Here is a 55135-nt window from a genome sequence, read left to right on the forward strand (position 1 = left end):
GGCCTGACCAACGCCTACTTCCAGGCCATCGAGGCCAGCCGTGACAGCGTGCTCAAGCCGCTGGCCGACGTGGCCGTGCCGGAGGGAGCGCCGGCGACCGGCGCCCAGTAGGCATGGCGCATCCGTTCGTGGCGGCGCGCGCCCTCGGGCGCTTCGGCCGCCGGCTGGCCTGCGCGGCCTCCGTGCTGGGCGCCGCGTGCGCCTTCGCGCAGGACGAGACGGCCGCCGCGCCGCCGCCGGCGCCGCCTGCCGACGCCGTGGTCGCGCCGGCCCCCGTGCCCGTGCCCGCGACCCCGCGCTGGGTGGTCCGGTTGCCGGCGACCGATCCCGTCGCCTTCAGGGGCGCCGAGAACTTCGACACCGCAGGCACCGGTGCCGCTCCGATGCTCTATCCCGCGCCGAGCGCGGCCGGCCTGCTGGCGGTGGTGCTCGTGCATGGCCTGATGAACGAGTCCGCCAAGAGCGCGCAGAAGGCCAAGCTCCAGGAGCAGGCCGACCAGGTGCTGGTGCCGTATCGCAAGCTGCTGGCCGCCTACACGCACGCCGAACTGGCGCAGGGCGCGCCGGCGCCCGCGAGTGTCGACGGCCAGGCCTGGCAGGTCGACAGCGCGCCCGTGTTCTCGTTGACGCAGGACCAGCAGGCGCTGGTGCTCGACAACGTCGTGAGCGTGCGGCGCGCGGGTTCGGCTGGCGCCGCGGCGTACGAGAGCGTGGTCCGGATCGTCTCGGCGCCGACGGCCGAAGCGGACCCGGTGGCCTACTGGAGCAAGGACAACGGCGCCGCGTTCCGCGCGGTCGCCGGCGCATTGATGCGCGAGTCGATCGAGCTCGCCGTGTCGATGGCCGACAAGACGATGCCCGCCGGCGCCGCGGCGCAGAAGACCTTCCGCTATTTCGAGGGCGGCACGGAACGGGTCGAACGCGCATCGCTGGTGTTCGAGCGGTGCGCGCGCCGGGTCCTGCTCACGCTGAGGGAGACCCTGATGTCGGTGCCGCTCGCGGCGGGCGCCGATGCCTGCGCGGCCGTCGCCGCAAAGGCCGGGTAAAGTGGCTGCCCTGGTCTCCAGCCACGGGCATCCATGATTTCTTCCTCCGCAGGCAGTGCCGCGATCGCGCCGACCTGGCGGCGCGCGTTGCGGGATCGCTGCCGTACGCTGCTGCCGCTCAAGCTGATCGGCAACACCCTCGCCACCATCGGCTTCTTCCCGCTGTACTTCTGGGTCATGCGGCATTCGGGCGAGGCCTGGGTGCTGCCGCTCACGCCGATCGACCGGCTCGTCGCGTTCTGGCCCGCGCTGCTGCCGGTGTACCTGTCGCTGTGGCTCTACATCGCGCTGCCGGTGCTGTTCTCGCGCGACCGGCGCGAGCTCACGGCGTTCTCGCTGGCCTGCGCGCTGATGACGACCATCGCGCTCATCGTGTTCTGGTGCCTGCCGACGGCGATTCCCAACTTCACGATCGACACCAGTCCCGGCACCACGCTGCACTTCCTCAAGACTAAGGACTCGGCGGGCAATGCCTTTCCCTCGCTGCACGTGTCGTTCTCGGTGTTCGCCTGCGTGGTGCTCGCGCGTCAGCTGCGCAGCGTGGGCGCGCCCGCCTGGCTGCGCGGCCTCAACCTCGCGTGGGCGGCGGGCATCGTCTACTCGACCATGGCGGTGCGCCAGCACGTGCTGATCGACGTGGGCGGCGGCTTCGTGCTGGGCGTGGTGTTCGGGCTGGCCACGCGCGTGCGCGCGGCGGCGGGCAGCGTGAGCGGCATCGCCGGGGCCGGCCGCGCGGCGTAGACCGATCGCGGTATTCCGCGCCGCGGGGGCGCCCTGTACAAACCGGGGCATCGTCGAGCCTTCGACACGCCGCGCCCGGAGCCGCCCCATGAAGACCCTTCCCCTCGTCCTGGCCTTCCTCGCCGCCTTCGCCGCGGTGCTGCCCTGCACCGTGCTCGCCGGGCCCGCGGTGGCGATCGACTATCCGGCGCGCAAGCCCGGCCTGTGGGAGATGCGCAGCGACGACGGCAGCGGCGCGAAGGAGGGCAGCCACACCATGCAGCAGTGCATCGACGCGGCCACCGACAAGGCCCTGCGCGAGATGGGCCAGGGCATGGGCCGCAGCCTGTGCTCGAAGCAGGACCTGCGCGCCGAGGGCGGCAAGCTGGTGATCGACTCGGTCTGCAAGATCGGCAGCACCACCGCCACCTCGCGCGCCGTGATGAGCGGTGACTTCGGCTCGGCCTACCGCGTGGAGAGCAAATCGACCTACAGCCCGCCGCTGATGGGCCGCAGCGAAGGCATGGCCGTCGTCGAGGCGAAGTGGGTCGGCCCCTGCAAGGCCGGCCAGAAGCCCGGCGACATGGTGATGGCCAACGGCATGAAGATGAACGTGCTCGAGATGACGACCGCGCGCCGCGGCAAGCAGCCCTGAGCAGCGCGGACGGGCACGGCGGGTAGGCGCCGGCCCACGGCGCCTCGCGGCATCCGGGCCGAGGCGCCACGGGCCGCGAGCGCCTACGATGGCATGCCATGCCCGCGCAGGAAGAAGATCTCGTCGTCGCGCGCCCCGAGGGCCTGTACTGCCCGCCGGGCGATTTCTACATCGACCCCTGGCGGCCGGTCGCGCGCGCCGTCATCACGCACGCGCACTCCGACCATGCGCGCACCGGCCACGGCCACTACCTCGCCCACACCGACAGCGCCGGCACCTTGCGCGCGCGCCTGGGCGCCGACATCCCGCTGCAGACGCTGCCCTACGGCGAGGCGATCGAGCACCGCGGCGTGCGCGTGTCGCTGCATCCGGCCGGCCACGTGCTGGGCTCGGCGCAGGTGCGGCTCGAACACGGCGGCCGCGTCTGGGTGGCATCGGGCGACTACAAGACCGAGCCCGACGGCACCTGCGCGCCCTTCGAGCCGGTGCCCTGCGATACCTTCATCACCGAGTCCACCTTCGGCCTGCCGATCTACCGCTGGCCTTCGCAGGCGCAGCTCATCGCGGAGATCGACGCCTGGTGGCGCGCGAATGCCGAGGCCGGCCGCGCCTCGGTGCTGTTCTGCTATGCCTTCGGCAAGGCGCAGCGCATCCTGCATGGCGTCGATGCCTCGATCGGGCCGATCGTCGTGCATGGCGCGGTCGAGCCGCTCAATGCCGTCTACCGCGCCGCGGGCGTGGCGCTGCCGGCCACCTTGCGCGTCACCGATCCGGGCGTCGACGCGGCGCTGCTGAAACGCGCGCTGGTGCTGGCGCCGCCCTCGGCGCAGGGAACGCCGTGGATGAAGCGCTTCGGCACCTATGCCGATGCCTTCGCGAGCGGCTGGATGCAGCTGCGCGGCACCCGGCGCCGGCGCGGCGTCGATCGCGGCTTCGTGATGTCGGACCATGCGGACTGGCCCGGGCTGCAGCAGGCGATCGCGGGCACGGGCGCCGAGCGCGTGTTCGTCACCCATGGCAGCGTGCAGGTGATGGTGCGCTGGCTGTCGGAGAACGGGCTCGACGCGCAGGGCTTCAAGACCGAGTACGGCGACGAGGACGACCAGGAAGCGCCGCCGCCCGCCGGGGAGGCGGCGCCGGCATGAAGGACTTCGCCGCGCTCTACCGCGAGCTCGATGCGAGCACCTCGAGCCTCGCGAAGCAGGCCGCATTGCAGCGCTACCTGCGCGCGGCCGATCCGGCCGATGCCGCCTGGGCCGTCTACTTCCTCGCGGGCGGCAAGCCGCGCCAACTGGTGCCGACCAAGCTGCTGCGCCTGCTCGCGCAGGAGGCCGCGGGCCTGCCCGAGTGGCTGTTCGACGAGAGCTACGAGGCCGTCGGCGACCTCGCCGAAACCATCGCGCTGCTGCTGCCGCCGCCGAGCGAAACGCACGAGCTCGGGCTCGCGGCCTGGGTCGAGCAGCACCTCTTGCCGCTGCGCGAGGCAGCGAAGGCCGCGCCCGAGGAACTGGCCGACAGGCTGCGCGCGCAGTGGCGCCGGCTCGCGGCCGAGGAGCGGCTGGTCTACTTCAAGCTCATCACCGGCGCCTTCCGCGTCGGCGTGTCGAAGCTGCAGGTCACGCAGGCGCTCGCGGCGGTCGGTGGCATCGATGCCAAGCGTGTCGCGCAGCGGCTCATGGGCTACACCCACATCGGCGCGCGGCCGCGGGCCGGCGACTACGGCACGCTGATCGCGCCCGAATCGGATGCCGAGCAGGTGCAGAAGACCAGCGGGCAGCCCTATCCCTTTTTCCTCGCGCATCCGTTCAACCTGCCGCTCGCGCAGTTCGATGCGGCGCTGGGGCCACCCTCGGACTGGATCGTCGAGTGGAAGTGGGACGGCATCCGCGCGCAGCTCGTGAAGCGCGCGGGCGTGGTGTGGCTGTGGTCGCGCGGCGAGGAACTGGTGACCGAGCGCTTCCCCGAGCTCGCGGCGCTCGGCGAGGCGCTGCCCGACGGCACGGTGGTCGACGGCGAGATCGCCGTGTGGCGCGATGGCCGGGTGCAGCCCTTCGCCGAGCTGCAGAAGCGCATCGGGCGCAAGACGCTGGGCGCGAAGCTGCTGCGCGAGATCCCGGTGGTGCTGCTGGCCTACGACCTGCTCGAGTGGGAGGGCCGCGACCTGCGCGCGCTGCCGCAGGCCGAACGCCGCGTGCTGCTCGACGAGCTGGTCGCGCGCCTTGCGCATCCGCTGCTGCTGCCGAGTCCGGTGCTGGCCGGCGCCGACTGGGCCGATCTCGCGCGCCAGCGCGAGGCGGCGCGCAGCATGGGCGTCGAAGGGATGATGCTCAAGCGCCGCAGCGCGCAGTACGGCGTGGGCCGCACCAAGGACGTGGGCGTGTGGTGGAAGTGGAAGATCGATCCGCTGAGCATCGACGCGGTGCTGGTCTATGCGCAGCGCGGCCATGGCCGCCGCGCCAGCCTCTACAGCGACTACACCTTCGCCGTGTGGGACGGCCCGCCCGAACAGGCCGAGCGCAAGCTCGTGCCCTTCGCCAAGGCCTACTCGGGCCTCACCGATGCCGAGATGGCGCGTGTCGACGCGGTCATCCGCAAGACCACCATCGAGAGCTTCGGGCCCGTGAAGAGCGTCAAGCCCACGCTGGTGTTCGAACTCGGCTTCGAGGGCATCGCGCGCAGCGCGCGCCACAAGAGCGGCATCGCGGTGCGCTTTCCGCGCATGCTGCGCTGGCGCGAGGACAAGCCGGTGCAAGAGGCCGACACCCTGCAGACGCTGGCCGCGCTGCTGCCGTCATGAACAGGGCGGTCAAGGCGGCGCTCGACGCCTGGTTCGCCGCGCGCGGCTGGAAGCCCTTCAAGTTCCAGCGCGAGGTCTGGAAGGCCGTGGCGCAGGGCCGCTCGGGTCTGCTGCATGCGACCACCGGCGCGGGCAAGACCTATGCCGTGTGGCTCGGCGCGCTGCTGGCCCATGCGCAGGCCGCGCGGCCGCGCAAGGAAGGCGCGCGGCCGGCACCGGCACCGCCGCTCACCGTGCTGTGGCTCACGCCGATGCGCGCGCTCGCGGCCGACACCCTGCGCGCGCTCCAGCAGCCGCTGGAGGCGCTCGGTGCCGGCGTGCAGCCCTGGAGCGCGGGCGCGCGCAGCGGCGACACCTCCTCGGCCGAGCGCAGCGCGCAGAACACGCGCCTCCCCACGGTGCTGGTCACCACGCCCGAGAGCCTGTCGCTGCTGCTCGCGCGCGCCGATGCCGGCGAGGTGCTGGGCGCCGTCAAGATGGTGGTGGTCGACGAGTGGCACGAGCTGCTCGGCAACAAGCGCGGCGTGCAGGTGCAGCTCGCGCTCGCGCGGCTTCGGCGCTGGAACGCGGGGCTCGCGGTCTGGGGCATGTCGGCCACGCTCGGCAACCTGCACGAGGCGATGCATGCGCTGCTGGGCCACGGCGACGGCGTGCTGGTGCAGGGCCAGGTGCCGAAGAAGCTGGTCATCGATTCGCTGCTGCCGGGCCGCGCCGAGCGCTTTCCCTGGGGCGGCCACCTGGGCCTCACGATGCTGCCGCAGGTGCTCGAGGAGATCGCGGCCAGCAGCACCACGCTGGTCTTCACCAACACGCGCTCGCAGTCGGAGATCTGGTACCAGGCGATGCTCGAGGCGCGGCCCGAATGGGCCGGCACCATCGCGCTGCACCACGGCTCACTCGACCGCGAGGTGCGCGAGTGGGTCGAGCTGGGCCTCAAGAGCGGCGAGCTCAAGGCCGTGGTCTGCACCTCGAGCCTGGACCTCGGCGTCGACTTCCTGCCGGTGGAGCGCGTGCTGCAGATCGGCTCGCCCAAGGGCGTGGCGCGGCTGCTGCAGCGCGCGGGCCGTTCGGGCCATGCGCCGGGCCGGTCCTCGCGCATCACGCTGGTGCCCACGCACAGCATCGAGATGGTCGAGGGCGCGGCGGCGCGCGCCGCCATCGCCGAAGGCCACATCGAGGCACGCCATTCGCCCGACCAGCCGCTCGACGTGCTGGTGCAGCACCTCGTGACCGTGGCGCTCGGCGGCGGCTTCGTGCCCGACGATCTCTACGAGGAGGTGCGCGGCACGGCCGCCTATGCCGGCCTCACGCGCGCGCACTGGGCCTGGTGCCTGGACTTCGTCGCGCAGGGCGGCGCCTCGCTCGCGGCCTATCCCGACTACAAGCGCGTGGTGCCCGACGAGCAAGGCGTGTGGCGCGTGCCCGATGCGCGGCTCGCGCGGCGCCACCGCATGAACATCGGCACCATCGTGAGCGACGCGAGCATGGCGGTGCAGTACCTCGGCGGCGCGAAGATCGGCAGCGTGGAGGAGGGCTTCGTCGCGCGCATGAAGCCCGGCGACTGCTTCCTGTTCGGCGGCCGGTTGCTCGAGCTGGTGCGCATCCACGACATGACGGCCTGGGTGCGGCGCGCCAGCGGCCAGCGGCCCGCGGTGCCACGCTGGAATGGCGGGCGCATGCCGCTGTCGAACACGCTGGCCGACGCGGTGGTGCAGCAGCTCGCGCTGGCCGACCAGGGCCGGTGGGAGTCGCCCGAGTTGCGCTGCGTGCGGCCGCTGCTCGAACTGCAGCAGCGGTGGTCGGCATTGCCCACGCCGCGAACGCTGCTGGCCGAGACGCTGAAGACGCGCGAGGGCTGGCACCTGTTCCTCTATCCCTTCGCGGGCCGCCACGTGCACCTGGGGCTCGCGAGCCTGCTGGCCTGGCGCGTGGCGCAGCACGAGGCGCGCACCTTCTCGATCGCGGTCAACGACTACGGCTTCGAACTGCTGAGCGCGAGCGAGGTCGACTGGCCCGCGCGGCTGCCCGAGGTGCTCGGCATGCCGGCGGGCGACGCGGCACAGGCGCATGAGGCACTGCTGCACGAGGTGCTGGCCTCGCTCAATGCGGGCGAGCTCGCGCAGCGGCGCTTTCGCGAGATCGCGCGCGTGTCGGGTCTGATCTTCCAGGGCTATCCGGGCGAGAAGCGCAGCAGCCGGCAGTTGCAGGCCTCGTCCTCGCTGTTCTGGGAGGTGTTCCGCAAGTACGACCCCGACAACGCGCTGCTCGCGCAGGCCGAGCGCGAGCTGCTGTCGCAGGAGCTCGAGATCGGCCGCCTCGCCGCCAGCCTCGCGCGCATGGGCACGCAGCAGCTGGTGCTGCGCGCGCTCGAACGGCCGACGCCGTTCTCGTTTCCGCTGATGGTGGAGCTGTTCCGCGAGAAGCTGTCGAACGAGAACGTGGCCGACCGCATCGCGCGCATGGTCGAGCAGCTCGAGAAGGCTGCCGGCGGTGCCGTGACCGCGGGCGGTGCGGAGCGCGTGCGAAGCACGCTGGCCTTCGGGCAGGAGGGCGCCGCCCGGCCGCCGGTACCGCGGCGCGAACGCCGGCGGCGGCCTTGACGCTTCAGCCGGCGCCGTGGGCCTTGGCCCAGCGCACGATGTCGGCCGCGCCCATCGCGCCGGCCTGGCGCGCGACCTCGCGGCCGCCCTTGAACAGCGCCAGGGTCGGAATGCTGCGGATGTTGAAGCGCGCGGCCAGCGCGGGCACGGCCTCGGTGTCGACCTTGGCGACGCGCACGCGCGGCTCGAGCTGCGCCGCGGCCTGCTCGTAGGCCGGTGCCATCTGGCGGCAGGGGCCGCACCACGGGGCCCAGAAGTCGACCAGCACCGGGATCTCGTTGCGCGCGATGTGGCGGTCGAAGCTCGCCACGTCGGGCAGCGCGGCCGAGTGGGCGCCGAACAGCGGCTTGTGGCAGTTGCCGCAGTCGGGCGCGCTGGCCAGTTGCGCCTCGCGCACCCGGTTGGTGGTGTGGCATTGCGGGCAGACGATGTGCAGCGTGGGCGATTCGGTCATCCGGCAAAGCTAGGGGCGGCGCGGGCGAATTGCAAGTCGGACGCGACTGCCCGGCGCTTTTGCGACACTGGCCGGCGATGCGTTCCCTTTCCTCTTCTTCTTCCGCCTCGACGCCGCTGCCGCTCCAATGGGCGGGCGAAGCGGTGCAGTTGCTGCCCGAGCGCGCGCTCTGGTGGCCGGCCGGGCAGGCGCTGTTCGTCGCCGACCTGCACCTGGGCAAGGCCGCCACCTTCCGCGCGCTGGGCCTGCCGGTGCCGGGCGGCACCACGCTCGAGAACCTCGCGCGGCTCGACCTGCTGATCGCGCGCCATGCGCCGCGGCGCTTGGTGTTCCTCGGCGACTTCCTGCATGCGGCGCCCGCGCGCGCCGTGCTGCCCGTGGTGCGGGAATGGCGCGAGAAGCATGCGGCGCTCGCGATGACGCTGGTGCGCGGCAACCACGACAGCCGCGCGGGCGATCCGCCGCCCGCGCTTCGCATTGAGGTGGTCGACGAGCCCTGGCTGTTCGGCCCCTTCGCCTGCTGCCACCATCCGCAGGCGCATCCCACGCACTTCGTGCTCGCGGGCCACCTGCACCCGGCGCGCCGGCTGCACGGACCGGGGCGCGACAGCGTGCGGCTGCCGTGCTTCGTGCACGAGGAAGGGCAAGGGCAAGCACAAGGGCAAGGTCAGGCCGTGCTGCCCGCCTTCGGCGAGTTCACGGGCGGCTGGACCATGGAGTCGGCGCCGGGGCGGCGCTTCTATGCGGTGGGCGGATCGGCCGTGTGGGCGCTGCCCGCGGCCGATTGAGCAAGCGGCTCAGAGCACCACGGGTTCGTCGGGCAGCTCGTTGCGGTCGGGCTCGTCGTCGCGCAGCGGGAAGTGCTCGACCAGCAGCGCCGACATCTCCTCGAGCGCCTGCGTGAGCCCGTCCTCGAAGCGGCCTTCGCGAAAGGCCGCGCCCATGCGCTGCGCCATCGCGCGCCAGTCGTCGTCGCTCACCCGTGCATCGATGCCGCGGTCGGCCACGATCTCGATCGCGTGCTCGGCCAGCAGCAGGTAGATCAGCACGCCGTTGTTGTGCTCGGTGTCCCACACGCGCAGCTTGCCGAACAGCGTGACCGCGCGCTGCCGCGCCGGCGCCTCGCGGCGCAGGTAGGACATCGGCAGGCCGGCCTCGATGCAGATGCGGATCTCGCCGCTGTGGCGCCGCTCGCTCGCGCCCACGCGCGCGGCCAGCCGCGCGAGCGCGTCGGCCGGCAGCACGCGGCGCACCGCCGCCTCGTCGATCCAGCGATGGCGCCACATGCGGCCGAGTCGGGAAAAGAGGGTTGCCATGCTCACCAGTCTCCCGAGGCGCCGCCGCCGCCGAAATTGCCGCCGCCACCCGAGCTGAAGCCGCCGCCTCCGCCGCCACTGCGACCGCCACCGCCGCCCCAGCCGCCACCTCCGCCGCCGCTCCAGCCACCGCCGCCACCCCCGCTGCTCCAGCCCCCACCGCCGAAGCGTGCGAGGCCCGAGGCCAGCGAGACCACGAGCGCGACCATGCCCGCGAGCACCGCGATCACGAGGCTGGTGGTGAGGAAGAACGCGACCACGCCGATGCCGCCGCCCATGACCACCGAGCCCAGGGTCTTGCCGAGGATCGCGCGCACGATCGGCGCGCCGATGAAGACGCCGACGAACAGGAAGATCGCGAGGTTCTCCCAGTCGAAGCCCTGGCTGCTGCCGCCGCCACTGTCGCGCGCGGGCTCGGGCAGCGGCTCGCCGTCGACCAGGCCGATCAGCCGGTCGACCGCCGCGTTGATGCCGCCCGCGAAATCGCCGTTGCGAAAGCGCGGCTTCATCTCCTCGTCGACGATGCGCGCCGCCGCGAGGTCGGGCACCGCGCCCTCGAGCGCCTTGGCGGGGGCGATGCGCATCCGGCGGTCGTCCTTGGCGACGATCACGAGCAGGCCGTCGCCCACGCCCTTGCGGCCGATCTTCCAGGCATCGCCCACGCGCTGCGTGTAGCTCTCGATGTCCTCGGGCTGCGTGGTCGGCACCATCAGCACCGCGATCTGAGAGCCCTTGCGCTGCTCGAAGGCCGCGAGCTTGGTCTCGAGGCCGGCGCGTTGCGCGGCGTCGAGCGTGCCGGTCTGGTCGATCACGCGCGCCGTGAGCGCGGGCACCGGCAGCGGGGCCTGCGCGAAGGCCGGCAGCGCGGCCCAGCCGAGCGCTACGGCGAGCAGCGCGGCCAGCAGGCGGCGGATCAGGGCTGCGGCCATTGGCGCAGCTTTGCCTTACTTCTTCGGCGCGCCGAAGTCGACCGTCGGCGGCACCGAGATCTGGGCCTCGTTCTGCACCGAGAAGTTGGGCTTGGGCGCGTAGCCGAAGACCTTGGCCGTGAGGTTGGTCGGGAAGCTGCGCGCGAGCACGTTGTACTCCTGCACGCTCTCGATGTAGCGGTTGCGCGCCACGGTGATGCGGTTCTCGGTGCCCTCGAGCGTCACGCGCAGGTCGCGGAACGACTGGTTGGCCTTGAGGTCGGGGTAGCGCTCCGACACCACCATCAGCCGCGACAGCGCCGAGGAGAGCTCGCCCTGCGCCTGCTGGAACTTGTTGAAGGCCTCGGGGTTGTTGAGCGTCTCGGGCGTGACCTGGATCGAGGTGGCCTTGGCGCGCGCCTCGATCACCTTGGTCAGCGTGTCCTGCTCGAAGGCCGCTTCGCCCTTCACGGTGGCGACGATGTTGGGCACCAGGTCGGCGCGCCGCTGGTACTGGTTGAGCACCTCGCTCCAGGCCGACTTGCTGGCCTCGTCGAGCGACTGGAACTGGTTGTAGCCGCATCCGCTGAGGGACAGGACCGCCGCGAGGATCAGGAGCCAGCGCTTCATCATCATTTGCATTACCTCCACAGAATGGGGCCGAAGTTAGCATAGGTGCCGCCATGTCCCTCGATCCCCTGCAAGCCCTGCGCGGCGCGAACCGCCCGGCGGTGCCCATCCCCAACGCCTCCGCCGCCTTCGGCACGCTGCTGATCGCGGGCGCCACCGGCGCGCTGGGCCAGGAGCTGCTGCACCGGCTCGCGGGCAGCCACCGCCACGCCCACGTGCGCGTGCTGGTGAGCGAGCCCATGCACGACGGGCTGCCCGGCGTCGAGTCCTGCCTGTGTCCGCCGCTGCCCATTGAGCAGTGGCCGCCGACCTCGGCCCAGGCCGCGATCGTGGCCTTCGACGCGCCGCGCCTGTACCACGGCCGCGAGCGCGCGCTGTGGCTGCCCGACCCGGAGCAGCTGCCGGCGCTCGCGCGCTGGTTGCGCGGCTGCGGTGTGCAGACCCTCGTCATCGTGCAGCCGCACGACCAGGGCCGGTTGCCCGAGGCGCTCAAACGCGGCCTCGCGAACCTCGACGAGCAGGCCGTGGTGGCCTGCGGCTTCGAGCGCCTGCTGATCCTGCGCTCGGCGCGCAAGCCGGCCGCGGCGCAGCGCGCGAGCCGCCCCGAGCGGCTGGCGGCCTGGATGCTCGGAACGCTGAGCTACATGGTGCCCAGCAGCGAGCAGCCGGTACGGCCCTCGAAGCTGGCCGAGCTGGTCGACCTCGCGCTGCGCATCGCGCCGCCGGGCGTGCACATCGCGGCGCCCGAGGTGGTGTGGCGCGCGGCGCAGCCCGGGGCGATGCAGGCGGTGGTGCGCGAGTGGCTCGGCGCGCCGGCCGAGGCGGCCTAGCCGCTCAGCCGCGCCACTGGCGCAGCAGCTCCCGCGATTCCATCACCAGCCCGAGGTGCAGCGAGACCATCGCGAGCGCCGCGCTCTCGAGCCGCGTGTCGGTGCCGCGCACCAGGTCGCGCAGCACGATCACGCGGTAGTTGTGGTTGTTGGCGTCGAAGGCGGTGTTGAGCACGCAGCAGTCGGTGAAGCCGCCATCGAGCACGACGGTCTCGATGCGCTGGTTGCGCAGCAGGAAGTCGAGGTCGGTGGGATAGAAGGCGGAGAGGCGCCGCTTGCTGTCCACGCGCAGGTCGCCGGGTTCCACGCGCGTGACCCACTCGGTCCACTTCGAGCCCTCGAGGGCGTGCGCGTCGGCGTTCGGGATCTCGCCCACGTGCAGCGGGAAGGTGCGCCGCCACGCGGCCGGAATGCCGCGCAGGTCGTCGCTGCCGTCGGGCCGCAGCACCGACTTCACGTGCACGATACGCACGCCGAGCGCGCGCGCTTCGTCGTGGAAGCCGTCGATCGGCGCCACCACCTCGCGGGCGCGCGGCGCCGGGCACGGGCAGGCGGGATCGTCGTCGAGGTGGCCGCGGTGCATGTCGATCGAGACCACGGCGGTGGTCCTCGGATCGAGGTAGTCGGCGAAGCGCGCCGCCTCGAGGTCGCGCGGTTCGTCGTAGACCCAGGCCTTCAGCGTCATCTTCTTTCCTCCCGCACATAGGCCTGGCCGAGGGCGCCGGGCTCCTCGTCGGCGCCGCGCCGCGACAGCGCCACCCAGACCATCACGCCGAGCGTCACCGCGTACGGCGTCATCATCACGAAGTACTGCGGCAACTGCACGCCGGCCGCGGCCAGCTGCGGGATCAGCGCCTCGATGCAGCCGAACAGCAGCGCGCCCACCAGCGCCTTCCACGGCGACCAGCGCGCGAAGATCACCAGGCCCACCGCGATCCAGCCGCGCCCGCCGGTCATGCCCGCGATCCACAGCTTGGTGCTGACCACCGAGATGTAGGCGCCCGCCAGGCCCACCAGCGCCGAGCCCGCGAGCACCGCCGCGAAGCGCCAGGCCGGCACGCGGATGCCGGCCGCATCGGCCGCCTGCGGGTTCTCGCCCACGGCGCGCAGCCGCAGGCCGGTGGCGGTGCGCGCGAAGAACCAGGCCACCGCGCCGAACAGCGGCAGCGTGAGCCACACCATCGCGTTCTGCTCGAACAGCCGGCCCACGACCGGCAGCTGCGACAGCGGCCACAGCCCCATCGCGCCGATGCCCTCGGTGGCATGGTTGGTCCACCCGGCCAGGCTGCCGACCAGCGCCGTGAGCCCCTGGCAGAAGAACACCAGCGCCAGCCCCGCGATCACCTGATTCACGCGCAGCCAGATCACCATGACCGCGAACAGCACCGACACCGTGGCCGCCGCGAGCATCGCGAGCGCCAGCGACACCGTGGGCTGGCCGATCGCGATCTGCGCGCCGATGCCGGCCAGCGCGCCCACCAGCATCAGCCCTTCGGCGCCGAGCGAGAGCACGCCCGCGCGTTCGCTGAGGATCAGGCCGAGGGCGGCCAGCGCATAGGGCACCGCGAAGTCGGGCGTGCTCGCGAGCCAGTTGAGGATCACGCCGCCGTTCATGGCGCGGTCTCCGTGCCCACGCGGCGCAGCCGGTGGCGGATGAAGAAGTCGCTCGAGGCGACGCACACCACGATGATGGCCTGGATCAGCTGCACCATCGAGAACGGCACCTGGTAGAACACCTGCAGGCTGCGCCCGGTGACGAACAGCGCCGCCACCAGCAGCGCCACCACCGTGGCCGCGAGCGGGTTGTTGCGCGCGAGGAAGGCGATCAGGATGCCCGAGAAGCCGTAGCCCTGGTAGAAGGCCTGCGTGAGCCGGCCCTCCTGGCCCGCGGCGACCGCGAAGCCCGCGAGCCCGGCCATCGCGCCCGACAGCAGCACCGCGCCGTAGATCGTGCGCCGCACCGGCACGCCGTTGGCATGCGCCACGCGCGGGTTGGCATCGACGAAGCGCAGGTACAGGCCCGCGCGGCTCACGCCCACCAGCCACCAGGCCAGCAGCGCGACGATGCCCGCGAGCAGGATCGCGCTGCCGATGCCGGCCCCGAGTTCGGGCAGCCGCTCGAAGGCGCGGAACTGCGGCGAGTAGGGGAAGCTGTCCTTCGGATCCTTCCAGGCACCGTAGACCAGGTGCAGCAGGAAGTTGGCCGCCATGTAGTTGAGCATCAAGGTCGAGATGATCTCGTTCACGCCCAGCCTGAGCTTGAGCCAGGCGGGCCCGAGCACCCACAGCAGGCCGCAGCCGATGGCGGCCGCGAACATCAGCGGCAGGCGCAGCGGCTCGGGGCCGAGCTGCCAGATCGAGACGGCGGTCGCGCCGATGGCGCCCCAGATCATCTGGCCCTCGAGCCCGAGGTTCCAGAAGCGCGCGCGAAAGGCCAGCGAGCCCGCGAGGCCGACCAGGATCATCGGCGCGGCCTGGAACAGCACGGCGCGGAAGTTCTGGCCGTCGAGGAAGGTCTGGGTCACGAACTCGTTGGCGAGCTCGTCGGCCGGCACGCCCGCGGCCACGAGGATCGCGGCCGAGATCGCGAAGCCGGCGGCCAGCGCGGCCGCGAGGATCAGCGCCTGCCAGCGCCAGGCCATGTGCTGGCGGATCTCGAGCGCGTAGCGGCGGCGTGCCAGCGGCTGCACGCGATGCGGTGCCGTGCCGCGCGCGGTGTCGGGGGCGAGCGCGGCTTCAGCCATGGTCCACCATCGCCTGTCCGATGGCCTGGCGGTCGGCCGGCTGCGCGAACTCGCCCGCGATGCGGCCGCGCGTCATCACGCCCACGCGGTCGGCCAGCTGCAGCACCTCGTCGAGGTCCTCGCTGATCAGCAGCACCGCGGCGCCGCCGTCGCGCGCGGCGCGCAGCCGCGCATGCACCTCGGCGCTGGCGCGCACGTCGAGCCCGCGGCTCGGGCTGTGCGCGAGCACCAAGGTGGGCGACTTGCCGAACTCGCGCGCCAGCACCAGCTTCTGCGCATTGCCGCCCGACAGCAGCGCGGCCTTCTGCGCCACCGAGCGCACGCCCTGCACGTCGAAGGCGCGCACCGCCTCCTGCGTGTCGGCCTGGATGCGACCGCGCCGCAGCCGCCACACCGGACCGTAGCGACCGGTGTGCACGCGGCCGATGGCGTAGTTCTCGGCTACCGACAGCCCGCCCGCGAGCGCGAGCCCGTAGCGGTCGGCTGGGATCGCCGCGATGCCGAGCCCGCGACGCGCCGAAGCGGCCATCGCCTTCAGGTCGCCATGGCCTTCGAGCCGGATCTCGCCCTCGACGGCTTCGCCCGGCAGGCCGAGGATCGCGCCGGCCAGCTCGCCCTGGCCGTTGCCGCCGACGCCGGCCAGGCCGTAGATCTCGCCCGCGTGCAGTTCGAGGTCGACGCCGTCGAGCACGCGGCGTCCCTCGGGCGAAGCGGGGGTGCGCAGGCCACGCACCGACAGGCGCACTGCGCCGCGCGCCGAGGGCGCGGGCCGGAAGGCCGAGGCGGCGACCGCTTCGCCCACCGTGAGCTTCACGAGCTCGGCGACCGACGCATCCTGCGGGCGCAGCGTGGCCACGGTGCGCCCGCCACGCATCACGGTCACGCGGTCGGCATAGGTCTTCACGTCGGCCATCTTGTGCGTGACCAGCACCACCGCGGCGCCGCCGCGCGCGAGCCCCTGCACGGTCTGCAGCAGCCGCGCGGCCTCCTGGTCGGTCAGCACGGCGGTGGGCTCGTCGAGGATCAGGATGCGCGCGCCCGCGAGCAGCACCTTGAGGATCTCCACGCGCTGCTGCTCGGCGATCGAGAGCGTGTCGACGCGGCGCATCGGGTCGATGTCGAAGCCCAGCGCCGAGGCCTTGTTGCGGATGTCGCGCGCGATGTCGCGCAGCCGCTCGCCATGGCTTCGGAACTCGGCCGAAGGCGGCGCGGTCAGCAGGATGTTCTGCGCCACGGTGAAGGGCCGCACCAGCTTGAAATGCTGGTGGACCATGCCGATGCGCTGGCGCGCCGCATCGCGCGGGCCGGCGAAGCGCACCGCGTTGTCGTCGACCAGCAGCTGGCCCGCCTCGGGCGCATAGAGGCCGGCCGCGATGTTCATCAGCGAGGACTTGCCCGCGCCGTTCTCGCCGAGCAGCGCATGCACCTCGCCCCAGCGCGCGGCGAAGTGCGCGTCGGTCAGCGCCGCGAAGCCGTCGAAGGATTTGCGGATGCCGGTGAGTTCGAGCGCGTTGGGCATGGGGGCGGAACTCCTCGCGGCCTACTTCTGCGTGACCACGCCCTTGACGAACCAGTCCATCTTCCAGAGGTCGGCATCGGACAGCACGGCGCCCTTGGCCACGCGCTCCTTGCCGTCGCGGTCGGCCAGCGGGCCGGCGTAGATCTGCTTGCCCTTCATGAGCGCGTCGCGCTCGGCCGTGATCAGCGCGGCCTTGTCCTTGGGCACGGCCGGGCCGAAGCCCGCGATGTCGGTGCCGCCGTCCTTCATCGAAATGAAGGCGCCGTACTCGGCGGGCTTCCAGTTGCCGGCCATGATCTTCTTGAGCTCGGGCGTCAGGAAGCGGTCCCACACCCAGACCGAGGAGCACAGCGTGGCCTTGGGCGCGAACTGGCGCAGGTCGCGGTGGTGGCCGGTGCCGTAGACGCCACGCTCCTGCGCGACGATCTGCGGCGTGGGGCTGTCGACGTGCTGGCCGATCACGTCGGCGCCCTGGTCGATCAGCGCGGCAGCGGCGGCGCGTTCCTTCACGGGGTCGTTCCACGCGCCGGTGTAGATCACGTTGACGGTGGCGTTGGGGTTCATCTTCTGCGCGCCGAGCGCGAAGGCGTTGATGGTCCAGTTCACCACGCCGAAGGGATTGGCGGCGACGAAGCCGAGCTTGCCGCTCCTGGAGGCCGCGCCCGCGGCCATGCCGCACAGGTACTGGCTCTCGTAGGTGCGGCCGTAGAAGGATTCGAGATTGCGGCCGTTGGTGGTGCCCGAGCCGTTGAGGAAGGCGACGTCGGGGTACTTGGCGGCCAGGTCCTTGAAGCTGTCGGAGTAGCCGAAGGCCGTGCCGATGACGATGTTGGCGCCGCGCTGGATGAACTTCTCGGCCGCGGGCTTGATGGCCGATGCGTCCTCGGGCACGTTCTCGACGAACTGGATCTTCTGGCCGAGTTCCTTCTCGATCTTCACGCGCGCCTCGTCGAAGGCCTGGGTCCAGCCGCCGTCGTTCTTGGGGCCGAAGTAGAGCATCGCGATCTTGGGCTTGTCCTTGAGCGTGAAGCCGTCGGCGGCGGCCGCGGGCAGCGCCGCGAGGGACGCTGCGCCCGCCGCGAAGGTCAGGGCGAGGCAGGAAACGGGAATGCGCGGCATGGAGCAACCTTTCGAGAGAGGCATGGCGGAAGGGGCCGGAGAAAGAAGAAGGAGAGCGAGCAGGCGCGAGGGGGCCGCGGGCGCGTCACAGCATGAAGTTGATGCGGAACACGTTGCCCTCGGGATCGAGCAGCACCGACTGGTACCAGTCGTAGTAGGTGCGGTAGGGCGGCTTGACGAGCGTGGCGCCGGCCTCGAGCGCGATCGGCACCATCCGGTCGACCTCGTCCTGGCTGTCGACGTCGATGTTGAGCAGGAACTTCACGCCGCGCGTGTCGGAGAACTCGGCGAGCTGCAGCAGTTCGTAGGCATCGAGCGCGTTGAAGCCCAGGCTCGACTTGCCGGTGTCGAGGCCGCGGAAGATCGGCGAGCGGATCGCCTCGACCTCGGGGAAGCCGAACACGCGCTGGTAGAAGCCGCTGAGCGCGACCACGTCCTTCGCGAAGACGTTGACGTAGGACAGGTGGGCCATGTGCTCTACGCCGTCACCTTGGTGCCGCCGAAGGTCGTCTGCTTGACGAACTTCGAGGTCAGGTGGTCGCCCGAGGAGATCGGCGCGTACTTCGGCTGTTCGCCGGGCGCGAGGCAGCTCGGCAGGCACTCGACCATCGCGTCGTAGTTGGGCTGGTGGAAGAACACCAGCGACTGCCGGCGGTTGGTGCTCGCCACCTCGAAGGGCGGGTTGATCACGCGGTGCAGCGTCGACACCCATTGGTCGTTGGTCCACTGCATCATCAGGTCGGCGATGTTGACGACCAGGCCGTCCTCGACCTGCGGCACGTCGACCCACTGGCCGGCCTTGTTGAACACCTGCAGGCCCTTGTCGTCGGGCAGCACGATCGTGAGGCTGCCGTAGTCGCTGTGCGCGCCCGCGCGCAACTGGCCCGGCAGCGGCTGCTCGCGCTGCGGCGGATAGCTCAGCACGCGGAACATGCTGATGTGGCGGTCGATCTTGTCGTCGAAGAAGCGCTCGGGCAGCGCGAGGCCGAGCGCGAACACGCGCATCAGCGAGCGCGAGAGATCGCTCATCGCCTCGAAGTAGCCCTCGTAGGCTTCGCGGAAGCCCTCGATCGGCGGCCAGCTGTTGGGCTCGAAGTGCGGACCGGCCGCGGCACCGCGGTGGTAGTCGTCGTCGGGCACGTTCGAGGGGCCGATCGAGAACGACTCCTTGAGGTCGCCCGGTGCCGCCTCCTCGAGGCTGTACGACAGGCCTTCCTCGCCGACCGCGCTGTAGCCGCGCACCGCGTCCTCGCGCGGGCGGTCGACCTTGCGCTTCTCGGTCAGGGGCAGTTCGAAGAAGCGCCGCGACAGCGAGGCCACGCGTTCGATCAGCTCGGGTGCGATGCCGTGGTTGGTGATCACGAGGAAGCCGATGCTGCGGCAGGCTTCGTCGACTTTGTGCGCGACCTCGGCCTTGCCTTCGGCGGTGCCGGCGAAGTACGGCGCGAGATCGATGATGGGAACGGACAGCAGGGTCATGGCGAATGGCTCCATGGGCTTGGCATGCCTTTCGCCATGCAACGTCTGTGCCAGTTGGACCAAATGGACAAATCGCTTTCGTCGCGTCAGCATGGTGCGCCGCGAGGCCTTCGGAACACCGGCGCGGCGCGGTGCGATGCACGCGGCCTTACAGTGGTGCGCGTTCCGAACCAACGACCGACGAAGACAGAAAGAGCGAGGGAAGATGCCGAAGACCAAGGCGCTGGCCGCGGCCAGCCACAGCGAGAAGCCGAGCCGCAAGCCCGCCGTGCGCAGCGCGTCGGCGGTGAACCGGCGGCTGCGCCAGATCGAGAACAAGCGCAGCGCGATCCTGGGTGCGGCGCTCGGGCTGTTCTCGCGCTTCGGGCTGCACGGCACCTCGATCGACCAGGTGGCCGCGCGCGCCGACGTGTCGAAGAGCAACCTGCTCTACTACTTCGCGAACAAGGAGGAGCTCTACGTCAACGTGCTGCGCGACCTGCTCGCGCTGTGGCTCGAGCCGCTGCGCGGCTTCAGCGCCGAGCAGGATCCGCGCGAGGCGATCGGCGACTACATCCGCCGCAAGCTCGTGATCTCGCGCGACCGGCCCGATGCCTCGCGCCTGTTCTGCCTCGAGATGATCCAGGGCGCGCCGCTGCTGCGCGACGAGCTCGATCGCGAGCTGCGCACGCTGGTGGAGAAGAAATCCGAAGTGATCCGCGCCTGGGTCGAGGCCGGCAAGCTCGCGCCGGTCGATCCGCCGCACCTGATCTTCGCGCTGTGGGCGATCACGCAGCACTACGCCGACTTCGGCGTGCAGGTGCAGGCGCTGTCGGGCCACACGCTGGAAGACGAGGGCTTCTTCGAGCGCACCGTGGAGAACGTGCAGCGCATCGTGCTGCAGGGCATCGAGCCGCGTTGAGTTCGCGGCTTCAGTGCGGCGGCGCCGCGATCTCGTGATAGCGCCGATCGAAGTAGATCAGCCCCTGCGCCGCGCCGCCGAGGGCGATGGCCACGGCTTCGCAGAACAGCACGTCGTGCGTGCCCGCGCTGGTGGCGTGCATCACGCGGCAGTCGAAGGAGACGGCCGCGTCCTCGAGCATCGGCGAGCCGGTGGCATCGCGGCGCCAGCGGCCGGCGGCGAAGCGCTCGTCCATCGGCGTGCGGCCGCCGAACAGCGCGGACAGCGACTGGTGGCCCGCGGCGAGCACGTTCACGCACAGCACGCCATTGGCCTTGAAGGCCGGGTACACCGAGGCCGAGCGGTTGAGGCACACGAGCAGGGTCGGCGGCTCGTCGGTCACGCTGCAGACGGCCGAGGCCGTGAAGCCGGCGCGGCCCGCGGGACCGTCGGTGGTGATGATGTTGACGGCCGCGCCCAGTCGCGCCATCGCGTTGCGATAGTCGCTTTTCTGCAGGCCGGGCGGCAACCCGGCGGGCGTCGAAATGGAGGCCATGGCGTGTTGCATGCCGGGTGCTTTCAGGCCAGCACGCAGGCCTCGTCGAAGCCCAGGCGCGGCAGGCGCCCGAACAGCTTCGACGCGTCGCCGTGGCCGAGGTTGATGAGGAAGTTGACGGTCCAGTCGCTGCCCTCGAAGAAGGCGGCGTCGACCTTGGTCTTGTCGAAGCCCGACATCGGGCCCGCGTCGAGCCCGAGCGCGCGCGCCGCCAGCAGCAGGTAGCCGGCCTGCAGGCTGGCGTTGCGGAAGGCCGTCTCGTGCGCGGCCTCGGGGCTGCCGGTGAACCAGCTGCGCGCATCGGCATGCGGGAACAGCGTGGGCAACCGGTCGTAGAACCTGCGGTCCCAGGCGGCGATGACGGTGACGGGCGCGCTCATCGTCTTCTCGAGGTTGCCCTTGGAGAGCGCGGGCGCGAGCCGTGCCTTGCCCTCGGGCGTGCGCACGAACACGAAGCGCGCGGGCGAGCAGTTGGCCGAGGTCGGGCCGAGGCTGGCGAGCGCGTGCAGCTGGCGCAGCTGCGCATCGGACACCGGTTCGGCGGTCCAGCCGTTGTGGCTGCGCGCGGCGGTGAAGAGCAGCGCGAGCGCCGCGTCGTCGAGCGAAGTGGAAGTGGTCATGCGATGGCGGCGGGTGCGGCGACCCGCGAGAGGAAATCGAGCAGGCCGCGGTTGAAGGCCTCGGCCTCGGTCACGCTGTGGGCATGGCCGCCGTGCGCGACGAAGTCGAGCGTGACGTCGTGCAGGCCGTCGGCCAGGTGCTGCGAGCAGGTCCAGGGCACGAGCACGTCGTCCTTGGCGGCCGCGATCAGCGCGGGCGCGGCGATCTCGCCGAGGCGCGCGGCGATGTCGAAGGCGCGCAGCGCGCCGATGCGCGCGCGCATGTTGGCCTCGCCCGGAAAGTGCGCGAAGGCATGGTCGACCTCGTCGGCCACGCGCTGCGCATGCTCGGCGGCCCAGGCGGCGGGGTACAGGAAGATCGGCTGCGCCTCGACATAGGCGCGCGCACCGCAGGCGCGGAGCAGCGCGAGCCGCGCGTCGAAGCAGCGCGCCGAATGCGGATTGGGTCGGGCCCACGCGTTGACGAGCACCAGGCTCGCGATGCGCGCGGGTGCGTCGAGCGCGAGCTGCAGGCCCACGAGGCCGCCGAGCGCGTGGCCCGCGAAGTGGCACTGCGCGGTGCGGGTGGCATCGAGGATCTCGAGCACGTCGCGCGCCATGTCGGCGATCGCATAGGCCTCGGGCAGCGCGGCGGGGCTGCGGCCGGTGCCGCGCTGGTCGTAGGCGATGACGCGGTGGCCGGCGGCGACCAGCGCGCCGAGCTGCGGCTGCCAGAAGCCGGCCGAGCCGCCGAGGCCCGACGACAGCAGCACGGTGGCCGCGGCATCCGAAGGGCCATGCACCTCGTAGTGCAGGGTGCTCATCGAGCTCAGGCCTTTCGGCCCACGTGCGCGATCGAGGCGATCTCGATCAGTGCGTCGGGCTTCACCAGGCCGCACTGGATGCAGAAGCGCGCCGGCTTGGTGCCGGGGAAGAACTCGGCATAGACCGCGTTGATCTTCGCGTAGTCGGCCCAGTCCTTGATCATGATCTGGTTGAAGGTCACGTCGTCCATGGTGCCGCCCGCGGCCTCGACCACGCCCTGGATGGTGGCGAGCACATGGCGCGCCTGCGCGGCGGCGTCGCCGACATGGACCACGTTGTTGTCCTGGTCGAAGGGCAGCGTGCCCGAGACGTAGAGCACGCCGTCGGCGAGCGTGCCGGGCACGTAGGGGGCGAGCGGCACGCCGGTGCCGGGCGGGATGATGGCTTGCTTGGGCATGGGAAGGCTCCTGGAGAAAAGAGGATCAGGCGGTGGCGGCTTCGGCCGGGGCGGGTTGCGACAGCGCGGTGGGCGCGAAGCTGCGGCAGAAGTGGTCGACCGAGGAGACCCAGCCGAAGAAGGTCTCGACGTTGTAGACCGAGGCCTGCTGGATCGCGGCCCCGCCGAGCTCGTGCGTGGCGTCCTCGAGCATCACGGCGAAGTACTCGAGGTGGAAGGCATCGCGCAGCGTGGACTCCACGCAGACATTGGTCGCGATGCCGGTGAACACGAGGTGGCGGATGCCGCGCGAGCGCAGCGTGCTGTCGAGCGTGCTGTTGAAGAAGCCGCTGTAGCGCGTCTTGGGCACGACGATGTCGCCGGGCCGTGGCTTCATCTCGTCGATGAGCTCGTAGTCCCAGCCGCCCTTGGCGAGGAAGCGGCCCTGCAGCTCGGGCCGCGCGCGCATGGTCTTGAGCGCGTTCGACTTGTGCCAGTTGGGCGAGCCGGGGCCGCCGGCCTCGACATAGCCGGCGTCCCAGCCGTTCTGCAGGAACACGACCAGCAGGCCGGCCGCGCGCGCCGCGGCGATGGCGCGCACGATGCCGGCGATGGTGCCCTGCGCGCCCGAGATGTCGAAGCCGGCCGAATCGACGTAGCCGCCGAGCGAGGCGTAGGCGTTCTGCATGTCGACCACGACGAGCGCGGTGTCGCTCGCATGCAGCGCGAGCGGCTCGGGGCGCGCGGGCAGGATCAGCGGGGCGGGCGCGCCCGCGGCGCGCGGCGCGCCGACGGGCGTGGTCGAGGTGAGGGTGGCGTTGCGGGCCGGTGCGTTCATGGCGTGCTCCGGGTCAGGCCGCGAGGCGTTCGGGTTCGACGCGCGAGGGCACCGGGCTCGGCACGTGCGCGCGGCTCTTCATCAGCGGCTGGATGCGCTCGCCGAAGGCCTCGACGCCCGCGAGGAAGTCGTCGAAGGTCAGCAGCACGCCCTCGGTGCCGGGCACCTCGGCCACCTCGTCGAGCAGGCGCGCCACGGTCTCGTAGGAGCCCACGAGCGTGCCCATGTTGATGTTCACGGCCGAGGTCGGGTCGGCCATCTGCCGCACGTTGGTGTCGGCGCCCGACCTGGTGTCGGCCGCGCCCTGCGCGCCGAGCCAGGCGATGGCCTCGCTGTCGGCGCCGGCCTTGTAGTGCTCCCACTTGGCGCGCGCGGCCTCGTCGGTCTCGTCGGCGATCACCATCATCAGCACGTAGCTGGTGACGTGGCGGCCCGTGGCGGCGCTGGCCTCGATCAGCTTCTCGGCCGCGGGCGCGAAGGCGCGCGGCGTGTTCACGCCCTTGCCGAAGCAGAAGTTGTAGTCGGCGTACTTGGCGGAGAACGCCATGCCGGCGTCGCTCTGGCCGGCGCAGATCACCTTCATGCCGGCCTGCGGGCGCGGGCTCAGGCGGCAGTCGTCCATCTGGAAGTGCGCGCCCTTGAAGTCGCAGCGGCCCGTGCCCCAGAGGTCGCGCAGCACCTGGATGTATTCGGACAGGTATTCGTAGCGCGTGCCGAAGAACTGGTCGCCGGGCCACATGCCCATCTGCGAGTACTCGGGGCGCTGCCAGCCGGTGACGAGGTTGAGGCCGAAGCGGCCGTTGGAGATCGAGTCGATGGTCGAGGCCATGCGCGCGACGATGGCCGGCGGCATGACCAGCGAGGCCGCGGTGGCGAACAGCTTGATCTTGGTGGTGACGGCCGCAAGGCCGGCCATGAGCGTGAAGGACTCGAGGTTGTGGTCCCAGAACTCCGTCTTGCCGCCGAAGCCGCGCAGCTTGATCATCGACAGCGCGAAGTCGACGCCGTAGTGCTCGGCCTTCAGCGTGATCGCCTTGTTGAGCTCGAAGCTGGGCTTGTACTGCGGGGCGTTCTCGGACAGCAGCCAGCCGTTGTTGCCGATGGGAATGAAGATGCCGACGTTCATGGAAGGGCTCCGGTTGCGGGATGGCGAGGCTCCTTGCATGCGGCGTGCCAGTCGAAAAAATCCTTTCAAATCAATGGCTTGATGATTTTCATGGCCGTTGTTTTGTCCAAATGGTCCAAAGTGGAGCGGTCGATCGCCCGAGGCTGCGGCGGCACGGTGCGCGCCGTGCCAAAGCAGTGCAGTGCCCGCGTCACGCACGGCGCGGCAGAATCACGCCCATGCCCAAGTCCCCACTCCGCACCGCCGCGGCCATCGGCGGCACCGCCGACGACATCGAGGCCGCCTTCTACGAGGCGCTGCAGCGCGGCGACATCGACGCGCTGATGGCCTGCTGGGCCGACGAGGACGAGGTGTTCTGCGTCCATCCGGGCGGCCCGCGGCTGGTGGGCACGGCGGCGATCCGCTCGGCCTTCGAGCAGATGTTCGGCAACGGCGCGATCCACGCCACGCCCGCGCACGTGCGCAAGATCGACTCGATCGCGAGCGCGGTCCACAACGTGCTCGAGCGCATCGAGGTGCTCACGGTCGAGGGACCGCGCCATGCCTTCGTGCTCGCGACCAACGTCTATCACAAGACCGCGCAGGGCTGGCGCATGGTGGCGCACCATGCGAGCCCGGGCAGCGCGCGCGAGCCCGACGACGCGAACGAGCTGCCGCAGATGCTGCACTGAACGCCGGGCGTTCTCTTCCTTCGTTCGATGTCCGCGTTCCTTCCTTCTTCCTTTCCCTCCGGCACGCCCGATGCGCCGACGCCGTCCGCGATGGACTACCTGGCGCCACGCTGGCTGCCCGGCGGCAACCTGCAGACGATCTGGGGCGCGCTCTATGCGCGCCGCTTCGAGGGCGCGGCGCCGGCCTACCGGCGCGAGCGTTGGACCGCGCCCGACGGCGACTTCGTCGACGTGGACTTCGCCGATGCGCCCGGTTCGCAGGGCGAGTCTGGCGGCCGGCCCCTGCTGGTGCTGTTCCATGGCCTCGAGGGCTCCTCGCGCAGCCACTATGCCGAGGCCTTTGCCGACTTCGCCGCCGCGCGCGGCATGGACTTCGCGGTGCCGCATTTCCGCGGCTGCAGCGGCGAGATGAACCTCGCGCCGCGTGCCTACCACTCGGGCGACTTCGAGGAGATCGGCTGGATCCTGGCGCGCATGCGCGCCAGCCGCAAGGACGGCGCGCCGGTGCTCGCGGCCGGCGTCTCGCTGGGCGGCAATGCGCTGATGCGCTGGGCCGGCGAGGCCGGCGAGAGCGCCTCGCGGGTGGTGGGCGCGGTGGCCTCGGTGTGCTCGCCGCTCGATCTCGCGGCGGGCGGCGATGCCATCGGCCGCGGCTTCAACCGGCTGGTCTACACCCGCATGTTCCTCGCGACCATGAAGCCCAAGGCGCTGGCCAAGCTGGCGCAGTTCCCGGGGCTGTTCGATGGTGCCCGGCTCGCGGCCGCGCGCGACCTGCGGACCTTCGACGACGTCTTCACCGCGCCGCTGCACGGCTTCGTCGATGCGGACGACTACTGGCGGCGCGGCTCGGCCAAGCCGCACCTGGGCGCGATCCGCGTGCCCGCGCTGGCGGTCAACGCGCGCAACGATCCCTTCATTCCCGCCGCCAGCCTGCCGCGGCCCGGCGAGGTCGGCCGCCACGTCACGCTGTGGCAGCCCGTGCACGGCGGCCACGTGGGCTTTCCGATGGGGCGGCCGCCGGGCCACGTGCGCGGCATGCCCGAGCAGGTCGGGCGCTGGCTCTGCCGCCAGGCCGGCGTGCCGGCCGACGCGGTGCGCGCCGTGCCGCGGGGACAATGAGGCCATGGACGACATCGTCAGACAGGCCCTGGCCAAGTGGCCCAACGTTCCGCACTGCTACGGCTGGCTCGGCCTCGACGCGCGCGGCAACTGGTACATGCGCGACGACCGCACCCAGGCCCAGGGACCGTTTCCGGCCGCCAAGGGCTCGATGCTGCGGCACGACAAGCTGATCGACTTCATCCACCGCAACTACGAGCACGACGACGAGGGCCAGTGGTTCTTCCAGAACGGGCCGCAGCGCGTCTACGTGGAGCTGGAGGCGGCGCCGCTGGTGTGGCGCATCGCCGAGACCGGCTTCGCGGTGACGGCCCACACGGGGCAGGCCGTCGAGGTCACGGGCTGCCTGCTCGACGAGCATGGGCACCTCTATCTGTCGGCGGGCCTCGGCCTGGGGCTGGTCCACACGCAGGACGTGGGGCTCGCGGCCGATGCGATCGAGCAGGGGTTGTGGACGCCCGAGACGGTGAGGGCGGCGGAACTGCCGGCGCGCTTCGGGCATGTGCTGAGCCCGGCCGAACGCCATGCCACGCAGGCCTGAGTTGCTATCTAAAACGTAGCGAGCGAACACGAAAAAGCCGGCGCGAAGCCGGCTTTTTGCTGGGTGGGCGCGGCGCGCGGGCCGCGGTCCTCTTCCGAATTACTTGCTGGCGCTGGCCGCGGGAGCCGCAGGCGCCGCGCCCGAAGCCGCGGGTGCCGCGGCGGCCGACGCGCCATCGGCCGGGGCTGCCGCCGCCGGACGCTCGGGCACCGGGAACTTGGCGCCGCCGGCATTGGCCATGTAGACCACGGCACGGCCGATCTCGAGGTCCTCGAAGTCGCCGCCGCCCTGGGCCGGCATCGCGCCCTTGCCCTTGAGCGCATGCTCGAGCAGCGTGGCGTAGCCCTGGCCGATGCGCGGGCCCCAGGCGGCCGCGTCGTTCAGGTGCGGTGCGCCGGGAATGCCGGGCGCGCCGTGGCAGGCGACGCACTGGGCCTTGAACACCGCTTCGCCGGCCGCCAGCGGGCGGTTGGCATCGCGGATCTCGATCGCGCCGATCTTCTTCAGGCGCTCGCCGACCTCGCGGTCGCGGGCTTCCTGGGTGACGCCGTAGAGCGCCATGTTGTCGCCCTCGGCGGTACCTGCCGGCTTGTTGCCGGACACCACGTAGGCCACGAGGCCCACGATGATGAAGATGGGTGCGAGGAAGGAGAAAAAGACCGCCAGCAGCAGTTGCTTGGGATTCTTGATCGGACCGGTGTGGGCTTCTTCGGTGGCCTGGTAATGCGGGTCTGCGCTCATGGCGTCCTCAAAATCGGGGGCTCGTCGGGGGGCGTTTTTCGAATCAACCGACGATTATAGAGAGGCCCTTCGCCGCAAGGCGAAGGGCCTGTCGCATGAGCGTGCGCGGATTTGCGCGCAAACAACCGTCGAGGTGGCTTCAGCCCTTGCGGCGGATGACGACGGCGGGCGGCGTTTCGGCCGCGCCGGTCGTGGCCGCGGGTGCCGCGCCACCGCTCGCGCCGCTCGCGCCGCTCGTCGCGGTGCCGGCCGCGGCCGCATCGCGCGAGGCCCAGCCGCCGCCCAGCGTCTTGTACAGCGTGACCTGGTTCTGCAGCAGCTGCAGTTGCGTGGTCACGGCCGACTGCTGCGCCGTGAACAGCGAGCGCTGCGCGTCGAGCAGGTCGAGCGCGCTGGCCACGCCGTTGCGGTAGCGCAGGTCCGAGAGCTTGAAGCGCACCGCCTCGGCATCGGCCTGCGCCCGCTGCGCGCGCGCCTGCTCGCCGAAGGTGGCGCGGCCCGCGAGCGCATCGGCCACTTCGCGGAACGCGGTCTGGATCGACTTCTCGTACTGCGCCACCGCGATCTCGCGTCCGGCCTTGGCCGAGTCCAGGCCCGCGATGTTGCGGCCTGCGTCGAACAGCGGCAGCGTGACCGTGGGCGCGAAGCTCCAGGCCTTGGTGCCGCGGTCGAACAGGTTCGAGAACTCGCTGCTCGCGGTGCCGATCGAGGTGGTCAGCGAGACGCGCGGGAAGAAGTTCGCGCGCGCCGCGCCGATGTTGACGTTGGCGCCGATCAGCTGCTGCTCGGCCGCGCGGATGTCGGGCCGCTCGGCCAGCAGGTCGGAGGGCAGGCCCGCGGGCACGTCGGGGATCGGGCGGATGCCGCCCAGGCCCTTGGCGCCCGCGAAGGCGCTGGCCGGCACCGGTGCACCCAGCAGCAGCGCGAGCGCGTTCTCGTCCTGCTGGCGCGTGCGCAGCTGCTGCGCATAGGCGGCGCGCGCGGTCTCGGCCAGCGAGTTGGCGGCCTGGAAGTCGAGCTCGGACGACACGCCGTTGTCGAAGCGCAGCTTGGTCAGCCGCACCGATTCCTCGCGCGTGCTCAAGGTCTGGCGCGTGATCTCGAGCAGCTCGTCGTCGGCCAGCACCGTGAGCCAGCCGTTGGCGACCGCGGCGATCAGGCTGATCTGTGCGGCCTTGCGCGTTTCGTCGGTCGCGAGGTACTGCGCCAGCGCCTGGTCCTTCAGCGCGCGGATGCGGCCGAAGAAGTCGATCTCCCAGGCGGTGATGCCGAGGTTGACCGAGTACTGCGACGTCACGCTGCCCTGGCTGCTGTCGATCGCCTGGTACGGGTTGGGGCTCGAGCGCGAGCCGTTGCCCGACAGGCCCAGCGCGGGGAACAGGTCCGCGCGCTGGATCTGGAACTGCGCGCGCGCCTGCTCGATGTTGAGCACCGAGACGCGCAGGTCGCGGTTGTTGGCCAGCGCGGTCTGGATCAGGCCCGCCAGGCGCGGGTCGGTGAAGAAGTCCTGCCAGGGCATGGCGGACGCCGCCGGCCCGGCCGGCTGCGCCGGATCGCCCGGGTAGGTGGTGGGCACCGGCGCCGCGGGGCGCTCGTAGGTCGGAATCAGCGAGCAGCCGGTCAGCAGCAGCGCGGCCGCCAGCGCGGTGGGAATCAGTTTGTTATTGAGGTTCATGTTTTTCCTCCGTGATGCCGGCGGCTTGCGCATGCCGCTTGTTGGCCTCGTGCTGGCGCGCGCTGCCCTTGAAGAGCTTGCGCACCACCACGAAGAAGACCGGCACGAAGATCACCGCGAGCACGGTGCCTGTCACCATGCCGCCGAGCACGCCGGTACCGATCGCGCGCTGGCTCGCCGAGCCTGCGCCCGAAGCGATGAACAGCGGCACGACGCCGAGGCCGAAGGCCAGCGAGGTCATGATGATCGGGCGGAACCTCAGGTGCGCCGCTTCGAGGGCCGACTCGACCACGCCGCGCCCCTGCGCCTGCAGGTCCTTGGCGAACTCGATGATCAGGATCGCGTTCTTCGCCGACAAGCCGATGATCGTGATCAGGCCCACCTGGAAGTACACGTCGTTCGAGTACGAACGCAGCAGCGTCGCGAGCAGCACGCCGATCACGCCCAGCGGCACCACCAGGATCACCGACAGCGGGATCGACCAGCTCTCGTACAGCGCGGCCAGGCAGAGGAACACCGCCAGGATCGCGAAGCCGTACAGGATGATGGCCTGCGAACCCGCGAGCTTTTCTTCACGCGATTGGCCAGTCCATTCGAAGCCGAAGCCTTGCGGCAGCTGCGCGGCGAGCTTTTCCATCTCGGCCATGGCGGCACCCGTGCTCTGCCCCGGCGCCGCCTCGCCGCTGATGCGCATGGCGGGATAGCCGTTGTAGCGCACGGTCTGCGTCGCACCGGTGACCCACCGCGTGGTCGCGAAGGTCGCGAACGGCACCGGTTGACCCTGGGCGTTGGGCGCGTTGAGCTTGAGCATGTCCTCGGGCTGCATCCGCGCCGGCGCATCGGCCTGCACCACCACGCGCTGGAAGCGGCCGCGGTTCGGGAAATCGTTGATGTAGCTAGAACCGAGCGTCGTCGACAGCGTGGTGTTGATCGCGTCGAAGCTCACGCCCAGCGCGTTCGCTTTGTCGCGGTCGATGTCGATCTGCAACTGCGGCGCGTCTTCCAGGCCGTCGGGCCGTACCCCTGTGATGATCTTGCTCTGCGAGGCCATGCCCAAGATCTGGTTGCGCGCGTTGACGAGGGCCTCGTGGCCCGCGCCCGAGCGGTCCTGCAGCCGGAAGCTGAAGCCGCTGGAATTGCCAAGTTCGAGAATCGGCGGCGGACTCAGCGGGTAGATGAAGGCATCCCGGATGCCCGAGAGCGCGCCGAAGGAGCGGCCCGCGAGCGCCTTGGCCGAGTGGGCCGGGTCCTTGCGTTCCTCCCAGCTCTTGAGCGTCACGAACGCCAGGCCCGCGTTCTGGCCCTGGCCCGAGAAGCTGAAGCCCATCACGCTCACCATGCTCTCCACCTCGGGCTGCTTGAGCATGAAGCCTTCGACCTGCTTCATCACGTCCAGCGCGCGCTCCTGGGTCGCACCCGGCGGCAGCTGCACGTTCACGATGATGTAGCCCAGGTCCTCCTCCGGCAGGAAGGAGGTCGGCAGTTGCCGGTAGATGAACACCACCGCGCCGACGATCGCTGCGTAGATCACGAGGTAGCGCGCGGCGCGGCGCAGGATGCGCGAGACCATGCCCTCATAGCCCTTGGCCGTGCGCGTGAAACCGCGGTTGAACCAGCCGAAGAAGCCGGACTTCTCGTGGTGATGGCCCGCCTCCACCGGCTTGAGCAGCGTGGCGCACAACGCCGGCGTGAGCGACAGCGCCAGGAAGGCCGAGAACGCGATCGAGGTCACCATCGTCGCCGAGAACTGGCGGTAGATGTTGCCGGTCGAGCCCGCGAAGAAGGCCAGCGGCACGAACACCGAGATCAGCACCACGGTCACGCCGATGATGGCGCCCGAGATCTGCTGCATCGCCTTGCGCGTGGCCTCCAGCGGTGGCAGTCCTTCCTCGCTCATGATGCGCTCGACGTTCTCCACCACCACGATCGCATCGTCCACCACGATGCCGATCACCAGCACCATGCCGAACATGGTCAGCACGTTGATCGAGAAGCCCAGTGCGAACAGCACGGCGAAGGTGCCCAGAAGCGCGATCGGCACCACGATGGTCGGGATGATCGTGTAGCGCCAGTTCTGCAGGAACAGGAACATCACGAGGAACACCAGCGCCACGGCTTCGAGCAGGGTCTTGACCACTTCGGTGATCGAGATCCGCACCACGGGCGTCGTGTCGTACGGCATGCTCCACTTCACGCCTTCGGGGAAGTAGCGCTGCAGCTCGGTCAGCCGCTCGCGCACGGCCTTGGACGACTTCAGCGCGTTGCCGCTGGGCGTGGGCAGCACGGCGATGCCGACCGCGGGCACGCCGTTCAGGCGCGCCGAAGTGGCATAGGCCTGGCCACCGATCTCGATGCGTGCGACGTCCTTGAGCCGCACGGTCGAGCCGTCGGTGTTGGCGCGCAGCACGATCTCCTTGAACTGGTCGACGTTGGCGAGCTGGCCGTTGACCGTCACCGTGGCCGCGATCGCCTGGCCCGGCACGTTCGGCAGGTCGCCGATGGTGCCCGAGGCCACTTGCGCGTTCTGCGCGCGGATCGCGTTGTTGACGTCGGCCGGCGACAGGTTGAAGCCCTGCAGCTTGGCCGGGTCGATCCAGATGCGCATCGCGTTCTCGGAGCCGAACAGCTGGACCTGGCCCACGCCGTCGATCCGTTGCAGTTCCGGCACGATGTTGCGCGCGGCATAGTCGCCCAGCGCCGAGGTGTCGGTGCTGGCGTTGCTCGACGACAGCATCGCGAACAGCAGGAAGTTGGAGCGCGACTTGTCGACGCGCACGCCTTGCTGCGTCACCGAGGACGGCAGCCGGGGCGTGGCGCGCGAGAGCCGGTTCTGGACGTCCACCTGCGCGAGGTCTTCATTGGTGCCGGGCTCGAAGCTGATCGTGATGGTGCCGGTGCCGTCGGCCTGGGCCACCGATTCCATGTAGATCATGCCCGGCGAGCCGTTCATTTCGCGCTCGATGATGGCCAGCACGCTGTCTTCGAGCGTCTGGGCCGAGGCACCGGGGTAGGCGACGGTGATCTGGATGGCGGGCGGTGCCACCGGCGGGTACTGCGAGATCGGCAGTTGGGTGATTGACACGCCGCCTATCACGAGGATGAACAGTGCGATCACCCACGCGAAGATGGGTCGATCGATGAAGAATTTGGCCATTGCGGGCGCGCTCCTTGATTACTTCTTCTCGGCCGGAGCCGAGGCTGCCTTCTGCGGGGCGGGTGCCGCGCCAGAGGCTGCCGGCGCGGCGGCGGGCGCCGCACCGTTGGGATTCGGTTTCGTCCACGGGACCGCCTTCACGGGCGTGCCCGGCGGCATCATCTGCAGGCGCTGGAAGCCGTCGACCATCACCTGTTCGCCGGCCTTCAGGCCTTCGAGCACCACCCACTGGTTGTCCTTGGCGGCGCTGATCTTCACCGTGCGCTGGCTCAGCTTGCCGTCCGCGCCCACCACCGTCAGGTGGTCACCCTGCTGGGTGCGCGTGACCGCCTGCTGCGGCACCGTGATCGCGTTGCTGACCTGCGCCTGCTCGAGCTTCACGCGAACGTAGAGGCCGGGCAGCAGCTCGCCCTTGGGGTTGGGGATCTCGGCGCGCAGCGTGACCTGGCCGGTGGTGGCGTCGACCGTGAGGTCGGAGAACAGCAGCTTGCCGTCCTGACCGTAGTCGGTGCCGTCCTCGAGCACCAGGCGGATGCTGGCGGCGTCCTCGCCGCCGGCGCGCTTGTACTGGCCCGCGGCGACCGCGCGGCGCAGCTTCAGCACGTCGGAGGCCGACTGCGTGAAGTTCACGTACAGCGGATTGATCTGCTGCACCACGGCCAACTCGGTGGCATCGCCCTGGCCGACCAGCGCGCCCTCGGTCACCAGCGCGCGGCCGATGCGGCCCGAGATCGGCGAGGTCACGTCGGCGTAGCCCTGGTTGATCTTCGCGGTCTGCAGCGCGGCGCGGCTGGCGGCCACGTCGGCCTCGGCGGTCTTCTGCGAGGCCACCGCGTTGACGTATTCCTGCTTGCTCACCGCATTGGCCTCGACCAGCGGCTTGTAGCGGTCGGCCAGTGCCTTGGCCTGCGCGGCATTGGCTTCGGAGCGGGCCAGCGCGGCCTGCGCGTTCTGCGTGGCGGCCACCAGCGGTGCCGGATCGATGCGGAACAGCAGCTGGCCGGCCTTCACGTCGCTGCCTTCGCGGAATTCGCGCTTCAGCAGGATGCCGGCGGCACGGGCGCGCACCTGGGCCACGCGCGAGGCCTCGAGGCGGCCCGGCAGTTCGGTCACCAGGCCGACGTCGGTCGGCGCCGCGACGATCACGCCCACTTCGGGGGCGGGATGGCCGCCGCCACCGGCACCACCGGCGCCGGCTGGCGCGTCGCTCTTCGAACAACCCGCGATGACCAGCAACACGACGGCAGCCACGGTCGCGAGGCGCGGCGAAAGAAACGATGGGCGCGAAACATGCAGGAGAGGCATGCGATTCCTTTGAAGCGAAGACGGGAGACGGCGATTTCTGCGGCCGCGCCGGAAAGCCAGCACGGCCAGGTGGGCCATCGGGAAGGGCGACAGTTTACATACATTCATGGATGTATAGTGACATCCACGCAATGGCCCCACGATATGCAAAGGGCGTTGCCTTTACAAATCAGGAGACTTGGTGGCACGTCGTACGAAGGAAGAAGCACTGGCGACGCGGAATCGACTGCTCGATGCCGCGGAGTTGCTGTTTCAGGCGCAAGGGGTCTCCCAGACCACGCTGCAGCAGATCGCGCAGCAGGCCGGGGCGACGCGGGGCGCGATCTATTGGCATTTCAAGGACAAGGCCGATCTCTTCAACGCGATGATGGAGCGGGTCATTCTTCCGCTCGAGGCGCCGCCCAAGGCCGCGGCCCTGAGCCATGACGACCCGCTGGCCGAGATCGAGGAGGGCATGGTGCATGCGCTGACCCTCATGACCACCGACCCGCAGGTGCGCCGCGTGTTCGACGTGGCCACCCACAAGGTCGAATACACCCACGACATGGCCTCGGTGCAGCAGCGCCATCTCGATGCGCGCAATGCCTGCGTGGTCGATTTCGAGAAGGCCCTGCGGCTGGCCGCGCGGCGCGCCCGCATCAGGCTGCCGGTGCCCGGCAGCGTGGCGGCGCAGGGACTGCATGCGCTGATCAGCGGACTGATCCAGAACTGGCTGCTCGATCCCGCGGCCTTCGACCTCGTGCCCACGGGCCGGCGCACCTTCCGCGTGTACCTCGCGGGCCTTGGTTTCACGCGGCAGACGGGGGCGAACGGCGCAGCCGTGCACGAAGCCGAAACAGCGGCCGCGTGATAGGCGATAATGCGAGGCTCCGGTTTCACCGGAAACCCATTTCTCGCTGTATTTCAACGGATAGAATTCGGCCCTCCGAAGGCTGAGATCCAGGTTCGATTCCTGGCGGCGGGACCAGACACACGGCAAAAAGGCCGGAAGCTCCAAGGGGCTTCCGGCCTTTTTCATGGGGTGGTCATCGGGCGAAGGCGGATCGCCCGCGCCTCAGACCCGGCAATCCGGCGCCAGCCGGTCGAGCGTCTGCACGATGCGCATCGACAGCCGCTGCGAATAGGCGCCCGCCGGATGCAGGATGTCGGCCATCTCGTTGGCCCTGAACTCTTCCGCGCCCCAGTCGGCGAAGCCCGCGCCCGTGTCCTGCGCCACCTTGCGGATGGCCGCGTCGTACTTGTCGCGGCCCGGCACCGGGATGCGCTGGCGCGACAGCCCCGTGACGATCACGACCCGGCCCTCGCGCATCGCGGTGGCGATCATGCTGCGCAGCGGCGCCTCCACCGGCAGCGACAGCGCCGCGTCGTTGATGCCGTGGCCGATGACCACGAACCGCGCCTCGCGCTTCTCGCTCGCGAAGCTCGCCGCGCGCGTGGTGGCCGTCTCGCCGTTGGCGGTGCGGTCGTCGATGGTGTAGCGCGGCCGCAGCCGCTTCAGCGCGGCGGCCGGCGGTTCGGCCAGCCGCAGGTTGCCGCCGTAGCCGCCGTGCAGGATCGAGTCGCCATAGAGCACGACGCTGCAATTGGGAGCGGCCGCGACGGCAGGGGCCGCCGGCGTGGCGGGCGCGGCGGCGACCTGGGGCGGCGCCTCGGGCGCGCGCTGCACGGCCGGGGCAACCGGTGCCGCCGGCGCGAGCGCCACGGGCGCGGGCGGACGGGCCTTGTCGGGGGCAGACACCCCGCAGGCCGCGAGTGCGCAGGCACCCAGGAGGGAAAGGAGGGCCCGCGACGCGCGCGAGGCCTGGCGCGCACGGGCGTGCACTGCGAGATGGGAAGACATGGGAGGGGAGTCCGGTTCCGGGTGTCGCCATCTTGCGAGTGCAATGTGGAGCAACTGTGAAGATCGTACCGCCGGCATGGCCTTGCTTGCTTTTGCGGCCCGTCGCGCAGCCAATCGCCGCAGGGCCGCCCGTGCCATCGGCCCGCGCGGCATCATCGGCATCCATCATGAGAATCGGCATCCGGACCAAGCTCTTCTTCTTCGTGCTGGTGGCTTGCGCCGCCGTGGTGGTGGTTCAGGCCGGCGCCATGCGCTTCGTGTTCGCGCGCGGCTTCCTCGGCTACCTCAACCAGCAGGGCCGCGCGCACGTCGAGGAGATGCTGCCGCGCGTGGCCGCGGCCTACGCGGCGCATGGCGACTGGCAGTTCCTGCGGCAGGACTTCCGCAACTGGATGGAGCTGGTGCTGCCGATCGCGCGCGAGCCTGGCGTGGATCCGGCGCCGCAGCTCGCCTCGTCCGACCAGACCGGTGCCCTCGCGCGCATCGGCCTGCTCGACGCGCAACTGCGCCGCGTGGTCGGCAATCCCTCGGTCGGGCCGGACTCGATCCGGCTGCCGGTGACGGTCGACGGGCGCATCGTCGGCTGGGTGGCGATGGTGCCCTTCGAGGACGTGCTGCCCAAGGACGACGCGCGCTTCCTCGAGCGGCAGTTCAAGGCCCTGACGCTGATCGGCCTGGGCTCGATCGCGGTGGCGGCGCTGCTGACCTTCGTGCTGTCGCGCGCGCTGCTGCGGCGGGTGCGCGGCATGGCCGGCGCCACGCAGCGGCTGGCGGCCGGCGACTACGCCTCGCGCATCGAGGTCGGCTCGAACGACGAGCTCGGCCATCTCGCGAAGGACTTCAACCGCATGGCGCAGACGCTGGAGCACACCGAGCGCGCGCGCCGCACCTTCATGGCCGACATCTCGCACGAACTGCGCACGCCGCTGGCGGTGCTGCGCGCCGAGCTCGAGGCGATCCAGGACGGCATCCGCTCGACCACCGCGCAGTCGGTCGATGCGATGCATGCCGAGGTCGGCCGGCTGGGCAAGCTGGTCGACGACCTGCACGACCTCTCGCTGACCGACATCGGTGCGATGACCTACCGGCGCACGCCGATCGACGTCGCCACCGTGCTGCGCGCGGCGGTCGGCAGCATGCAGGGCCGGCTCGAGGCGGAGGGCCTCGAGCTGCGGGTACGGATCGCGCAGGCACCGCTGTCCATCAGCGGCGACGAGCGGCGGCTGCAGCAGCTGGCGGCGAACCTGCTCGAGAACTCGCTGCGCTACACCGACCGCGGCGGCGTGGTGCAGGTGCGCGCCGACCGCCACGAGGGCGGCGTGCGCATCGTGGTCGAGGACGGCGCGCCCGGCGTGCCGAGCGACAAGCTCGAGAAGCTGTTCGAGCGCTTCTACCGCGTCGAGGGCTCGCGCAACCGCGCCAGCGGCGGCAGCGGGCTGGGCCTGGCGATCTGCCGCAACATCGTCGAGGCGCACGAGGGCCGCATCCAGGCCCAGGCCTCGCCGTTCGGCGGACTGCGCATCGTCATCGACCTGCCGGGGATCGATGCATGAGCATGAGCCTTCCGACCCTGGGCCATGTGCTCGTCGTCGAGGACGAGCCGCGGCTGGCGGCCGTGCTCGGCGACTACCTCGCGGCCGCGGGCTACACGCACCACTGGGTCGCCGACGGCAACGCCGCGCTGCCGGCCTTCCATGCGCAGCGGCCCGACCTGGTGCTGCTCGACCTGATGCTGCCCGGGCGCGACGGCGTGGAGATCTGCCGCGACCTGCGGCGCCTCGGCGCGGTGCCGGTGATCATGGTCACCGCGCGCGTCGAGGAGGTCGATCGCCTGCTGGGGCTGGAGATCGGCGCCGACGACTACGTGTGCAAGCCCTTCAGCCCGCGCGAGGTGGTAGCGCGCGTGGGCGCCGTGCTGCGGCGGCATCGGGCCGCGAGCGCCAGGCCCGCGGCCACGCCGGCGCAGGCGCCGCTGCTGGTGGTCGATGGCACCGGCCGTGCCAGCGTGCGCGGCCGCGAGCTCGACCTCACGCCGGTCGAGTTCCGCCTGCTGGCCGTGCTGCATGGGGCGCTCGGCCGCGCCTTCTCGCGCGACCAGTTGCTGGGCCGCATCTACGACGACCGGCGCGTCGTGACCGACCGCACCATCGACAGCCACATCAAGAACCTGCGCCGCAAGCTCGCCGAGGCCGGTGGCTCGGAGGACTGGATCAAGTCGATCTACAGCGTCGGCTACCGCATGGAGCTCTGAGCGCCCGCTTCGGCGAAGTGCGAGGGCGGGCGGCCCAGCGTGCGGCGGAACATGGTCGAGAACGCGGCGGGGCTGTCGTAGCCGAGGTCCAGCGCCACCGTCGTCACCGGCTCGCCGGATGCCAATCGCGACAGCGCCAGCAGCACGCAGGCGCGCTGGCGCCACTGGCCGAAGGCCATGCCGGTCTCGCGGCCGAAGCGGCGGCTGAAGGTGCGTTCGCTCACGTGCAGCCGCGCGGCCCATTGCGCCGGCGTGGCGTGGATGTCGGGCGCGCGCAGGAAGTCCAGGCACAGCGCGGCCAGTGCCGGCTCGCGCGGCAGCGGCAGGTGCAGCGGCAGCGCCTCGGCGCGCGCCAGCTCGTGCAGCGCGAGGCGCATCAGCAGGCCGTCGCGGCCCTGGCGCTCGTACTCGGCGGGTACCTCGACGGCCGCCATCAGCAACTGGCGCAGCAGCGGCGACACCTCGAGCACCTCGCACTGGCGGCCATGGCGCGGCGCCTCGCGCGGCTCGATGTAGAGGCTGCGCGTGCTCACGCCCAGCATGCGCACGCGGTGCGGCTGGCCCGCCGGTATCCACACGCCGCGCTGCGGCGGCACCACCCAGGCGCCGTCGTCGGTGCCGACCTCCATCACGCCGGTGGCGCCGTAGAGGAACTGCGCGCGCCGATGGCTGTGCGTGGGCAGCAGCTGGCCCGGCGGGTAGTCGGTGCCGATCGCGAGCACCGGGCGGGCGATGGCGTCGACGGCATCGATCGGGACATTGCGCATGAGGGGAAGAAGTGGCTTGGCCGGAACGAAAACATCATTGTCCGGCTTGCGCGGGCGCGCCGCACGGCAGCGGCCTATCTTCGAGGCCTGTCTTCGTTCTCCTGGAGTGCCTCTCGTGTGGATCTATCTCCTGCTCGCGGTCTTCGGCGGCCTCGCGGGCGTCACCACCGTGCTGTTCGGTTTCGGCGGTGGCTTCGTCGTCGTGCCGCTGCTCTACCGCGTGCTGCTGCTCGCGCATGGCGAGCACAGCGCCACCGGCCGCGCGGCCATGCACATCGCGGTGGCGACCTCGACCTGCGTGATGATCGTGAGCGCGCTGCTCGCCACGCGGCGCCACCAGCGCGCCGGCACCATCGACTGGCCGCTGATCCGGCCGCTGCTCGGCTTCATCGGCCTCGGCGCCATCGTCGGTGCCGCGGCCGCGGTGCAGGCCGATGGCGGGTTCGTGCGGCTGGCCTTCATCGTCTATCTGGGCGTCACCATCCTCGACTGCCTGCTGCGCCCGGGCTTCATCGTGCGCCGTGCCACGGCGACGGCGGCCATCGCGCCGCTCTCGCGCGGCATCGCCACCGCGGGCAGCTTCGTCATCGGGCTGATCGCGGCCTTCCTCGGCGTGGGCGGCAGCGTGATGACCGTGCCGCTGATGCGCCGCCGTGGCATCGACATGACGCGCGCCACCGCCATGGCCAACCCGCTGTCGTTGCCCATCGCGCTGGCCGGCACCGCCACCTACATGGCACTGGCCTGGCGTTCGGGCGCGGCGCTCGAGGGCTGGCACCTCGGCTACGTCGACCTGCCGGCCTTCGCCGCGCTGGTCGCCGGCTCGCTGCTGGGCGTGCGCGCCGCCGCGCCGCTGATCGGCCGCCTGCCCGACCGCGTGCATGCCTGGGGCTACCTCGCGCTGCTGGTGGCGGTGCTGCTGGGCATGCTGCTGCGCTGAGCCGGTTCGCGAAACGCGCGCCTGCTTGTCATCGAAGTTCGACAGTTGGGCGCCGGCGGTTGCGGCGCCGCGCCGGGCCTGCCACCATGGCCGCATGCCTTACCAACTCCATTACTGGCCCACCATCCAGGGCCGCGGCGAATTCGTGCGGCTCGCGCTCGAGGCCGCCGGTGCCGACTACGTCGACGTGGCGCGCGAGCGCGAGGACCAGGGCGGCGGCGAAAGCGCCCTTGGCCGCCGGCTTGCCGATCCCCTGCAGACGCGGCCACCGTTCGCCCCGCCCTTCCTCGTCGACGGCGACATCGTCGTCGGCCAGACCGCCGCGATCCTGCTCTACCTGGGGCCGCGCCTGGGCCTGGCCGGCGTCGGCGAATCGGACGGCCTGTGGACGCACCAGCTGCAGCTCACCATCGCCGACGCAGTGGCCGAGGCGCACGACACGCACCATCCGCTCTCGACCGGCGACTACTACGAGGACCAGCGCGATGCCGCGCTGGCGCGTGCGAAGGGCTTCCGCGAGCAGCGCATCCCGAAGTTCCTGAACTGGTTCGAGCGCGTGCTGCAGCGCAATCCCTCGGGTGACCTGCACCTGGTGGGCGACGTGCTGACCTATGCCGACCTCTCGCTGTTCCAGCTGGTCGACGGGCTGCAGTACGCCTTTCCCAAGGCCACTGCGCACGCGCTCGCGAAGACGCCGGCGGTGGCGAAGCTGCATGCCAACGTCCGGCGCCGCCAGAGCGTGCAGGCGTACCTGCAGAGCCCGCGCCGCATCGCCTTCAACGAGGACGGCATCTTCCGGCGCTATCCCGAGCTGGACGCCTGATTCAGCGCACCAGCGCCGCCGCATCGCGCCATGCGGGTAGCGGCACCAGGCCGGCCATGGCCACGGGCCTGGCCTGCGGGCCGAACAGGTAGCGGTTCGGCACGATGCCTTCGAGATGTCCCAGCACGTCGCTGCGGTCGTCGATGAAATGCGTGATGCCCAGTTCGCGGCAGTGGTCGGCCTTCTGCGGACGCTGCAGGCAGAAGCGCAGGTTGCCGGGCGCCATGCCCGTGCGTTCGAAGAAGCGGTGGTGCGTGAGCCAGGCGCGGCTCTTGGCCTGCACGCTCGGTCCGCACTTCGACACCAGCCAGACGCGGCCCTCGAAGCGATCGACCAGCGGCGCGACGGCCTCGAACATGCCTTCGTAGGGCGGCGTGTCGAGCGCGTCTTGCAGCGAGCCGCCGATGAAGGCGGTGTCGCCGCCGTCGGCCCGCTCGGCCGCGATCAGCACGCGGCCGATGTCGATGCCCAGGCGCGGGAGATGTTGCGATGCGTTCTTCATGTCGTGTTCCTTTCTTTTGTGTGTGCGGTGGATCGTAGGAACGACGCCCATCACCAGGAACTACCGATATGCGATGGGCTATCCATAGAATGGATAGGTGGACATCCCCCGCACCAACCTCGACGCGCTGCAATCCTTCGCCGTGTTCGCCGACACTCTGAACTTCAGCGAGTCGGCGCGCCTGCTGCACATCAGCCAGCCGGCCCTGCATGCGAAGGTGCGCAAGCTGTCGGAGCAGCTCGACGCCAAGCTCTACCTGCGCGTGGGCAGCGCGCTGCAGCTCACCAGCGCGGGCGAGCAGGTGGCGCGCCATGCGCGCGAGCTGCTGCTGCTCAACCAGCGCTTCGTGAAGGGGCTCGCGCAGGGGCAGGAGCAGGCGGTGGTGAGCCTCGCGGCCGGCGAGGGCGCCTACCTCTACCTGCTGGGCAAGGCGTTGTCGCAGTTCTCGGGGCCGGGGGCCTCGCCGCACCTGCAATTGCTCACGCGCAACCGCGACGCCTCGGTGCAGGCGGTGCGAGCGGGCCAGGCCCAACTGGGCATCGCGCCGCTGGGCGCCGTGCCGGCCGATCTGCATGCGGTGCGGCTCACGATCGTCGGCCAGGTGCTGGTGCTGCCGCGCGCGCATGCGCTGGCCTCGCGCCGTTCGGTGCGCCTGCGCGATCTGCAGGGGGCGCAACTGATCGTGCCGCCCGCGGGCCGGCCGCACCGCGAGCTGCTCGGCCGGCTGCTGCAGGCCGAGTCGGTGGCGTGGCAGCCCTCGCTCGAGGCCGATGGCTGGGAGCTGATGCTGCGCTTCGCCCAGCTCGGCTTCGGCCTGACGGTGGTGAATGCCTGCTGCCGCATTCCCAAGGGCCTGGTGGCGGTGCCGCTGCAGGGCTATCCGCCGCTCGAGTACCACCTGTTCCGCGCGGCCGACCGTCCGCCGTCCGTACATGCGCAGCGCCTGTGGAATGCGCTGCTCGCGCAGGCCGATCACTGGAAGAACGCATGACGCCCGAGGACGCGAGCCGGTTCATCGCCTACGTGCTGCGGCATGCACCCGAATCCATCGGCCTCGCGCTCGATGCCGAGGGTTGGGCCGAGATCGATGCGCTGGTGGCCGGCGCGGTGGCCGCGGGCCGCGCGCTCACGCACGCGCAGGTCGTGCAGGGGGTCGATGCGGTCGAGCGGGGCGCGAAGAAGCGCTACGCGCTGTCGGCCGATGGCCGGTGCATCCGCGCGCTGCAGGGCCATTCGACGCCGCAGGTCCGCCGCAGCTTCGAGCCGGCGGTGGCGCCGGCCGTGCTGTTCCACGGCACGGCCACGCGCTTCCTCGCATCGATCCGCGCCGAAGGCCTGCGGCCCGGCACGCGGCAGCATGTGCACCTGTCGGCCGACGAGGCGACCGCCGTGCAGGTGGGGCAGCGCCATGGAAAGGCGCATGTGCTGCGGGTCGATGCGGGCGGAATGCAGGCGTTGGGCCATGCCTTCCACCGCGCGGAGAACGGGGTCTGGCTGACGGAGGCCGTGCCGCCGCGGTTCCTGTCGGGCTGGCCTTCGTCCGCCTGAGCTACGCGCCCGAGCGCTGGGTGGTCGAGCGCGAACGCGAGCGCTTGCGGGTGGTGCGGGGTTCGGCGGCGGGTTGCGCCGCGGCGCTGCGCAGGTCCTGGTTGCGCTGGTGCGCGCCCGCGATCACGCGGCGCAGGCCGCGCTCCATCGACTCGAGCTCCGAAGCCGTCATGTGCTCGTTGAACATCTCGTGGATGAGCTTCTGGTAGGGCGGCCACATCTTGCGGCGCAGCGCGCGGCCCTGCTCGGTCAGCACCGCGACGCGGCCGCGCCCGTCGGTCTCGTCGACCTCGCGCACCACCAGGCCCTCGGCCTCGAGCGTGGTGACGATGCGCGAGATGAAGCTGCGGCTGTAGACCGCGCGCTCCGCGAGTTCGTGCATGCGCATGCGGCCGTTCGGCGAGGCGTCGAGCAGCCACAGCACGTCGTACCAGGTCAGCGGCGGCAGGCCTTCCTTGCGGAAGCTGTCCTCCATGAAGTCGAGCACCAGCACATAGGCGCTGATGAAGGAGGCCCAGGTGGAGGTGCCGCGCACGGCGGTGGAACGGGGCGTTGCCATACGGGTGGGGAGCGCTTTCGGGAGTGAGCCTCGATTCTCTCTCCGCCGCGGTCGGCCACCCGGGCGCGCACCGCTAAGGGAGTGCCGCGTACCTGGCCTCGGGGTCGATGCCGTAGAGCGACAGGGCCCGCGCCGGCAGCTCCGCGTCGACCACGCCGTCGTCGGCCAGCGCCTTGAGCGCCGCGAGCGCGACGTGATGGCGATCGACCTCGAAGAAGGCGCGCAGCGCTTCGCGCGTGTCGGAGCGGCCGAAGCCGTCGGTGCCCAGGGTCACGAAACGGCGCTCCCCGACGAAGGGCCGGATCTGGTCGGGCACGATCTTCATGTAGTCGGTGGCGGCGATCGCCGGTCCGTCCTGGCCGGCCAGGCAGTGCGCGACGTACGAAGCGCGCGGTGCCTGCGCCGGATGCAGGCGGTTCCAGCGCTCGGCTTCGAGGCCGCCGCGGCGCAGCTCCGAAAAGCTGGTCACGCTCCAGATGTCGGCGCTCACGCCGAAGTCGCGCTGCAGCAGCGCGGCAGCCGCGATCACCTCGGAGAGGATCGCGCCGCTGCCCATCAGCTGCACATGCGGCGCGCCGGCGGTCCGGGCGCCTCGCTGCAGGCGGTACATGCCTTTCACGATGCCTGCCTCGGCACCTTCGGGCATCGCCGGATGCGCGGTCTTCTCGTTGAGCAGCGTGAGGTAGTAGAAGACGTCCTCCTGCGGCTCGCCATACATCCTGCGCAGCCCGTCCTGCACGATGACCGCGATCTCGTACGAGTAGGCGGGGTCGTAGGACACGCAGGACGGGATCACCGAGGACAGCACGTGGCTGTGGCCGTCGTCGTGCTGCAGGCCCTCGCCCTCGAGCGTGGTGCGGCCCGAGGTCGCGCCCAGCAGGAAGCCGCGCGCGCGGATGTCGCCGGCGGCCCAGGCCAGGTCGCCCACGCGCTGGAAGCCGAACATCGAATAGAAGATGTAGAACGGGATGGTGGCGACGCCGTGCGTGCTGTGCGCGGTCGCCGCCGCGATCCAGGACGACATCGCGCCCGATTCGTTGATGCCTTCCTGCAGGATCTGCCCCTGGCGGTCCTCCTTGTAGAAGCTCAGCTGGTCCGCGTCCTGCGGCGTGTAGAGCTGGCCCACGTGCGAATAGATGCCGACCTGGCGGAACATGCCGTCCATGCCGAAGGTGCGCGACTCGTCGGGCACGATCGGCACCACGCGCGGACCCAGCACCGGGTCCTTGAGCAGCTGCGCGAGGATGCGCACGAAGGCCATGGTGGTGGCGTACTCGCGCTCGCCGCTGCTCTGCAGGTGGCTCGCGAAGGCCGCGAGCGCGGGCGTCGCCAGCGGGCCCGGTCCGCGCGAGCGTGAGGGCAGGAGCCCGCCGGCGCGCTTCAGCCCGGCCTCGAGGCAGGCGGCTTCGGGGCTGCCGGGCGCGGGCTTGATGTACGGGATCTCCTCGAGCTGCTCGTCGGGCACCGGAATCGCGAAGCGATCGCGGAAGGCGCGCACGGCGGGGTCGCCCATCTTCTTCAACTGGTGGTTGATGTTGGCCGCTTCGCCGGCCGCGCCCATGCCGTAGCCCTTCACCGTCTTGGCGAGGATCACGGTCGGCTGGCCTTGGTGGCGCACGGCGGCGGCATAGGCCGCATGCACCTTCAAGGGATCGTGGCCGCCGCGGGCGAGGGCGCCGATCTGCGCGTCGCTCAGGTGCGCGACCCGCTGGCGCAGCTCGGGGTCCTTGCCGAAGAAGTGTTCGCGCACGTAGTCGCCGCCATGTGCCTTGAAGGCCTGGTACTCGCCGTCGACGCATTCCATCATGCGCCGGTGCAGCCGGCCGTCGTGGTCCTGCGCCAGCAGTTCGTCCCAGCCGCTGCCCCAGACGACCTTGATCACGTTCCAGCCCGCGCCGCGGTAGACGCTCTCGAGCTCCTGGATGATCTTGGCGTTGCCGCGGACCGGGCCGTCGAGGCGCTGCAGGTTGCAGTTCACCACGAAGATCAGGTTGTCGAGCTTCTCGCGGCCCGCCATCGCGACCGCGGCCAGGGTCTCGGGCTGGTCCTGCTCGCCGTCGCCGAGAAAGGCCCAGACCTTGCGGCCCTGCGCCGCGATCAATTCGCGGTCCTCGAGGTAGCGCATGTAGCGCCCCTGGTAGGCCGCCATCAGCGGGCCGAGGCCCATCGAGACGGTCGGGAACTGCCAGAAGTCCGGCATCGTGCGCGGATGCGGATAGGAGGCGAGGCCGCCGCCGATCTCGCGCCGGAAGCGGTCCATCTGCTGCTCCGACAGGCGCCCCTCGAGGTAGGCGCGCGCATAGATGCCGGGCGACGAATGGCCCTGGATGTAGAGCATGTCGCCGAGGAACCCGGGCGTGGCGGCGCGGAAGAAATGTCGGTAGCCGGTCTCGTAGAGCGTGGTGGCCGAGGCATAGGTCGCGATGTGGCCGCCGACGCCCGAGTGCTTGCCCGCGCGCAGCACCAGCGCCATCGCGTTCCAGCGCAGGTAGGCATCGAGCCGCAGCTCGATGTTCACGTCGCCCGGAAAGGCCGGCTGGTCGGCGACGCGCACGGTGTTCACGTAGGGCGTGGTGCGCGGCGCGGCATAGCGGCCCGCGGCCGCGTGGTCCTGCTCGATCAACTGGTCCAGCAGGTAATGGGCCCGGTCGCGGCCTTCGTGGATCACCACGGCGCGCATGGCGTCGAGCCATTCGCGTGTCTCTTGCGGATCGATGTCGTCCGCGCTCGCCAAGTCGTTCATTCGTTGCTCCTTCGTTGTGCGGTTCGTTGTTCGAACGTCTTGCGCATCCCACTGAATTTCATTATGTGGACATGAATCGCGCGATGCGCAACGGCAATGTATCCCTAGTTGATTGCAAATGCAATCAGTTGTGCTGTAACCTGCCTGGCGTGGATCGAGGCGATGGGGGAGATGAAGAAGGCTGAACTGGCCATGATTCACTGCCATGACCTCGATCTCGGCGGATCTATCTGCATGCGATAGCAACTATTGATGTGGCGGATCCGTACCCATGCCCATGGCGTCCGCCGGGGCCGAAGACAACCCCTCGAGAACCCAAAGGCATCCATGCCGCCCTCCGACCCGTCATCCAGCTTTCCCACGCCCGCGCAGTTGCGCGACCTCGATCCCGCGGACCTGTCCGCGGTGGCCCACGAACTTCGAAGCACGCTGCTGCGCGGCGTGTCGAGAACCGGCGGCCATCTCGCCTCGAACCTCGGCGTGGTCGAGCTCACGCTCGCCTTGCACCACGCCTTCGACACGCCACGCGATGCGCTGGTCTGGGATGTCGGCCACCAGTGCTATGCGCACAAGATCCTCACGGGCCGCGGCCCGGGCATGGCCACCCTGCGCAAGGTCGGCGGCCTGTCGGGGTTCACCTCGAGGGACGAATCGCCCTACGACCCCTTCGGTGCCGGCCATGCAGGCACGGCCGTCTCGGCGGCGCTGGGCCTGGCGATGGGCATGCGGGACGATGGCCGGCATGCCGTCGCGATCGTCGGCGACGGCGCGCTGTCGGCGGGGATGACTTTCGAGGCGCTCAATCACGCGGGCAGCTTCGCGGCCCTGCCGCTCGTCGTGGTGCTCAACGACAACGGGATGTCGATCTCGCCCGCGCTGGGCGCGCTGCACCGGCATCTGCGCGGGCTGGTCGAGCGCGGCGCTTCCGCTCGCGCTGACCACCGCTCGCTGTTCGAACTGCTCGGCCTGCGCTACACCGGTCCGATCGACGGCCACGATGTCGAGGCGCTCGTGGCCGCGTTCCGCAACGCGAAGACGTCGCGCGCGCCGCAGGTCATCCACGTCGTCACGCAAAAAGGCCGGGGCTACGCACCGGCCGAGGCAGACCCGACCACCTACCACGGCCCCGGTCCTTTCGATCTCGCCGTGGGCGTGGTCGCCAAGGCGGCGAGCCGCCCGACCTTCAGCCAGGTCTTCGGCGAATGGGTCTGCGATGCCGCGGCAAGTGATCCCGCGGTCGTCGCGATCACGCCCGCGATGCGCGAGGGCTCCTGCCTGGTCGATTTCGAGCGGCGGTTTCCCTCGCGCTTCGTGGATGCCGCCATCGCGGAGCAGCATGCGGTGACGCTGGCCGCGGGGCTCGCGGCGGCCGGCATGCGGCCGATCGTGGCGATCTATTCGACCTTCCTGCAGCGCGGCTACGACCAGCTCGTCCACGACGTCTGCCTGCAGCAGCTGCCGGTGCTGTTCGCGATCGACCGCGCGGGGATCGCGGGCGGCGATGGCGCCACGCACCTGGGCGCCTTCGATGTCGCGGCGCTGCGCTGCATTCCGAACCTGTTGCTGATGACGCCGGCCGACGGGCACGAGTGCCGGCGGATGCTCGCGCTGGGGCTGGGCCACGACGGGCCATCGGCGGTGCGCTACCCGAGGGCCGTCGTGCCCGCGGACGACGGCGTTCGCACGGACCAGCCCCTGGCGATCGGCCGTGGCGTGATCGTGCGCAGGTCGACGAACAACAGGCCCGCCGGGGTGGCGCTGCTCGCCTTCGGCCCCTTGCTCCACGCCGCGATGGAAGCCGCCGAAGCGCTCGATGCGACCGTCGCCAACATGCGCTTCGTCAAGCCGCTGGACGAGGCGCTGCTGCTCGAACTGGCCGCGACGCACGAGGTGCTCGTCACGCTCGAGGAGGCCTCGGCCATTGGCGGCGCCGGCGCGGCCTGCGCGGAGCGCATCGCGATGGAGGGGCTGCCCGTGCGGGTGTTGCGCCTGGGCCTGCCCGACGTCTTCATCGGGCATGGGGACCGAAGCGAACTGCTCGCGTTGCAGGGCCTCGATGCGGCGGGCATCGTCGCGTCGATCCGGACGTTCGTCGAAATGCACTGACGGCCCGCGCAACGCGCGGATGTAGGGCAAACGCGCCTCTTGCCCCGCCGGCATGGCGCGGCGCCAGGGCTCTGCCCGACAATTCGCGCCGAATCCTCCGCACCCGGCGCGCCTTGTTCTTCAAAACCGCTTCCACCGACATCCGCCGTGAAGGCGAGGGGCCCCTGGCCCGGGCGAGGGCGCGCCTGCCGTCGCCGATCGCCTGCCTGGTGTTCGTGCTGTCGGTGGCGCTGCTGGTGGCCATGGGCGCCTTCTTCGGCGACAACGCCGGCAGCAAGTACCCGCCGGGCGCGACGCAGCACATCACGCGGGCCGACTGGCAGGTGCAGCGCGCGAACGGCTTCATGGCGCCGCCGCTGATCTTCGGCGCGGGGCAGCTGCCCGATGCCTGGCAGCCGGTAGAGCTGCCGCTGGCGCTGCCGATCGCGCTGTTGGCCCAGGCCGACGCCAACACGATCTCGAACCCGGGCAAGGAGACGCGCATCACCTGGCTGCGGCTGAAGGTGCCGCCCCATCCCGGCCTGCGCGGACCGCTGGCGCTGTACGGCTCGCGCGTGAAGACCGACGGCACGATCGCGGTCTATGCCGATGGCCGGCTGGTGCATCGCGCGCAGGAGCTGGGGCCGCTGTGGAACAGCACCCGCACGCCGCTGTGGGTGGTGTTCGAGCAGCGCGACGACGGCTCGGCCGCGCGGCCGGCCGAGATCCTGATCCGGCTCGAGCACACGCGCGCCGCGCAGGTCGGCATCGCCTCGCTGTGGCTGGGGCCGGCCGATGCGCTCAAGGGCCGCTACCAGATGCGCCAGTGGCTGCAGCAGGAACTGCCCGCGATGCTGAGCGCGGCCTTCATGGCGGTGGGCGTGTTCGCGCTGTTCGTGTGGCTGTGGCGCCGGCACGAGACCGGCTATCTGCTGTTCTTCAACCTCGCGACCACCTCGTACCTGCGCGGGCTGCACTTCTACGTGGCGCTGCCGATCGCCAACGACTGGTTCGCCTGGCTCACGGTCAATGCGCTGTTCTGGCTGGTGGCGGTGGTGCACTTCGCGCTGCGGCAGTTGCACGACCGGCCGCTCACGCTGCTGACCTGGGCCGTGACGACGATCACGCTGCTCGTCAGCGTGCTGACCCTGCCCGGCATCGCGCTGCTGCCGAACACGCCGCAGGTCACGCCGCTGATCTACCTGGTGGCAGCGGCCATGGGCACGGTGGTCGGGCTGGTGGGCGGCATCAGCGCCTGGCGCCGTTCGCCCGAGGGGCGGCTGGTGGCGGCCGGCATCGGCGCATGCGTGCTGCTGGGCGCCACCGACTGGATGGTGCAGAACAACATCGTGAGCCCAGAGGGCTGGTACCTGGGCGCCTATGCGAATGCCGTCACCTTCAGCGTCTTCGGCATCCTGCTGTACCGGCGCTACGTGCACGCGATCGGCGAGGTGGAGCGCGTCAACGCCAGCCTCGCGCAGCGGCTGCAGGCGCGTGAGAGCGAGCTCGACCTGAGCCATCGCCGGCTGCGCGAGGTCGAGCGGCAGAAGACCATCAGCGACGAGCGCCAGCGGCTGATGCAGGACATGCACGACGGGCTGGGCTCCTCGCTGATCAGCGCGATCCGCTCGGTGGAAGAGGGCCGGCTCAGCGACCAGAAGGTGTCGCAGATCCTCCAGGGCTGCCTCGACGACCTGAAGCTCACCATCGATTCGATGGAACCGATCGATGCCGACCTGCTGCTGCTGCTCGCCACCTTGCGCTACCGGCTCGGCCCGCGGCTCGAGGGCATGGGCGTGTCGCTGACCTGGGAGGTGCAGGAGATCCCGCCGCTGCCGTGGCTCGATCCGTCGAGCGCGCTGCACGTGCTGCGCATCGTGCAGGAAAGCATCTCCAACATCCTGCGCCACACGCGCGCCACCACCATCCGCGTGGCGACCGGCACGGATGCCGCGCACGTGTGGGTGCGCATCGAGGACAACGGCCAGGGCTTCGACGTCGAGCAGGCCCTGACCGGCGGCCGGGGCCGCGGCCTGCAGAACATGCAGCGCCGCGCGCTCGCGGTGCAGGGCCACGTGGCGTGGGAGTCGGATGCCGCGGGCACGCGCTTCCTGCTTTGGCTGCCGCTGGTGCGGGCCGAGCGCCCTTCGGGGGCATGAGCCGTCGGGTACAGTGACGGCCCCTTGCCGCCGCACACCGACCCCTCCTCCGCCGACCACGGCATCCGTCTCGAATCCGTCGTGCTGGAGCGCGGCGCACAGCGCGTGTTCGATGGCCTCTCGCTCGAGCTGCGCGACGCGCGCGTCGGCGTCATCGGCGACAACGGCGCGGGCAAGAGCAGCCTGTTCCGGCTGATCAGCGGACTGGAGCCGCCGGGCGAAGGCCGGGTGCGCGTGCATGGCTGCGACACGGTGGCCGATCGCCGCCAGCTCTCGCAGCATGTCGGCCTGATGTTCCAGAACCCCGACGACCAGATCATCTTTCCGACCGTGGCCGAGGAGCTGGCCTTCAGCCTCACGGCGCGCGGCGAATCGCGCACCGAGGCACGCCGACAGGCACGCGACTTCCTCGCGCGGCGCGGCCTCGCGGCCTGGGCCGAGCGCGCCATCGGCGAACTGAGCCAGGGCCAGCGCCAGCAGGTGTGCCTGCTGGCCTTGCTGATCAGCCGGCCCGCCACCCTGCTGCTCGACGAACCGTTCGCGAGCCTCGACCTGCTGAGCCAGGCCCGGCTGTCGGCGCAGCTCGCCGCGAGCGACCAGCAGGTGCTGGTGTCGACGCATGTGCTCGAACACGTGCACGACTTCGAGCGCGTGCTGTGGCTGGCGCAGGGCCGGGTACAGGCCGACGGCCCCGGCCGCGAGGTCTGCGAGGCCTATGCGCAGGACGTGCGCCGCCGCGCGGCGATGGACCTGACGCATGCGTAGCCTCTACCTCGATCGCCGCACCTGGATGCACGCGGTGCCGGCGTGGCTCAAGCTCGCGCTGCTGTCGGCCGGCGGCACCGCGCTCGTGCTGACGGACCGGCCGGCGGTGCTGGGCGCGGCCTGCGGGCTGGCGCTCGTGCTGTTCGCTTCGCTCGGGCGGCCCGCGTGGGGCCGGGTGCGCACGCTGTTCGGCATCGCGATCGCCTGCGCGTTCATCGTCGGCTTCCATGCGCTGCTCGGCACCACGCTGCTCGGCGTGGCGAGCGCGCTGCGCATCGCCGCCGCCGCGGTGCTCGCGCTGATGCTGACGCTGACCACGCGCTTCGAGGACCTGCTCGCGGTGCTCGAGACGGTGCTGCAGCCGCTGCGCCGCCTGGGCGTGCCCACCGACCGCATCGCGCTCGGCCTCGGACTCACGCTGCGTTTCGCCGAGAACTTCTATGTGCAGTGGCAGCGGCTCGACGACGCGCATCGCGCGCGCGCCGGCCGCGGCGGCGGGCTGCGGCTGCTGGCGCCGCTGACCATCCGCACGCTGCAGACCGCGGAGCGCGTGGCCGATGCGCTCGCGGCGCGGCTCGGACGCTGATCAAGTGGCGGCGCGGAAGCGCGTGAGGCTCACGTAGTCCTTGCGCGGACCGCGCACGGTGTGGCGCAGCGTGAAGCTGCCGTCGGCCAGGAAGCGGTAGAGGCTGTCGTAGAGGTCGGCGGCGCACGGGTGCGCGGCGGTGCCAATCCAGGCGCTGGCCTCGTCATCGCCCGGTTGCAGCGCGATCTCGTGGAACAGGCGGGGCGGCTGTTCGGCGAACAGCACCGCGAAGCCGCCCGGACGGCCTTGGTACAGGTACTCGCGATGCGCATCGAAGGCGCGGCCATCGAGCAGGCGCAGCCGACCCTCCTCGCGGTAGTGCAGGGTGGCGTGCGCCGCGCCTGGCAGGGGGCCGAAGACGGCCGTGCCGTGCATCGACGCCTGGCCTTCGATCGTGCGTTCGAAGGTCCAGCCGCCCGCGAGCCGGGCCCAGACCTCATCGGCCTCGCCCCATGGTGAGAGAGAAAGGGTGGGGTCAGGCGCCTGCATGGCGGCGACTCTATCCCCAGGCGGAATGGCCCTCCATGTCGGACGGAGGCGATTGATTGTTTCCTTCCCGTGAACGCCGCGGTTCCATTTGCCTAGGGTTTTTACCTAGTTTTGAGGAGCACAATTCATCTCACGGACCAGCCGCCGGCTCCAAGACAAGTAGAAGGCAGCGACTGATCTGGGTGAACAGGCACTAGCGAGGTGGCCGCCCCCTTAACGGACGGCGCCCCCCAAGACCGGTTCGAATCATCCAAAGTCAAGTCACAAGAATTGAAGGAATACTCAAATGAACGCCTCGAAGCTCCTCTCCGCCGTTGCCCTCTCCCTGCTGGCCGCTGCCGGTGCAGCCCATGCCGAAACCTATGAGGGTGTGCATCCCCTGACCTCGGCCGCCAGCCGCGCCGAAGTCGCCGGCCAGGCCGTCATCGCCGCTCGCAGCGCCGATCCCTATGCCGAAGGCGCGAACGCCGGCCCGGCCCAAGTGATCGTGTCGCAGACCAACCTGGCCACCGTGCGTGCAGAAGCCGTTGCCGCCGCGCACAGCGCCGACCCGTACGCCGAAGGCGCTTCGTCGGGCGTGGCCCCGCTGATCGCCAGCACCGTGGACCGCAACGCAGTGCGCGCACAAGCCCGCGCTGCTGCCCGCGGCGACTCGCTGCCGCTGTAATCGGCACCCAGAACTCGGTCGCATCGCGGGGCTCGTCCTCGCGGTGAGTCGAGAGGTTTAGCCACCCGGAGGCCGGCCCTTGCGAAAGCAGGGGCCGGCCTTTCGCTTGAGGGTGGTTAATCCAAAGCATTAACGGCCGATGCCGCGTGCTTCGGGGTCGATGCGGCCAAGAAGCCGGGTCTGTCGCACAAATCGCACAGACCTGCAGGAGGCGCGTCGAGCGCTTTCGGCTTTCATGCGTCGCGCGCGAACCCATGCGGTCGCTGGCGCACCGCAGCAAGCCACTGCAACGTTGCACCGCCGCGGTGCGCTTCGCCCTCCCGTTCGGCCGATCGCACGAGTCACCGTCCGCCGAATGGCGCATTGCCATGCTGCAATGCATGATCGATGATGTTGTTCGCGGCTCGATGGACCGCACAACGTCATGCTTTCGGCCTACAGCGCCATTGTGGTGCGGGCACGCGAAAATGTACGGGCGCTTCTGCCACGACAAAAGCAAGCACGACCCTCGCCGCCGAGCGCGGCTGACCCATTACGCATGGCCCTCACTCTCGACACCGAAGACACGCGACAAAGGATCCACGATCTCGTGTGGTCAGGCTTTCATCACGACGCCGACGTCGAATGGATGATCACCGACGAGTACCTCGATCCCGACGAGCTGACTTCCGATGACCGGGCCTGGGTCAAGGCCGAGACCGCGCGCGCCTGCGCCGCCAAACATGCGGCCGAAGCCGAGTGGCCCGCGCAGACCGAATACGACCGCCTCGAGACCGCGTTCGCGCAGCTGCGCGAAGAGAAGATCATCGCGCTGCACCGCGCTGGCAACACGCTGGCCGATGGCCAGGACGATGTGCGCGAAGCCTGGCGCGCCGCAGGCCGCGATGCCTCGGGCATCCTGGGCTGCTGCTTCTATCACGCACAGGACCTCGAGCGCGCGGTGCGCACCGGCCGGCTGCACCTGGCCTTCAGCGGCGGCCTGATCCCCGAGATCGCGCGGCGCGAGGCCAACACCGTCGCGGTCGGGCAGCGCATCGCCGCGCTGCTCCAGGGCGTCGGCTTCGTCGTGCACTGGAGCGGCAACATCGACGAACGCATCGAGGTCGACCTCGGCCAGTGGCGCAAGCGAGGCCCATCGGCGTGAGCGTGCAGGCCTGGCAGCCGCCGCGCCGCATCGATGCGATCGATTTCTGGCTGCGCTCCCGGTTGCTGGCCACCGCGCATGGGTTGCGCGAGACCTTGCGTCCTTCCGCGCGGCGCTGGCCCGTGGCCGAGGCGCTGGCCGATGCGCCCGTGCTGGCGCGCTTCAGCAGCCCGCTGTGGACCGACGGGCGCGACGATGAATTCGCGCTGGTCGCCGGCAAGGTGCAGAACCTGCGCGTGGCGCGCGGCGCCTTCGATGCCATCGAGGTTCCCGCGGGCGAGGTGCTGAGCTTCTGGCGCCAGTTGGGCCGGCCCAGCGCCTGGCGCGGCTTCGTGCAGGGCCGAGAGCTGCGCGGCGGCTGCGTGGTGCCGACGCTGGCGGGAGGGCTCTGTCAGCTCTCGAATGCACTGGCCACGGTCGGCGCTCGCGCGGGGCTCGAGCTGGTCGAGCGCCATGCCCACACCGCGCGCATCGAACAGGCCGCGGCCGCGCCCGACGATGCAGTGGACGCGACCGTGTTCTGGAACTACGTCGACCTCAAGCTGCGCGCGCGCCATGCGTGGCGGCTCGAGGTCGAGCTCACGGCCACCGAGCTGGTGCTGCGCATCCGCGCGCATGCGCATCCGGTCGCGTCGCCCATCGCGCCGCGCGTGATGTGGCGTGCACCGCACGATGTGGGCGTCGATGCGCCATTGCCGCCCGTGGCGCACGGCTGCCTGAGCTGCGACCGCAACGATTGCTTCCGTCACCGGCCCGCGCTGCCGGCCGCGGCCCAGGGGCGGACCGCCGCGCTGCTCGACGCCTGGACGCCCGAGTTCGCGCGCTACCTCGAGGCCCATCATGCCGAGGCCGATCGCATACAGCGCGCGCCCGTGCGGCTGGCGTTCTGGCGACCGATGACGGATTGGCGCGGCGGCGAGGCGCCGGTCCATCGCCCCTGGCTGGCCAGCGTTCGCGGTGCCCTGTGGCGCCGCCTGTGGGCGCGCCAGGAAGGCGGGCGGCGGCAGGCCAGCGTGATCGATGCGCAGCGCTGGCTCGCCCAGGCCTTCGCGACACGGCTGCTGCCCGAACACACGCAACTGGTGGTCGACCAGGCGCTGTTGCCGCATCTGCAGCGCCTCGGCGCGCTCGACGGGCGCGCGTTCACCGTGCTGGCCGGCGCGCTGCCGATGGCCGAGATCGAGGCACGTCTCGATGCGGCCGCTGCGCGCTGGCCCGACGACACCACGCTGCGCGACTTCCGTGCCGCGCCGTCGATGGTGCGCGCCGAAGCCCAGGCGTTGGCACGTGCCGCGGTGGTGATCACGCCGCATGCGGCGGTGGCGGCCACGATGGCCAGCGCGGCGCCGCAAGCCACGCTCGAGCGGCTCGAATGGGTGCTGCCCGGCATGTCGCCGCGCGCGAACCGGACGCCGGACGACGGCGCGCCACTGGTTGTGCTGCCCGCCAGCGCCCTCGCACGCAAGGGCGCGCGCGAGCTGGCCGCGGCACTGCGCGGCAGCGGATGGCGCCTGCGCGTGCTCGGCACGCCGTCGGCCGATGCCTCGCTCTGGCAGGGCATCGCGCTGGACGCGGCCCGCGATCCGTGCAGTGACTGGCTCGAAGGTGCCCGCGTGGTGGTGCTGCCCGCGCATGTGGAACACGCGCCACGCGCGGCGCTGCGCGCGCTTGCGACCGGCGTGCCGGTGGTGGCCTCCACCGCCTGCGGTCTCGCGGGCCTGCAGGGCGTGCGCGAAGTGAGTGCGGGCGACGTCGACGGCCTGCGCACCGCACTGCGAGAAGCGATCGATGGCACGGGCCACTTCAACGAACACGACGACAACGACCAGCGCTTTCCATGACCATCGATCTCCAGACGCTCAAGTGCGGCGAATGCGGCAGCAGCGTGCTCAAGCGCACCGGCCTCAACGAATTCACCTGCCAGCACTGCGGCTCCGTCACGCTGGTGGAGGACGACATCTCCGACCGCCTCGACCGCGTGCTCGACCAGGTCAAGGATGCGGCCGCGCGCCGCCTCGCCGACGAGCAGGCGGCGCGGCAGAAG

At 70.9% G+C, this 55135-nt stretch carries 55 protein-coding genes and 1 tRNA gene (2 of these 56 running past the window's edge); 29 read left to right on the forward strand and 27 right to left on the reverse strand.

Going from position 1 to position 55135, the window contains the following annotated elements; all coding sequences use genetic code 11:
• From R0232_RS02910 to R0232_RS02940, 7 genes are all read left to right on the forward strand, one after another.
• Positions 1-111, forward strand: partial view of a hypothetical protein gene (locus tag R0232_RS02910; protein WP_431511176.1) — the end only. It extends 630 nt beyond the left edge of the window; 111 of the gene's 741 nt are visible here — the last part of the coding sequence; its start codon lies off the left edge, out of view; the stop codon is at positions 109-111.
• Positions 112-113: 2 nt separating this feature from the next.
• Entirely contained in the window at positions 114-1046 is a 933-nt protein-coding gene (locus tag R0232_RS02915; protein ID WP_431511177.1) for a hypothetical protein, read from the forward strand.
• Positions 1047-1079: 33 nt separating this feature from the next.
• Positions 1080-1787: a phosphatase PAP2 family protein gene (locus tag R0232_RS02920; RefSeq protein ID WP_431511178.1), complete on the forward strand. Its 708-nt coding sequence runs from the start codon at positions 1080-1082 to the stop codon at positions 1785-1787.
• An 88-nt stretch (positions 1788-1875) separates the two neighbouring features.
• Positions 1876-2421 carry a DUF3617 domain-containing protein gene (locus R0232_RS02925; protein WP_431511179.1) on the forward strand — a complete coding sequence of 182 codons (546 nt, stop codon included), beginning with the start codon at positions 1876-1878 and terminating at the stop codon, positions 2419-2421.
• A gap of 98 nt (positions 2422-2519) precedes the next feature.
• Positions 2520-3566, forward strand: a complete 1047-nt coding sequence (locus R0232_RS02930) for a ligase-associated DNA damage response exonuclease (RefSeq protein WP_208510552.1) — start codon at positions 2520-2522, stop codon at positions 3564-3566.
• Entirely contained in the window at positions 3563-5218 is a 1656-nt protein-coding gene (locus R0232_RS02935) for an ATP-dependent DNA ligase (RefSeq protein WP_431511180.1), read from the forward strand. Before R0232_RS02930 ends, R0232_RS02935 begins: the two co-directional genes overlap by 4 nt.
• Positions 5215-7818 (forward strand): ligase-associated DNA damage response DEXH box helicase, encoded by a 2604-nt coding sequence (locus R0232_RS02940; protein ID WP_431511181.1) that lies wholly within the window; start codon positions 5215-5217, stop codon positions 7816-7818. The genes R0232_RS02935 and R0232_RS02940 overlap by 4 nt, the downstream gene beginning before the upstream one ends.
• Before the next feature lie 4 nt (positions 7819-7822).
• On the opposite strand, the gene trxC is transcribed toward R0232_RS02940, so the two are convergent.
• Positions 7823-8272: a thioredoxin TrxC gene (trxC, locus tag R0232_RS02945; RefSeq protein ID WP_431511182.1), complete on the reverse strand. Its 450-nt coding sequence runs from the start codon at positions 8270-8272 to the stop codon at positions 7823-7825.
• A gap of 77 nt (positions 8273-8349) precedes the next feature.
• Here trxC and pdeM point away from each other — a divergent pair, with 77 nt between their 5' ends.
• A complete protein-coding gene (pdeM, locus tag R0232_RS02950) occupies positions 8350-9060 on the forward strand; it encodes a ligase-associated DNA damage response endonuclease PdeM (RefSeq protein WP_431511183.1) in 711 nt (236 codons plus the stop codon).
• Positions 9061-9069: 9 nt separating this feature from the next.
• On the opposite strand, the gene R0232_RS02955 is transcribed toward pdeM, so the two are convergent.
• Genes R0232_RS02955 through R0232_RS02965 form a run of 3 tightly spaced genes read right to left on the reverse strand, consistent with a single transcriptional unit; the run spans position 9070 to position 11132 of the window.
• Positions 9070-9588, reverse strand: a complete 519-nt coding sequence (locus R0232_RS02955) for a TPM domain-containing protein (RefSeq protein WP_431511184.1) — start codon at positions 9586-9588, stop codon at positions 9070-9072.
• 2 nt (positions 9589-9590) lie between these two features.
• On the reverse strand, positions 9591-10517 hold the full coding sequence (locus R0232_RS02960; protein ID WP_208511292.1) for a TPM domain-containing protein: 927 nt from the start codon (positions 10515-10517) through the stop codon (positions 9591-9593).
• 15 nt (positions 10518-10532) lie between these two features.
• Complete coding sequence (locus R0232_RS02965; protein WP_371268851.1) at positions 10533-11132, reverse strand: LemA family protein; 600 nt, start codon at positions 11130-11132, stop codon at positions 10533-10535.
• Between the two features lie 47 nt (positions 11133-11179).
• Between R0232_RS02965 and R0232_RS02970 the strand changes: the two genes are divergently transcribed.
• Positions 11180-11956, forward strand: a complete 777-nt coding sequence (locus tag R0232_RS02970) for a hypothetical protein (RefSeq protein WP_431511185.1) — start codon at positions 11180-11182, stop codon at positions 11954-11956.
• Between the two features lie 4 nt (positions 11957-11960).
• On the opposite strand, the gene R0232_RS02975 is transcribed toward R0232_RS02970, so the two are convergent.
• The 7 genes from R0232_RS02975 to R0232_RS03005 form a co-directional block, all read right to left on the reverse strand.
• Complete coding sequence (locus R0232_RS02975; RefSeq protein ID WP_431512851.1) at positions 11961-12635, reverse strand: cysteine hydrolase family protein; 675 nt, start codon at positions 12633-12635, stop codon at positions 11961-11963.
• A gap of 2 nt (positions 12636-12637) precedes the next feature.
• Positions 12638-13570, reverse strand: a complete 933-nt coding sequence (locus R0232_RS02980) for an ABC transporter permease (RefSeq protein WP_431511186.1) — start codon at positions 13568-13570, stop codon at positions 12638-12640.
• On the reverse strand, positions 13567-14700 hold the full coding sequence (locus R0232_RS02985; RefSeq protein ID WP_431511187.1) for an ABC transporter permease: 1134 nt from the start codon (positions 14698-14700) through the stop codon (positions 13567-13569). The genes R0232_RS02980 and R0232_RS02985 overlap by 4 nt, the downstream gene beginning before the upstream one ends.
• A complete protein-coding gene (locus R0232_RS02990) occupies positions 14693-16219 on the reverse strand; it encodes an ABC transporter ATP-binding protein (RefSeq protein ID WP_431511188.1) in 1527 nt (508 codons plus the stop codon). Before R0232_RS02990 ends, R0232_RS02985 begins: the two co-directional genes overlap by 8 nt.
• 21 nt (positions 16220-16240) lie before the next feature.
• Positions 16241-17338, reverse strand: coding sequence for a BMP family ABC transporter substrate-binding protein (locus tag R0232_RS02995; RefSeq protein WP_431511189.1), 1098 nt, complete (start codon positions 17336-17338; stop codon positions 16241-16243).
• Between the two features lie 85 nt (positions 17339-17423).
• Complete coding sequence (locus R0232_RS03000) at positions 17424-17810, reverse strand: VOC family protein (protein ID WP_431511190.1); 387 nt, start codon at positions 17808-17810, stop codon at positions 17424-17426.
• Positions 17811-17815: 5 nt separating this feature from the next.
• Positions 17816-18817 (reverse strand): isopenicillin N synthase family dioxygenase, encoded by a 1002-nt coding sequence (locus R0232_RS03005; RefSeq protein WP_431511191.1) that lies wholly within the window; start codon positions 18815-18817, stop codon positions 17816-17818.
• A gap of 205 nt (positions 18818-19022) precedes the next feature.
• Between R0232_RS03005 and rutR the strand changes: the two genes are divergently transcribed.
• Positions 19023-19718 carry an HTH-type transcriptional regulator RutR gene (gene rutR / locus R0232_RS03010; protein ID WP_093350367.1) on the forward strand — a complete coding sequence of 232 codons (696 nt, stop codon included), beginning with the start codon at positions 19023-19025 and terminating at the stop codon, positions 19716-19718.
• Positions 19719-19728: 10 nt separating this feature from the next.
• Here rutR and rutF read toward each other — a convergent pair whose 3' ends face one another.
• The 6 genes from rutF to rutA are packed head-to-tail and all read right to left on the reverse strand — an operon-like array spanning position 19729 to position 24017.
• Positions 19729-20253, reverse strand: coding sequence for an NADH-dependent FMN reductase RutF (gene rutF, locus R0232_RS03015; RefSeq protein WP_431511192.1), 525 nt, complete (start codon positions 20251-20253; stop codon positions 19729-19731).
• 23 nt (positions 20254-20276) lie between these two features.
• Entirely contained in the window at positions 20277-20873 is a 597-nt protein-coding gene (locus R0232_RS03020) for a malonic semialdehyde reductase (protein WP_431511193.1), read from the reverse strand.
• Positions 20870-21676, reverse strand: a complete 807-nt coding sequence (gene rutD, locus R0232_RS03025) for a pyrimidine utilization protein D (RefSeq protein WP_431511194.1) — start codon at positions 21674-21676, stop codon at positions 20870-20872. The genes R0232_RS03020 and rutD overlap by 4 nt, the downstream gene beginning before the upstream one ends.
• Before the next feature lie 5 nt (positions 21677-21681).
• Positions 21682-22074, reverse strand: a complete 393-nt coding sequence (gene rutC / locus R0232_RS03030) for a pyrimidine utilization protein C (RefSeq protein WP_431511195.1) — start codon at positions 22072-22074, stop codon at positions 21682-21684.
• Positions 22075-22099: 25 nt separating this feature from the next.
• Positions 22100-22891: a pyrimidine utilization protein B gene (gene rutB / locus R0232_RS03035; protein ID WP_431511196.1), complete on the reverse strand. Its 792-nt coding sequence runs from the start codon at positions 22889-22891 to the stop codon at positions 22100-22102.
• Between the two features lie 13 nt (positions 22892-22904).
• The gene (gene rutA, locus R0232_RS03040) at positions 22905-24017 is read right to left on the reverse strand and encodes a pyrimidine utilization protein A (RefSeq protein ID WP_431511197.1); all 1113 of its coding nucleotides are present in this window, start codon (positions 24015-24017) and stop codon (positions 22905-22907) included.
• 218 nt (positions 24018-24235) lie between these two features.
• Between rutA and R0232_RS03045 the strand changes: the two genes are divergently transcribed.
• The 3 genes from R0232_RS03045 to R0232_RS03055 are packed head-to-tail and all read left to right on the forward strand — an operon-like array spanning position 24236 to position 26348.
• The gene (locus R0232_RS03045; protein WP_057593960.1) at positions 24236-24688 is read left to right on the forward strand and encodes a YybH family protein; all 453 of its coding nucleotides are present in this window, start codon (positions 24236-24238) and stop codon (positions 24686-24688) included.
• A 27-nt stretch (positions 24689-24715) separates the two neighbouring features.
• Positions 24716-25807 (forward strand): YheT family hydrolase, encoded by a 1092-nt coding sequence (locus R0232_RS03050; RefSeq protein WP_431511198.1) that lies wholly within the window; start codon positions 24716-24718, stop codon positions 25805-25807.
• Between the two features lie 4 nt (positions 25808-25811).
• Entirely contained in the window at positions 25812-26348 is a 537-nt protein-coding gene (locus R0232_RS03055) for a DUF2946 family protein (RefSeq protein WP_431511199.1), read from the forward strand.
• 99 nt (positions 26349-26447) lie between these two features.
• Here R0232_RS03055 and R0232_RS03060 read toward each other — a convergent pair whose 3' ends face one another.
• From R0232_RS03060 to R0232_RS03075, 4 genes are all read right to left on the reverse strand, one after another.
• Complete coding sequence (locus tag R0232_RS03060) at positions 26448-27089, reverse strand: c-type cytochrome (protein WP_093350392.1); 642 nt, start codon at positions 27087-27089, stop codon at positions 26448-26450.
• 139 nt (positions 27090-27228) lie between these two features.
• On the reverse strand, positions 27229-28764 hold the full coding sequence (locus tag R0232_RS03065; protein ID WP_431511200.1) for an efflux transporter outer membrane subunit: 1536 nt from the start codon (positions 28762-28764) through the stop codon (positions 27229-27231).
• Positions 28751-31918, reverse strand: a complete 3168-nt coding sequence (locus R0232_RS03070; RefSeq protein WP_431511201.1) for an efflux RND transporter permease subunit — start codon at positions 31916-31918, stop codon at positions 28751-28753. The genes R0232_RS03065 and R0232_RS03070 overlap by 14 nt, the downstream gene beginning before the upstream one ends.
• Before the next feature lie 18 nt (positions 31919-31936).
• On the reverse strand, positions 31937-33223 hold the full coding sequence (locus R0232_RS03075) for an efflux RND transporter periplasmic adaptor subunit (protein WP_431511202.1): 1287 nt from the start codon (positions 33221-33223) through the stop codon (positions 31937-31939).
• A 178-nt stretch (positions 33224-33401) separates the two neighbouring features.
• Here R0232_RS03075 and R0232_RS03080 point away from each other — a divergent pair, with 178 nt between their 5' ends.
• Together R0232_RS03080 and R0232_RS03085 are read left to right on the forward strand one after the other, a co-directional pair.
• Positions 33402-34073 (forward strand): TetR family transcriptional regulator, encoded by a 672-nt coding sequence (locus tag R0232_RS03080; RefSeq protein ID WP_208511338.1) that lies wholly within the window; start codon positions 33402-33404, stop codon positions 34071-34073.
• A 42-nt stretch (positions 34074-34115) separates the two neighbouring features.
• Positions 34116-34190 (forward strand) — tRNA-Arg (locus R0232_RS03085).
• An 87-nt stretch (positions 34191-34277) separates the two neighbouring features.
• On the opposite strand, the gene R0232_RS03090 is transcribed toward R0232_RS03085, so the two are convergent.
• Complete coding sequence (locus R0232_RS03090; protein ID WP_431511203.1) at positions 34278-35063, reverse strand: SGNH/GDSL hydrolase family protein; 786 nt, start codon at positions 35061-35063, stop codon at positions 34278-34280.
• A 167-nt stretch (positions 35064-35230) separates the two neighbouring features.
• On the opposite strand from R0232_RS03090, the gene baeS reads away from it, so the two are divergent.
• Positions 35231-36616, forward strand: coding sequence for a sensor histidine kinase efflux regulator BaeS (gene baeS / locus R0232_RS03095; RefSeq protein WP_431511204.1), 1386 nt, complete (start codon positions 35231-35233; stop codon positions 36614-36616).
• A gap of 2 nt (positions 36617-36618) precedes the next feature.
• The gene (locus tag R0232_RS03100) at positions 36619-37314 is read left to right on the forward strand and encodes a response regulator (RefSeq protein ID WP_431511205.1); all 696 of its coding nucleotides are present in this window, start codon (positions 36619-36621) and stop codon (positions 37312-37314) included.
• Here the strand turns inward: R0232_RS03100 and R0232_RS03105 are convergent.
• A complete protein-coding gene (locus R0232_RS03105) occupies positions 37296-38081 on the reverse strand; it encodes an AraC family transcriptional regulator (RefSeq protein WP_431511206.1) in 786 nt (261 codons plus the stop codon). The genes R0232_RS03100 and R0232_RS03105 overlap by 19 nt on opposite strands.
• Positions 38082-38196: 115 nt before the next feature.
• Here R0232_RS03105 and R0232_RS03110 point away from each other — a divergent pair, with 115 nt between their 5' ends.
• Both R0232_RS03110 and R0232_RS03115 read left to right on the forward strand, forming a co-directional pair.
• Entirely contained in the window at positions 38197-39021 is an 825-nt protein-coding gene (locus R0232_RS03110) for a sulfite exporter TauE/SafE family protein (protein WP_296796118.1), read from the forward strand.
• 94 nt (positions 39022-39115) lie between these two features.
• Positions 39116-39844 (forward strand): glutathione S-transferase, encoded by a 729-nt coding sequence (locus R0232_RS03115; RefSeq protein WP_093350421.1) that lies wholly within the window; start codon positions 39116-39118, stop codon positions 39842-39844.
• 1 nt (position 39845) lies between these two features.
• On the opposite strand, the gene R0232_RS03120 is transcribed toward R0232_RS03115, so the two are convergent.
• The gene (locus R0232_RS03120) at positions 39846-40346 is read right to left on the reverse strand and encodes a hypothetical protein (RefSeq protein ID WP_431511207.1); all 501 of its coding nucleotides are present in this window, start codon (positions 40344-40346) and stop codon (positions 39846-39848) included.
• A 97-nt stretch (positions 40347-40443) separates the two neighbouring features.
• On the opposite strand from R0232_RS03120, the gene R0232_RS03125 reads away from it, so the two are divergent.
• Positions 40444-41337 (forward strand): LysR family transcriptional regulator, encoded by an 894-nt coding sequence (locus R0232_RS03125; protein ID WP_431511208.1) that lies wholly within the window; start codon positions 40444-40446, stop codon positions 41335-41337.
• Entirely contained in the window at positions 41334-41894 is a 561-nt protein-coding gene (locus tag R0232_RS03130; RefSeq protein WP_431511209.1) for an RNA 2'-phosphotransferase, read from the forward strand. The genes R0232_RS03125 and R0232_RS03130 overlap by 4 nt, the downstream gene beginning before the upstream one ends.
• A gap of 1 nt (position 41895) precedes the next feature.
• Here the strand turns inward: R0232_RS03130 and R0232_RS03135 are convergent, their stop codons facing one another.
• Positions 41896-42453, reverse strand: coding sequence for a MarR family winged helix-turn-helix transcriptional regulator (locus tag R0232_RS03135; protein WP_431511210.1), 558 nt, complete (start codon positions 42451-42453; stop codon positions 41896-41898).
• A 73-nt stretch (positions 42454-42526) separates the two neighbouring features.
• Entirely contained in the window at positions 42527-45196 is a 2670-nt protein-coding gene (gene aceE / locus R0232_RS03140; RefSeq protein ID WP_431511211.1) for a pyruvate dehydrogenase (acetyl-transferring), homodimeric type, read from the reverse strand.
• Between the two features lie 327 nt (positions 45197-45523).
• Here aceE and R0232_RS03145 point away from each other — a divergent pair, with 327 nt between their 5' ends.
• The 4 genes from R0232_RS03145 to R0232_RS03160 all read left to right on the forward strand — a co-directional run bounded on the left by R0232_RS03145 (position 45524) and on the right by R0232_RS03160 (position 50791).
• Positions 45524-47302 carry a 1-deoxy-D-xylulose-5-phosphate synthase gene (locus R0232_RS03145; RefSeq protein WP_431511212.1) on the forward strand — a complete coding sequence of 593 codons (1779 nt, stop codon included), beginning with the start codon at positions 45524-45526 and terminating at the stop codon, positions 47300-47302.
• Positions 47303-47544: 242 nt separating this feature from the next.
• Positions 47545-49440: a sensor histidine kinase gene (locus R0232_RS03150; RefSeq protein ID WP_431512852.1), complete on the forward strand. Its 1896-nt coding sequence runs from the start codon at positions 47545-47547 to the stop codon at positions 49438-49440.
• A gap of 24 nt (positions 49441-49464) precedes the next feature.
• Positions 49465-50205 carry an energy-coupling factor ABC transporter ATP-binding protein gene (locus tag R0232_RS03155; protein WP_431511213.1) on the forward strand — a complete coding sequence of 247 codons (741 nt, stop codon included), beginning with the start codon at positions 49465-49467 and terminating at the stop codon, positions 50203-50205.
• Positions 50198-50791, forward strand: coding sequence for an energy-coupling factor transporter transmembrane component T family protein (locus R0232_RS03160; protein WP_431511214.1), 594 nt, complete (start codon positions 50198-50200; stop codon positions 50789-50791). Before R0232_RS03155 ends, R0232_RS03160 begins: the two co-directional genes overlap by 8 nt.
• On the opposite strand, the gene R0232_RS03165 is transcribed toward R0232_RS03160, so the two are convergent.
• Entirely contained in the window at positions 50792-51280 is a 489-nt protein-coding gene (locus R0232_RS03165) for a DUF6314 family protein (RefSeq protein WP_431511215.1), read from the reverse strand.
• Between the two features lie 286 nt (positions 51281-51566).
• On the opposite strand from R0232_RS03165, the gene R0232_RS03170 reads away from it, so the two are divergent.
• The 4 genes from R0232_RS03170 to R0232_RS03185 form a co-directional block, all read left to right on the forward strand.
• Complete coding sequence (locus tag R0232_RS03170) at positions 51567-51947, forward strand: helicase SNF2 (protein ID WP_208511324.1); 381 nt, start codon at positions 51567-51569, stop codon at positions 51945-51947.
• Between the two features lie 538 nt (positions 51948-52485).
• Positions 52486-53091, forward strand: coding sequence for a DUF6891 domain-containing protein (locus R0232_RS03175; RefSeq protein ID WP_431511216.1), 606 nt, complete (start codon positions 52486-52488; stop codon positions 53089-53091).
• Entirely contained in the window at positions 53088-54932 is a 1845-nt protein-coding gene (locus tag R0232_RS03180) for a VanW family protein (protein WP_431511217.1), read from the forward strand. The genes R0232_RS03175 and R0232_RS03180 overlap by 4 nt, the downstream gene beginning before the upstream one ends.
• Positions 54929-55135 carry the start of an FxLYD domain-containing protein gene (locus R0232_RS03185; protein WP_431511218.1) on the forward strand. Its footprint extends 1467 nt past the window's final position, so the window shows 207 of its 1674 coding nt (coding positions 1-207); its start codon is at positions 54929-54931; its stop codon lies off the right edge, out of view. The genes R0232_RS03180 and R0232_RS03185 overlap by 4 nt, the downstream gene beginning before the upstream one ends.

The organism is Variovorax sp. DAIF25 (assembly GCF_050711835.1).
Classification (GTDB): Bacteria; Pseudomonadota; Gammaproteobacteria; order Burkholderiales; family Burkholderiaceae_C; genus Variovorax.

Coding starts and splice junctions, on each gene's coding strand:
- R0232_RS03065 (WP_431511200.1), bottom strand. CDS start 28,764: ATGAACCTCAATAACAAACTGATTCCCACCGCGCTGGCGGCCGCGCTG.
- R0232_RS03170 (WP_208511324.1), top strand. CDS start 51,567: ATGAACGCCTCGAAGCTCCTCTCCGCCGTTGCCCTCTCCCTGCTGGCC.
- R0232_RS02915 (WP_431511177.1), top strand. CDS start 114: ATGGCGCATCCGTTCGTGGCGGCGCGCGCCCTCGGGCGCTTCGGCCGC.
- rutF (WP_431511192.1), bottom strand. CDS start 20,253: ATGGCCTCCATTTCGACGCCCGCCGGGTTGCCGCCCGGCCTGCAGAAA.
- R0232_RS03175 (WP_431511216.1), top strand. CDS start 52,486: ATGGCCCTCACTCTCGACACCGAAGACACGCGACAAAGGATCCACGAT.
- R0232_RS02930 (WP_208510552.1), top strand. CDS start 2,520: ATGCCCGCGCAGGAAGAAGATCTCGTCGTCGCGCGCCCCGAGGGCCTG.
- R0232_RS02970 (WP_431511185.1), top strand. CDS start 11,180: ATGTCCCTCGATCCCCTGCAAGCCCTGCGCGGCGCGAACCGCCCGGCG.
- R0232_RS03090 (WP_431511203.1), bottom strand. CDS start 35,063: ATGTCTTCCCATCTCGCAGTGCACGCCCGTGCGCGCCAGGCCTCGCGC.
- R0232_RS03115 (WP_093350421.1), top strand. CDS start 39,116: ATGCCTTACCAACTCCATTACTGGCCCACCATCCAGGGCCGCGGCGAA.
- R0232_RS03045 (WP_057593960.1), top strand. CDS start 24,236: ATGCCCAAGTCCCCACTCCGCACCGCCGCGGCCATCGGCGGCACCGCC.
- pdeM (WP_431511183.1), top strand. CDS start 8,350: ATGCGTTCCCTTTCCTCTTCTTCTTCCGCCTCGACGCCGCTGCCGCTC.
- R0232_RS03000 (WP_431511190.1), bottom strand. CDS start 17,810: ATGGCCCACCTGTCCTACGTCAACGTCTTCGCGAAGGACGTGGTCGCG.
- baeS (WP_431511204.1), top strand. CDS start 35,231: ATGAGAATCGGCATCCGGACCAAGCTCTTCTTCTTCGTGCTGGTGGCT.
- R0232_RS03165 (WP_431511215.1), bottom strand. CDS start 51,280: ATGCAGGCGCCTGACCCCACCCTTTCTCTCTCACCATGGGGCGAGGCC.
- R0232_RS02990 (WP_431511188.1), bottom strand. CDS start 16,219: ATGCCCAACGCGCTCGAACTCACCGGCATCCGCAAATCCTTCGACGGC.
- rutC (WP_431511195.1), bottom strand. CDS start 22,074: ATGCCCAAGCAAGCCATCATCCCGCCCGGCACCGGCGTGCCGCTCGCC.
- R0232_RS03120 (WP_431511207.1), bottom strand. CDS start 40,346: ATGAAGAACGCATCGCAACATCTCCCGCGCCTGGGCATCGACATCGGC.
- R0232_RS03070 (WP_431511201.1), bottom strand. CDS start 31,918: ATGGCCAAATTCTTCATCGATCGACCCATCTTCGCGTGGGTGATCGCA.
- R0232_RS02920 (WP_431511178.1), top strand. CDS start 1,080: ATGATTTCTTCCTCCGCAGGCAGTGCCGCGATCGCGCCGACCTGGCGG.
- rutR (WP_093350367.1), top strand. CDS start 19,023: ATGCCGAAGACCAAGGCGCTGGCCGCGGCCAGCCACAGCGAGAAGCCG.
- R0232_RS03130 (WP_431511209.1), top strand. CDS start 41,334: ATGACGCCCGAGGACGCGAGCCGGTTCATCGCCTACGTGCTGCGGCAT.
- R0232_RS02965 (WP_371268851.1), bottom strand. CDS start 11,132: ATGATGATGAAGCGCTGGCTCCTGATCCTCGCGGCGGTCCTGTCCCTC.
- aceE (WP_431511211.1), bottom strand. CDS start 45,196: ATGAACGACTTGGCGAGCGCGGACGACATCGATCCGCAAGAGACACGC.
- R0232_RS03055 (WP_431511199.1), top strand. CDS start 25,812: ATGGACGACATCGTCAGACAGGCCCTGGCCAAGTGGCCCAACGTTCCG.
- R0232_RS02925 (WP_431511179.1), top strand. CDS start 1,876: ATGAAGACCCTTCCCCTCGTCCTGGCCTTCCTCGCCGCCTTCGCCGCG.
- R0232_RS02995 (WP_431511189.1), bottom strand. CDS start 17,338: ATGCCGCGCATTCCCGTTTCCTGCCTCGCCCTGACCTTCGCGGCGGGC.
- R0232_RS03145 (WP_431511212.1), top strand. CDS start 45,524: ATGCCGCCCTCCGACCCGTCATCCAGCTTTCCCACGCCCGCGCAGTTG.
- trxC (WP_431511182.1), bottom strand. CDS start 8,272: ATGACCGAATCGCCCACGCTGCACATCGTCTGCCCGCAATGCCACACC.
- R0232_RS02985 (WP_431511187.1), bottom strand. CDS start 14,700: ATGGCTGAAGCCGCGCTCGCCCCCGACACCGCGCGCGGCACGGCACCG.
- rutB (WP_431511196.1), bottom strand. CDS start 22,891: ATGAACGCACCGGCCCGCAACGCCACCCTCACCTCGACCACGCCCGTC.
- R0232_RS02980 (WP_431511186.1), bottom strand. CDS start 13,570: ATGAACGGCGGCGTGATCCTCAACTGGCTCGCGAGCACGCCCGACTTC.
- R0232_RS03050 (WP_431511198.1), top strand. CDS start 24,716: ATGTCCGCGTTCCTTCCTTCTTCCTTTCCCTCCGGCACGCCCGATGCG.
- R0232_RS02960 (WP_208511292.1), bottom strand. CDS start 10,517: ATGGCCGCAGCCCTGATCCGCCGCCTGCTGGCCGCGCTGCTCGCCGTA.
- R0232_RS02955 (WP_431511184.1), bottom strand. CDS start 9,588: ATGGCAACCCTCTTTTCCCGACTCGGCCGCATGTGGCGCCATCGCTGG.
- R0232_RS03105 (WP_431511206.1), bottom strand. CDS start 38,081: ATGCGCAATGTCCCGATCGATGCCGTCGACGCCATCGCCCGCCCGGTG.
- R0232_RS02935 (WP_431511180.1), top strand. CDS start 3,563: ATGAAGGACTTCGCCGCGCTCTACCGCGAGCTCGATGCGAGCACCTCG.
- R0232_RS03160 (WP_431511214.1), top strand. CDS start 50,198: ATGCGTAGCCTCTACCTCGATCGCCGCACCTGGATGCACGCGGTGCCG.
- R0232_RS03020 (WP_431511193.1), bottom strand. CDS start 20,873: ATGACCACTTCCACTTCGCTCGACGACGCGGCGCTCGCGCTGCTCTTC.
- R0232_RS03075 (WP_431511202.1), bottom strand. CDS start 33,223: ATGCCTCTCCTGCATGTTTCGCGCCCATCGTTTCTTTCGCCGCGCCTC.
- R0232_RS03060 (WP_093350392.1), bottom strand. CDS start 27,089: ATGAGCGCAGACCCGCATTACCAGGCCACCGAAGAAGCCCACACCGGT.
- R0232_RS03150 (WP_431512852.1), top strand. CDS start 47,545: ATGGGCGCCTTCTTCGGCGACAACGCCGGCAGCAAGTACCCGCCGGGC.
- R0232_RS03135 (WP_431511210.1), bottom strand. CDS start 42,453: ATGGCAACGCCCCGTTCCACCGCCGTGCGCGGCACCTCCACCTGGGCC.
- R0232_RS03100 (WP_431511205.1), top strand. CDS start 36,619: ATGAGCCTTCCGACCCTGGGCCATGTGCTCGTCGTCGAGGACGAGCCG.
- rutD (WP_431511194.1), bottom strand. CDS start 21,676: ATGAGCACCCTGCACTACGAGGTGCATGGCCCTTCGGATGCCGCGGCC.
- rutA (WP_431511197.1), bottom strand. CDS start 24,017: ATGAACGTCGGCATCTTCATTCCCATCGGCAACAACGGCTGGCTGCTG.
- R0232_RS02940 (WP_431511181.1), top strand. CDS start 5,215: ATGAACAGGGCGGTCAAGGCGGCGCTCGACGCCTGGTTCGCCGCGCGC.
- R0232_RS03005 (WP_431511191.1), bottom strand. CDS start 18,817: ATGACCCTGCTGTCCGTTCCCATCATCGATCTCGCGCCGTACTTCGCC.